Origin of the sequence: Klebsiella sp. JB_Kp031 (genome assembly GCF_040064295.1) — a bacterium.
In the GTDB taxonomy this organism is placed as follows: Bacteria; Pseudomonadota; Gammaproteobacteria; order Enterobacterales; family Enterobacteriaceae; genus Klebsiella; species Klebsiella quasipneumoniae.
Genome location: NZ_JBEAJW010000023.1, coordinates 111,106 through 168,776 on the forward strand (window position 1 = coordinate 111,106; position 57,671 = coordinate 168,776).

Sequence of the window (57,671 nt, forward strand, 5' to 3'; positions counted from 1 at the left end):
ATTACACCCGCGACGAACTGCGCCTGATGCATGCGGAAGGTGTGCTCAGAACATTGGCTATATGGAAAAAAGAGGGGGTACTGAAAGCATGAAACTCGAAGCGTCCTTAAAACATTTCAGCCCTCAGGGTATGCATATCAGCGACGACGTGAAAAGCACATCACCTGATCGTCTCAACGGTACGGATGTTATGGCTGGTATTGGGGTGACAAGCAGCAGGGCACGGTTCGGGCTGGCAGCGTTCTTTGGAAAGACTGGCATCAGCAAGACAGATGAGCAGTTGGCCGTCCAGGCGCTAGCGCGGTATGCGATTGAAACCGCACCGAAGAACGTACGCAAAACAGCTGGTAAAGAGCTGGGGCGCTGCTGCCTGATTTTGGCACAGTTTGCCTTTGCGGAGTATTCCCGGTCCGCGGAAACAACGGGAGTCTGCAGGGTATGCAGTGGCACCGGACAGATTGAAACCACTACCACAGAACGCAAAGTTTCTAATCCGTGGGGCAAAGCACCATATTGGGCAAACAGGTCCCGTGCTGTTCGTCCGTCCGACTGGGATAAGTGGACTGAAGTAACAGCTAGCGTAAGCGCTAAATGTGAAGCCTGTGACGGTAAGGGGAAAATTAACGCGCGCTGCCGCTGTGGTGGTTCTGGCCGGGTTCTGGACCGCAAAGCGACAAAAGAGCAGGGAGCACCGATATATAAAATCTGTGAGCGCTGTTCGGGGAATGGCTTTTCAACGATGCCGTCTACTGCTGCTTATAAAGCGATTCTGACGCTTATCCCAGACCTGCACATCAGAACATGGACACGCAACTGGAAACCTTTCTGCGATGCGCTGGTGGACCTATGCTGGAGGGAAGAGAAGAGGGCAGATAAAGAGTTTCAACGAGCAACAGCTGATTGAGTAAATGGGCACATTATTTTGCATTTTAAGTGCACGATGCTTGATTTTGTCCGAAGTTGTCGTGTATATTTTAAATCGTGGAATAAAGCGCCTGAACGAAAACATTTATATAAACCCTGCTACGGCAGGGTTTTGTGTTTTTGAAAAAAAATGCCTGAAATCGGCTATAAAGTGTGATCTGAATCAAAATCCCATGCGCCAAACTTAAGGAATATTAAGGAACTGTAAATATTCTTTATAAGTGATGGTCTTATGGCGTTAAAAGATATTTTTGTACGAACCGAACCTCGCAGACGGCATTATGGCGTTGCATTGTTTATCGGGCTTATTTCTGGGGTGGTTTCAGCATTTGTTAAATGGGGTGCTGAAGTACCATTACCACCGCGTAGTCCTGTCGATATGTTTACCAGTGCCTGTGGACCAGAGTCATTAATTCGAGCTGCCGGGCAAATTGATTGCTCCAGAAACTTCCTTAACCCTCCTTATATTTTCCTGCGTGATTGGTTAGGGTTAGCCGATCCAAATGCGGCTGTCTATACCTTCGCCGGACATGTGTTTAACTGGGTAGGCGTAACACATATCATATTCTCGATCGTATTCGCGGTTGGGTATTGTGTAGTTGCTGAGGTGTTTCCAAAAATTAAGCTGTGGCAGGGTTTGCTTGCAGGTGCACTCGCACAACTGTTTGTCCATATGATTTCGTTCCCGCTTATGGGCCTAACCCCACCGTTGTTCGAACTTCCATGGTATGAAAACGTTTCTGAAATATTTGGTCACCTGGTGTGGTTCTGGTCCATTGAGATAATTCGCCGGGATCTCAGAAACAGAATTACGCATGAACCTGATGCTGAGGTTTCTCTGAATTCAGCATTCAGATAATCCAAGCTGCAAAGCCAGGAACCCGCATAAAATGCGGGTTTTTTATGCCTGCGATTAGTAGCTGTTCGACAGCGCTGTTCGCTGCGATGGCAGCCGTAAGATAGGCGTCTTTCACAGGCATTGTATTGACGCCAGCTATGTTTGCAGCATAACGTATTGATGTGGTGAATCCCCCTGTGCGGAGGGGCGACCAGTCAGTTACAGAAACCTGTAAATGCAGCGCGGGCCATGCCGACTGGGGCATGCTCACCGGGAGGCACCCGGCACCACACTGTCACTAAGCATATTGAATATTTCATAGTGGGTTTACTTTTGCGGTAGCCCTTCTATGTTTATAGAACGTAACGGCAAAAGTGAATGCTTCCTGGTAAATCGGTAGCTCGGACTATTAGGAGTGCTTTCGTTTCGTTACTACCTAGAATGCCTACTTTCTGCCCGCTTCTCTGAGCGGGCTTTTTTTATTCCTAATCAGTTCACGTAAAACATCAAAACAATAATTATGCATTCATCTGCTGGCATGCCTTTTACCTTCAACTGAGAGACACTCCTGGCGATGAGAAGGAGAGTCGAAGCATGCTTTATGTCTAAATCTCTTGTCATTGCAACGTATGGCATTGAAACGATGTTATCGAGATGTTAGGTTTTATGTGTGGTGAATCCCCCTAGCGGAGGGGCGTAAACAGTTAGAAGTGAATCCTCAGCGCGAGTCACGGTGACTGACCAACGACTTACCGGGAAGCACCTGGCACCACACATACTGCATAACCCCCTAAAGGCCTTCCATTCCGGTAGGCCTTTTCTCTTCTGGGCGCCATGACGTAAAAGTTCGACCCGTAGACCTATAACTGTCTGTGGGTTCGTCAGGCCACATTGCCTGATGGGCTCACTTTTGTAAGCTATACGGGCGCTGCAGTGGATGCTTTACCAGAGATTATGATGATGTAAAGCCTAAGCGACTGGGAGTTTGTCTTGAGTGAAAATCTTACTACAGTGAGGGCACATCAGCGCAGAGCCTTTCTGGACTCGGGTGTAACTATGTTCTGATTGGTTGGCGCAGCCAGGGCAGGTACATTTGATGAGGTAGTTGCGATTGTTTTTTGAGTTTTTGCGTTGTTGCATATGATATTTCCTGATGAATGGTCCGCAACCATACACTATCCCCAGGCACATAGCTCGCGTTGAATTCCCCAACCACCTCTTCAAGGTGGTTTTTTCTTTCAGGCACCTGGAATCACCATTGATGAGTATTCCACCTGCCGGTCCTGATCCCTTTCAAACACACAGCACCCCGTTAACCCGGAGGTGAACCTATGGCAAAGCATATGCAAGACAAAGAGAGCATGGCCGGAATCACCTGGCTAGCTCTGCTGATCATTGCTGGTTGGGGCGGCCTTGTCCGATTCCTGATGGATGTGAAGCAGGGCAAAGCAAAATGGAGCTGGATAAATGCTTTTGCGCAGATTGTGGTTTCGGCTTTTACCGGGGTTATTGGTGGGCTCATCAGCATTGAAGGTGGCCTGAGTATTTACATGATACTGGCCACTGCCGGTATCAGTGGTGCTATGGGTTCCGTAGCGCTCACGTATTTCTGGGAACGAATCACCGGAGTGAAAGTACAATGACAGCAGACCAGATTATTGAGGGGATCCTCGGCAAAGAGGGTGGTTATGTCGATCACCCCTCTGATAAAGGCGGGCCAACCCGCTGGGGCATCACACAAACCACCGCCCGTGCACATGGCTACACCGGTGATATGCGAAACCTTCCCAGGGAAACCGCAAAGCAAATCCTGCTCAGCGATTACTGGACCAGCCCCCGGTTCGACCAGGTGGCAAGTTTATCTCCGTTACTGGCAGATGAGCTTTGCGACACTGGCGTGAACATGGGGCCCAGCGTCGCCAGTAAGTTCTTTCAGCGCTGGCTGACGGCAATGAATATGCGCGGAAAGCTGTATCCCGATCTGATCCCGGATGGCGCCATTGGCCCCCGAACCATCACTGCGCTTAAGGGATATCTTTCAGCCCGAGGGAAAGAGGGGGAACAGGTTCTGTTACGCGCGCTGAACTGCAGCCAGGGCGCCAGATACCTCGAACTTGCGGAGGGTCGCGAAGCCAACGAGGATTTTCTCTACGGCTGGATTAAGGAGCGCGTGCTATGAAGATGATCATCTTCGCTTTGCTCGTGCTGGTGGCTTTGCTCGTTCTCTTACTGCTGCGCAAATATACCCGGCTGGAGTTCGTAGGCCATGCCAGCCTGCTGCTGAAAACGTGGTCTGTAAAGCTGGGGACTATCGGCGCGCTGGTTGGTGTGTGGGCGCAGTCGTTCCCGGATGCTGCACTGCACGCCTGGGCGATGCTGCCGCCGGACATTAAAAACATTCTGCCTCCAAACATTGTTGCGTTGATTAGCCCTGCGCTGGTGGTGCTGGCGGTGCTTTCGCAATACGTACGCCAGCCAGCATTGAAAGCTAAGGCCGAAGAACTGAAGGAGCCGCAGCGATGAGCTTCGAAATTATTGCTGGGCTGGTGGTCGTCATCCTGGGCGCTATAGCTGGCACGTTCGGTATTGGTCATGCTCGCGGTACCAGTAAGGCAGAAGCCAAAGCCGATCTGCAGCGTACCGAAGAGAACGCCGCCGCAACCGTCGCCGCGACAGAACGTAGGGCAGAAGTCACGAAAGAGGCAAGCGATGTACAGCAGACTGTTAGCCATATGCCTGATGACGATGTTGATCGGGAGCTGCGCGAGCACTTCACCCGCCCCGGTAGTTGTTGATACCGCGTGCAGCTGGGTGCGGATTATCTACCTGACCGACCACGATATCGAGGTGCTGGATAAGCAGACCAAGCGCGATATCCTAGCGCACAACAAAGCAGTGCAGGCCAATTGCCAGAGCATTACCCCTATTCAGTGAGTTAAAAGAATGGCCTCATCCTTGAGGTCCACGGGTAAGTAAACGCAAGGTCTTTCATGTAATGGCTCTTTTAGCCTAGGAGCCAGCTCAGAAACAACAAGCGTAAGCGGTAGATATTTATGATTTTTTTCTGCTGCATATCCCCAGCAAACCAAAAGGGCTACGAAATGAGTGAAGCTAAACCGCGGGATGGCAGCACCGTAAAGGGATACCGCACGTTAACCGAGGGTGATATTGAACAGATGAACCGTCTGAAGGGTGTCAGTAAGCACTTCTTAAACCTTCTGGATACAGCCAAAGAATCAGATGCCGATACCCGTTGGATTGGTATGGCTAAAACTGAAATGCAGAAGGCGTGCATGTTCGCTTGTCGGGCTGTGGCTCAACCTGAAGACGGCTGTTAGCGCTTCAACGTTTCAATGAAATAAATAGAACCGCGGAATGAATCCTACAAAATGCAAGTGTGCTGTATTTTATCGGATTCTAATGAGGTTTTGAGGTGTTTTTCTACTGGTTGCGAGAAAAATGAAAGGTCAGACGTTATGGGAAGTGGCTCATCCATGAGCACACGGGTAAAACAACGGACTTTGTCATGGCAGAGCAAAGTCAAAAGTAAGTGTAGAATGTGTCTCGGATTTAACAAGCTCAGCGGGTTTGTTTCATTGATTGTACGTCTGTAACTTTCATAATATTTCTGCCATTTCAAAACTAACATATTAGGAAAAAACTTAGGAAATTTAGAGGGTAAGTGGAAAAGTGGACAGCTAAATCTCCTCGTGAAGCAATGGGCTTAATTTTAAAAAAAATATATAGTTTGCAATGTTAGTTTTTTAGTTCATTATGCATGCTACATTGACTTTTTATAAAGTGAGTTACTAATTATGATTGATTGCAAACTTCCGCGACTTCCAAAGCATTATCGATATGGTGCTGAACAAATTAACAAATTGCCTGAGCGTGGGGAGGTTTTTCCTCCCGCGGGCAGTATAATAAAGTCAGTAAGTTTAACTGAAAGTGTGTTTGTTTGCGTTCCGGTGCAGCGTTATATTCATGGGTTGGATATTTGGGTCACAGTTGAATCCTCTTGCTAATATTTTTTTTGGTAAGAGTGGCTTTTCGTTAGTTTGGTAGTTTCTATTTTTTGTAAATTCGCTGTAGGAATTTAAAATTAGCATCATTGCAACGCTTTCAAACACCGTAGAAGGATTATGATGCTAGTGCAAAATAATATTTATAATAATTCAGAGTCATATGCTCTTCTTTTGTTTAGTATGTGGCCTGTCCTTATTGTACTTCTTGTTGTGATATCTTGTGCCTTCTACGGTGTATTGATGCATAAAACTGCAATTTGTTGTTTTCTGTCAGCCATGTTCCTTGGTATCGCAGGCTGGTTTTATGGATGATCACCAATAGCTCTAATATGAGTCGTTTTTTAGTATAAAGTCAAAGTGTCATTACTTTACCTGGCTTGTAGCGCTGGTTCTCTAAGGTTTGACGATAAAAGGCCCTGCTCATACAGGGCTTTTCTGTATGTATTATTTATTAAAGAGGTAAGACATGTCAGAGATCACCGCATCCGAGCAAATCCGCCTGGATATCATCAAGAAAGTTAACTACGACACCGCAGCGGCCAAGTTGGCCATTGACTGGGTAGGCGACAGCTATCTGAAATCTGAACTTTTCGCAGACTCCTTTGATCGTGTTTACACGGAAAGCGAGATTGTCTCGAAGACCCGTAAAGCGATTCAGGAAGCGACCGAAGCGCTGGCGTTGTTTGATACCGGCGCAGAACAGGCCAGCTAAGGCATTACAACAGGCATTCACTGAGTGCCTGTGATAATGACCATCAGACAAATCGTCTGGGCTGACAGTTCAATCAATCACCAATTTCCAGTTATACGGGGTAACTGACATCATTGTCTGTTTATCCCGGTGAATTTTGAAATACTCACTACTCTCATAACGTCTCTGCTTGCCAACACCAGAACGGCAGAGGTCAGTTAGCCGTATAGATGAACCTCTCCCGGGTGGCTCCTGAGAGATTCTTTATACGCTAGCTGGTAGTAACTAAAGGCCGCATATTTTTGCGGCCTTTTTCATTTTTGTAAAATGAAAGCCCTCAGGCGGTTAACGATGCTCTGGACCATGGAAGTGATCTCCACCATGTCCGCCTCCATGGGGACCAGGGGGAAGGATACATCCTGAAAGTGACAGCGCACCACAGATCACAAAAACAGCAAGCATAATTCTTTTCATAATAACTCCTGAACTAAAGAGCCTTAATTCCAAAACATAAAAGTGAATATTTTATGGAGAATCAGTAATTCCTTTTTCTCCCTCACGTTAAATAGGAATAATCCATGGCAAAACCGGACTGGGGCGAGCTTCAGCAACGGTTCCTGTCCGATCATGCCGCAACCGGCGTATCACCGAAGGATTGGTGTGAAGCGCAGGGACTGAATTACGCTACAGCCCGCCGATACATCAAGAAACCCACTGCGCAAACTGCGCAAAAACCTGCGCAGAAGAAATTGTGCACTGCGCAAAAGGAAAAGTGCGCAGAAGAGTTGGTGGAGAGCAAACTGAGTCCAAAGGTAAAGCGCTTCATTGCTGAATACCTCAAGGACCAGAACGCTACCGCTGCCGCTGAGCGTGCGGGCTATAGCGACCCAAACTATGGCCGTCAGCTTCTAACGAATCCTAACGTTGCGCAGGCCATTGCGCAGCAGCAGAAAGCATCCATTGTGCGCACACTCGGCAGCGCTGATGAAGTACTTGAGCAGATGTGGCGCCTGGCAACGTTCGACGCCAACCAGCTATCACAGTATCGCCGCGGGAGTTGCCGTTACTGCTGGGGCTTCGGTCATCAGTATCAATGGCGTGATGCCGTGGAGTACGAAGAGAAGCGGCTCGAAGCGCTTGAGCGTAAACGTCGTGAGCCCGTCGATGTTGGTGGTTACGGTTACGACCACACCAGCGCACCTAACCCGGAATGCCCTCGCTGTAATGGTGATGGCGTCGGCCAGCCATACTTCGCTGATACGCGTAAGCTGGCGCCGGATGCTGCGCTTGCCTATTCCGGTGTGAAGCTTGGGAAGAATGGCGTTGAGATAACCGCTATCAGCCGCGAGCGCATGTACGAGGCGGTGATGAAACGGCTCGGCCTGGCTGATAGCGAGTTCGCCCAGCGTCTGCAGCTGATTGAAATTGAGCGCCGGCAGCTGGAGGTCGAAAAATTACGCAAAGAGCTGGCCGCTGACCCGGAGGATGACGAACCAACGCCAGTTGCAATCAATATCAACGTAGTCGATGCACGAGTGAGGGAAGAGGATGGCGATAGCACCGACGCTTAACATCCCTCAGGCCAAATTCCTTGCGATGCAGTACAAATTTAAGGCCTATGTCGCCGGCTTCGGTTCCGGTAAGACGTGGGTCGGTTGTGGTGGTATCTGCAAAGGGATGTGGGAACACCCCAAAATCAACCAGGGTTACTTTGCGCCAACGTATCCGCAGATCCGTGACATCTTTTATCCCACTGTTGAGGAGGTGGCCCACGACTGGGGGCTGAATGTCAAAATCAACGAGGGAAACAAAGAGGTTCACTTCTACGCCGGGCGCCAGTACCGAGGAACGACGATTTGCCGCTCGATGGAGAAACCGCAAACCATTGTTGGTTTTAAAATCGGTAATGCGCTGATTGATGAACTGGACGTAATGCCCGCCAAAAAGGCGCAGTTAGCCTGGCGAAAAATCATTGCTCGTATGCGTTACAACGTGGCCGGTCTTCGTAACGGGATCGACGTCACCACGACGCCGGAAGGGTTTAAATTCGTTTATCAGCAGTTCGCAAAGGCTGTACGCGATAAGCCTTCGCTCTCAACGCTGTACGGCCTGGTGCAGGCCTCGACGTTCGACAATGAAAAGAATCTGCCGCCGGACTATATCCCGTCGCTGATGGAGTCATACCCGCCGGAGCTGATCAAGGCTTATCTCCGTGGCCAGTTCACCAACCTTACCAGCGGGACGATTTACCATCAGTTTGACCGTAAGCTGAATAACTGCCGGGAAGAAGAGCAACCCGGTGAGCCGCTGTATATCGGTATGGATTTCAACGTCGGGAAGATGGCCGGGGTTGTTCATGTGTTACGTCTGGGGCTTCCGTTTGCAGTTACTGAAATCATCAAGGCTTACGACACGCCGGACATGATTCGCATCATCAAAGAGCGGTTCTGGCTATATGACGGCCATGACTACCGAAAGGTGCGTGAAATCTATATCTACCCGGACGCTTCCGGCGATTCCCGTAAATCCAGCAATGCCAGCGCCACTGATATCGCTCAGCTTCAGCAGGCCGGCTTCAATGTGGTTGTTAATGCATCAAACCCGCCAGTGAAAGACCGCATCAACGCGATGAATGCCATGTTCTGCAATGGTAACGGTGAACGTCGCTACAAAGTGAATGTAAAGCGGTGCCCGGTGTACACAGAATCGCTTGAGCAACAGGTTTGGGGCGAAAACGGTGAGCCGGATAAAACGGCGGATAACGATCACCCTAACGATGCCGGTGGGTATTTCATTGTGAAGCAATTCCCGATCATCAAACCGACTGGAAAAGTCACCCAACTGCGGATGTAAAACCATGCCTGATATTTCAACGCCCAACCTCGACTATAACGACATGGTTGAGGCATGGGATATTAATGATGCGCTGATGGGCGGCACGCTGGAAATGCGCCGGCAGGGCAATAAGTATCTCCCGAAATGGCCGAACGAAGATCCTGAAAGTTATAAGGAGCGTTTGGCTTCGGCAACGTTACTACCTGCCTATGAAGAGGCCATTAAACAAAACATCGGGCGAGTGTTTGCTGAGCCGACGGTATTGAGTGAGGACTCTCCTGAACAAATACGGGAACTATCGCCAGATATTGATATGGAAGGAAACCGGCTCGATGTCTGGGCACAGCAATTTTTCAGCATCGGATTCCAGTATGGTCTGGTACATGCGCTGGTGGATTTCCCGAAAATTGACCCGGAGGCAGTAAAAACTAAAGCCGACGAAAAAGCCGCGGGATCCCGCCCATATGCCACGATGCTTAATCCACGACAGGTCATCGGCTGGAAATCGAAAGTGGTTAAAGGGAAAGTGGTGCTGACCGATCTGCGTATCAGAGAGGTCATCATTGTTGATGGCGATGATTATGGGCAAACGAAAGTTGAGCAAATACGCCATATCATGCCGGGCAAGGTTGAAATTTATCGCCGTAATAAAGGTGATAACGGCGAAAGCCAGTGGCAGATTCACGACGAGTGGGAAACCAGTCGCGATGACATTCCCCTGGTGACGCTTTACACGAAACGCACAGGCTTTATGCGCGGTTCACCGCCACTGCTTAATCTCGCCTTACTGAATATCAAGCACTGGCAGAGTCAGAGTGAACAGGACAACATCCTGCATGTCGCTCGCGTGCCGTTGCTGGTGGCTTACGGTCTGGCTGATGGCGAAACGTTGACGATAGGTTCTTCCTCTGCGACTCGTTTCGATGACCGCCAGCGGCAGGGACTGGAATATGTCGAGCATACCGGGGCTGCGATTGAAGCCGGTAAGATTTCCCTTGAGGATCTGGAAAACCAGATGCGTCAGGCCGGCGCAAAACTACTGCGCGCGGAAAACACATCGACTAAATCCTTAGACCAGACTCACGAAGAGCGGATGCAGGAGAATTCACCTCTCTACACCATGGCAAGCTCGCTTGAGGATGCGCTCGATAATATCCTGCAGATTATGGCGGAATGGCTGGGCGAGAAAGAAGGCGGCAATGTCGATGTACGCACCGAACTGGATGTTTCAGCCCAGACGTTTGATGCCGCAGCTGCAACAGCTGTTCAGTCGCTCCGTCAGGGTGGTGATATACGTCAGGTCGATGCTGTTCGCGTTTTGCAGACCCTCAAATTTATCGATCCGGACGCGAAGCCCGAAGAGGTTATCGACGAGTTGCGGAATCAGCAGGTCACGCTGGCCGGCGGACTGAGTAACCCGGGTGGTGCAAATGGCAACGGCGAATGACAAGCTTCAGGATGAATCGATAGCGCATGCGATATGGATAGCGCGGTACAGCACCAGCGTTGCAAACAGGATGATAAAAATCCTGAATGACAGCGATGCGGAACTGACAGCCAGATTGCTTGTAGCGATGGATAGCCTGGATGCTGACAGCTTTACCGTGTCGCGACTGGAAGCGCTGCTCGTTAGTGTCAGAGCTCTCAATCGCGAGGCTGTGCAGTCAATGTACGCGGGACTATCTGATGAGCTGCAGCAACTCGCTCAGCACGAAGCAGGCTTTCAGCTGAGCCTGTTCCAGTTTGCGATTCCTGATGATGTTCTATTGCTTCATCCATTGGTGGGCATTTCACCGGATGCCGTTTACGCAGCTACGATGGCACAGCCGTTTCAGGGGCGCCTGCTTTCGGAGTGGGCAGATAACCTTGAAGCTGACAGGATGGCAAGAATTTCCAATACAGTGCGGCAGGGCTTTCTCCTGGGCGATACGCATGAGCAAATCGCCAGAAAGGTCCGTGGTCATGCTAACCGTGGTTATCAGGATGGCGCGCTGCAGATGAGCCGAACCAATGCCGGCAGTATTGCAAAAACGGCTGTGGGGCATCTTGCTTCTACGGCCAGGAAAAGCTTTGCAGATGCGAACGATGACATTTTGAAGGGTAAGCAGTGGTTATCCACTTTGGATAACCGTACATCAAAAGACTGTCGGATTCGCGACCGCCTCAAGTACACACTGGATAACAAGCCGATCGGCCATAAGGTGCCGTATCTGCAGGGACCCGGGAAAATCCATTTCTGCTGTCGCAGCGTCGAAACCTACATCCTGAAATCGTCTGATGAGCTGGGTATTGCTGTTGGGCAAATATCAGATAGCTCACGTGCCAGCATGGACGGGCATGTGCCTTCGAATACCGATTATCAGGGATGGTTCTCGCGCCAGTCGTTCACGCGACAGTCCCAAATCGTTGGCGTAACCCGGGCCCGGCTGATTCGTGACGGCGGCATGTTGCCCGATGATTTCTACAACGACAAGGGCGAATGGCTGACTCTGGAGCAACTTCGTAACCTGGATGCTCAGGCGTTCAGCAACGCCAGACTTTAAAGCTTTTTAAGTCTTCAATCAGGCTGCCTCCGGGCGGCCTTTTTTATTGCCGTGATCCGGATGGTGAGCGGTGCAACGGTCGGATGACCACCGAAAAGGTAACCACATGAAACTGAAAACAGTCGAAGTTAACGGCAAAAGCTATGCAGAAGTCGATTCCAGCGGTTTACCCGTCTACGTCCACGATGACGGCCAGGAAGTTGGTTTTGATGCTGTGCAGGCCGTTGGGAAAATCTCCTCTCTGAATGGCGAGGCGAAATCTCATCGTGAAGCCAAAGAAGCAGCTGAAGCCAGTCTGGCTAAGTTTGCCAAAATCGGTGATCCGGCGAAGGCACTCGAAGCGCTGGAGATGATGACTAAAATCGACCAGAAAAAACTGATCGACGCAGGCGCTGTTGATCAGGTTAAAGCGGATATCACCAAATCCTTCCAGGCGCAGCTTGATGAAGCTACTCAGCGTGCGACGACCCTTGAAGGCCAGCTTTACCAGGAAATGATCGGCGGCCGGTTCTCTGGCTCGAAATTCATCGCAGATAAAGTAGCAATTCCGGCAGATATGCTTCAGGCGCGGTTCGGTCAGTCCTTCAAAGTCGAGGACGGCAAAGTCGTTGCCTATGATGGCTCTGGCAACAAAATTTATTCCCGCTCGAAGCCGGGCGAACTGGCGGCCTTTGATGAGGCGCTGGAGTTCCTGGTGGAGCAGTACCCACAGAAAGACCACATTCTGAAGGCCAGCGGCAACCAGGGAGGCGGCTCACGGCAGTCTCAGCATTCACTCGGGCAGAAAACGATGAAACGCGATGCGTTTACCAGTTTGAGCCCGACAGATCAGCAATCAACTCTCAAAGACGGTATCACCATCGTCGATTAATTCTTTGCCAGCCGCCGGATGGCTGCTGGTGCCGGAGCTGGATAGCTCAACCAACCCTATATTTTAATCTCCAAGGAATCCATACACATGGCTAATACGCTTACCGGGTTGATCCCGACTATCTTCACGGCTCTGGATACCGTATCTCGCGAACAGGTCGGTTTTATCCCGGCTGTATCGCGTAATGCGAAAGCTGATGCGGCGGCGAAGGACCAGACTGTTACTGCGCCGGTTGCGCCACCCGCAACCACTGTTGATATTACCCCGGGGGCTACTGCGCCAAATGACGGCGACCAGACGATCGGCACCGTTGATGTCAAAATCACCAAATCCAAAATGGCCCCGGTCAAATGGAACGGTGAGGAACAACTGGCACTGGGGCCCGCAGGGACATACAACACCATCCTTGCTGATCAGTTTAAGCAGGCTTTTCGCGCGCTGGCTAATGAGATGGATGCAGATCTCGCGGCTCTGTATTTCGCATCCTCTCGTGCTGTTGGTACGGCCGGCACCGCTCCTTTCGGTATTGCAGGTGATTTGTCGGATGCGGCAAATGCGCGCCAGGTTCTCTCTGACAACGGTTCGCCGACAACCGATCTGCAGATGGTTCTCGGTTCTTCGGCTATCGCAAACCTCCGCGGTAAACAGTCAGTTCTGTTCAAAGTAAACGAATCCGGTACTGATGCGCTTCTGCGCGAAGGTATCGTGGGGCGACTGGAAGGATTCAACATCCACGAATCCGCGCATGTTAAGAAACACGCTGCATCTCCGGCTGCCGGATACCTGGTGAATGGAGCAAAAGCTGAAGGCGATATTCTGATTGCCATTGATACCGGCACAGGTGCTTTTGCAGCAGGTGACATCGTGACGTTTGACGGGGACAGTAATAAATACCTTGTTGCTGCTGCGACGGCCACAGCAATCACCCTGGCTGCTCCTGGCTTACGTCAGTCACTGGCCGACAACACCGCTATTACCGCTGGTGGCGCCTACACCGCAAACATGGCGTTTGATCGCAATGCATTCCTGCTTGCATCCCGAACCCCGGCAATGCCGCAGGGCGGCGATACGGCGGATGATGTAATGAACGTTACTGACCCCGTATCTGGCATCACTTACCAGGTAGCACTGTACCGCCAGTATCGCCAGGTGCGTTACGAAGTCGGTTTGTCCTGGGGCGTTGCGGCAGTTAAGTCGGCGCACTCAGCGCTGTTGCTGGGCTGATAAACAGGGGCTTCGGCCCCTTTTTTAAATGGAGGGCTGATGGCCGGATTAACAAAAGAGCAGCGCGCCCAACGAGCTGCTGAGCAAACTGCTTCTACGCAGGCGGATAACAACGTACCCGTATCGACCACATCGCAGCTGGTGGCGATGGTTACCGATTTCCCGGCATTCCCGGGTGCGCCCAATACCGCCAACGTTCACCCTGATGAAGTGGAGAACTGGAAGGCGCACGGCTGGAAAGAAATGGAGTGATGCATGATCACTTTCATCACCGTTGAAGATGTCAATTCGATTCTCGGTGCCACCTGGACAGATGAAAGCAAAAAAGCCAAATCTGTGGTGATGGCCAATACCTGGATGAATGGACTTAACCTGAAACTGCCGTGCAATAAGGCAACTCACGAAACCATTATTCCTGACGATGTGAAACAAGCTGGCACCTATGCGGCGCTGTCGGCGGCAAATGGCGGGCTGTATCAGCAGAAAACTGATTCGGGGGTATTGCTGAGTAAGACGGTTGACGCTGACGACGTTTCTGTTTCAAAGACCTTCGCAGAACTCGGTACCAACAGTTCGGCATTGCTTGATTCGGACCTGCAGCTGGCGCTGGCCATGCTTAAGCCCTATGGCGCTAGTCAGTCCCAGGTGCGGCTGGTGAGGGGGTGATATGGGTATTCGTGACGAGTTACAAACTGAAGTTGCCGCAGCATTCGATACCGATCTGCAGGATGCGGTTAACGAATTCGCCGGAAGCTACACCGTTCGAGGCGCCTGGGATCCGGTGACGGAGACCGGCACTGAAACCCAGGTGACTTACTCGGGGCGTGGAGTGCTGGCGCGCTATAAACTGCGCCGCATCGATGGCGTTAACATTCTGCATGGTGATTTGAAGCTAAGCGCCCTGGTTAACGAGGTGACTGATAAGCCGGCCGTTGGGCATATCATCACCGCACCGGATCCGATTACGGGTGAGCTTCAGCGTTACGACATCATAACCGCTTCTGCCGACTCTGCTGGCGCTGCGTACTCCATTCAACTTCGGAGGGCGTGATATGGCTAAGGGCTGGAACATTGACCCGGCGGCATTCGCCGGGCTGGTGGCCGAAGATGTCAAACTACGCCAGCGGACAATCGCCATTCAACTGCTGAATGAAATTGTTCAAAGGTCGCCGGTAGGAAACCCGGAGTTGTGGGCCATCAACGCGACCGCGGTTCAATACAACAAAGCTGTTGGGGAATGGAACGAATCTCTTTATGCCGTTCCTGCTAACCTGACCAAAACCGGAAGGCTCAGGAAGAAAGTCCGTGTTAATGACAGCATGGATATCAGGCGGCCGGCTGAGTATCGCGCAGGAACCTTCAGGGCATCGCATTTTGTCAGCATCGGCGAACCCGATCACTCCGTCCCGACCGAACCGGATCCGCGTGGGACAATGACGTTTCTTAATGGCAAAAATATCATTGACCAGGCGCCAGCCTACTCGGTGATTTACATCCAGTCGAACCTGCCTTACTCCGTGTCTCTGGAGAATGGCCACTCAACGCAAGCGCCGACAGGCGTCTATGCCGTCTCGTTTAATGGTGTGATTCAGGCCTACAAATGACCCTCACAGAAATCAGAAACGCTGTCATTTTCCGAATGGCGGCACAGACCGCTATTGCCTCTGATGCGGTGGATTATCCCAATGGTCCGGTATTTGACCCCAGTAACCGCGATATCTGGGCCCGTCTCACCAACATTGCAGGGCAGGCAGGCACAACCGAGATCGGGGATGGGCCAGTCGTCCACAGGACGGGCTTACTCATCATTCAGCTGTTTGTTCCGGTTGGCTCCGGGACGTTGCTTATCTCCCGGACGGCCGATCAGCTAACGGAGCTATTTGAGTTCAAGGACGACGGAAAACTGAGTTATTTCGCTGTTTCTGCTGTGCCGGCGGGTGAGACCGATGGCTGGTTACAGCTCAATCTTCAAATTCCTTATCGCGCTCTGTAGCGCACAAAAAACAGGAGGCTCCTGTGAGCTCAGGTGCAAAAGTAGTAGCCGCGTTTATTCGCGAGACAACGCCAGGAATCACGCCAACAGCAGGGGCGTGGAACCTGCTGCGCCGTTCTTCATTTGGTCTGAAACCAACGCAGAACACCAACGACAATGACGAAATCGCTGGTGACCGTATGGCGCAGGGTGTTTCACGCGGCACAGTGGATGTCGGCGGCGATGTCGGTACACGGTTTCGCTGGAATCAGCATGACGATTTTCTTGCCAGCTGCTTCGGTTCCGAATGGGTAAATAACGTGCTGACGATGGGTAACGGTCGCATTACGTTCTCCGTGGCGACTTTTGCCAGTGATGTGGGGATCGCCCAGATTGCCCGCGGTTGCCAGGTTGGCACCTTCCAGATGGAAATCCCGGCCGATGGTGATATCACTGCAACCATTACGTTTGCAGGGCTGGACTGGGAGACGAAAGGGGACGATACCAGCTATTTCACCGCGCCGGTGGATTTAGCGGGGGCGCTGCGTTACTCCTTCAAAGAGGTCACGAACATCCGGCTAAATGGTGTTGATGGCGGGACAGGTTTCTGCGTCGACACCTTCAACATCCAGTTCAACAACAATATGCAGACTCAGCGCTGCATCGGTACCGGTTCGGCATTCGCCGGCGCAAACATTCCGACAACCTTTACCCCGTCAGGTCAAATCACGCTGTCATGGTCAAAGGCTGCCTGGGAGGTTTACAAAAAAACGTTCACCGGCGAAACGGTGCCGTTTAGCTTCACGCTGGAGAATGCTGAAGGCGCCTATACCTTCGATTTCCCGGAAGTGCAGATCTCCGGCGACTGGCCGGATGCGGGGAGCACTGACATTGTTCAGGTTCAGCTGGATATCACCGCGGCCAATACTCCGCCAACTATTACCCGCGTTCCTGCCACTACTGGCGGTGATGATTAACATTGGCCCTCTTTGGAGGGTTTTTTTATGGAGTTTTTTATGCTGATTGTTACCCCGAAAATTGATTTAAATGGCGAGCGCTGGTTTTATCCCTACAAAAAGCCAGAAGGCAGCAAAAAGGAATTCTCGCCGGAAGAAGAATCGCTTTTCAAACTTCGCCTGCTGGTGGCCAGCAGCGAGAATCCACAATATCGCTCCCGTAACGCGCTGGTGCGCCGCCACATCGATAAGATGGACGCAGGTTATAAGGTGGGGACAACGGATTTTAATCTCGCCAGCGTGGACGATATCGACTCTGTTGATGACCTGCTGATCGATAACGCCGCTCGGTTCCTGCTGAAAGGCTGGGAGGGAGTAGGTCAGTTAGTCGACGGCATAGAGGTTGCTCTCGACTACACCCCAGAACTTGGGGCCGCCATGCTGAAACAGCACCCGGCGCTATACTGGCTGATACTGGCTGAGGCGGCAAACATTGCTCAGGGTAAGGAGCAGCAGACTCAGGAAACCGTAAAAAAGCCATAGAGGCCCAAAAGTGGCTAAAGGATTTCTCTGGCGAGCAGGGCGAGAAAGCAAAGTGGCGCAGGGAGAAGCTAAATCTCCCACCCATTCCAGAGCCTGAAATCGATACGGTCACTGGGGAGATCCTCAACGCTTACGCCATGATATCGCGCGGCAGGAAGTATGCCGGCATGGCCGGAGTGCCGCTCCCTTTATCCCTGAACGATATTGAGCTTTACCTGGCATCGCGCACCATCCTGATCGACCGCATTGAGTTTGACGCAGCAATACTGGCCCTCGATGATGCCTGGAGAGCTGAGTGGGCTGAAGAGCAGAAAAGACAGGCAAAAGTGAAGTAGTCATATCATTGTCCCCATCTTTTCCTGTGCTAATCTGTGAGCAAATGTTAATGATGAGGATAGGGATGTGAAAAGGGCTTTGGTGGTCGGGCTTGGTTTAATGGCATTGTTGGGCTGTGATGACAAGTTTCAAATATCAAAACTACTCCCCCCTAAAGACCCACCTTCTATTGCTGAGATGATAGCTACGGGGAAAGAGGAAATAACGTCGGAATGTAAAAACGGCGATGTTTCCTTTAACTGTGAACTCCTCACTGGCGATTTAACCGGGACGGGAAAGTGGCATCATACCAAGCTGTACCTGCATAACAGCGGGATGGTAGATATGATTATTGACGGCAAGGCTTACTATCAAAGCGATATCAGCAGTAACACCTTTGCTGGTCAGGAGACAACTACCTTCACAATGAAAGGCGTTGGTGGCGATAATGGTGAAGTAAATATCGTTAGATCCAATGAAGGGAAATCCTTAAATTTTGAAGCCTATAACAAAGATGACAAACGGTTTGTTATGGGAGGCGTTAAACTGCAGTAACTCAATCTAGGGATGAAGATAGCCTTCACTGATTATCATTTTTTAAGTATTTCCTAACCCGCTTTATCGGCGGGTTTTTTATTGCCCGGAGATAAGGTAAATGGCAGAACAAGAATCACGGCTAGCGATACGCCTGGACAGCTCCGGGGCAGAGAAGCAGGCTGACAGCCTTACTGTTGCGCTTGATAAGATGACTCAGTCTGGTGATAAGGCTGTAACCAGCATATTCAAAGTGACAAAAGCGACTGACGAAGAAAAAGATGCTCTCAATAAATTACGAGCAGCCATTGATCCGGTTGGTGCTGCAATTGATACAGTCGGTCGCCGCTATAGTGAGCTAAAAAAATACTTCGATAAGGGTCTAATTGACGAGGAAGAGTTTCGTTCGCTGTCTAAGATGCTGAATGACACCACTGAGGAACTAAGTGGTGTTGCACAAGCTCAACGAGAAGCAGAGAAGGCCAGCAAACTGGCTGCTGTGCAGCAGGAAGCGCAGGCTGATGCATTCCAGAGAATGCTCGATAAAATCGATCCTCTGGCAGCTGCGCTTCGTAATCTCGAGCAACAACAAAGTGAACTGAATACTGCCTTTAAATCGGGTGCAATTAATACTTCCCAATATGATGCATACAGCAAAAAACTGCAGGAGACTCGTCGGGAAGTAACTGGCGAAGCACAAGCCGAGCGCGAGGCTGTAAAAGCACATGATGAGCAGGTAACTGCGCTGCGTCGTCTTGAAGCCCAAATAGATCCCGTAGGTGAAGCATTCCGCCGCCTGAACGAACAGCAGCGCCAGCTGGATACAGCTAAAACATCCGGGATGCTGTCGCCCCTGGCTTACGATCGCCTCAACAGCAAACTTGCAGAATCCCGCGATGCCCTGGAAAAAACCCAGGCGCAATTGGGTAAAACAAGCCAATCTGCAGCTCAGACTGCCAACGCTATGCGCATGATCCCTGCTCAGATGACAGATATTGTTGTCGGTCTTTCTACAGGGCAGTCACCGTTTATGGTTCTTATGCAGCAGGGCGGTCAGCTCAAAGATATGTTTGGCGGCATTGGGCCAGCGATTAAGGGCGTTGGCACATATGTCATGGGTCTGGTTAATCCCTATAGCGTAGCAGCTGCTTCAGTTGGGTTGCTAACTTATGCCGTCTATCAGAACCGACAGGAAATTGATGCTGCGACAAAAATAGCCACAACGTCCCTTGGCGCTAATGGAGATGCTGCTGAGCGACTTGCACTCAATATGGTTGCTATATCTGATAAGACGGGTCAGACGATCGATGAAGTCGGTAGTATGTTTATAACGACTAATGACGGTGCGAGCGAAGCAATAAATAAGCTAATCGACGTTGGTTTTAGTTATGACGAGGCAAGGACGAAGGTAGCCCAATACAAGGACTCTGCTAATTTCACCGCTTTGAATGCTGATATTGATCAGCATCGACGGGAGATCCTGAAAATAGGTGATTCGTGGACAGCTGCAGCAATTGAGGTCAAAAATTATTACACAGCTGCGGATAAGGGTAGGCAAAACGTAGCGCTTGGTGGTGCAATTGACCCTACGATGCGGTTTATCGGCCAGGCATTAGATCTGCAAACCACGATGAACACACTTACCATTGAAGGTAATAAGGCGGTAAAAAATTCCGTAGACTGGATTAATAAGGAGTATCTGGCGGCAGACAGGGTTGCCGGTGCAGAAGCTCGGTTAAAGGAGGCAAGAGCACAGTCCAGAAAAATAGCTTTCTCAGGAAATAAAGAAGCAATCGATCAGGCCAATGCGCTAATTGCTGTAAGAGAAAAGGAACTTGAGCAGGCCAAAAAAGCTGGGCAGCCTAAGACCCACAAAGAAAAAGCCTATACAGAGGACGCAGCAAGCCGGCTGCTTGATCAGATAAACCAGCAGACTGCAGCCATGCAGTCCCAGTTGGATGCCAGTGACAAGCTTAACAGCGCGACACAGGCGCGGGTTAAGTTCGAACAGCAAATTGCTGACCTCAAGTCTAAAACGCAGCTTACAGCTGACCAGAAGTCGATCCTTTCCCGTTCAGATGAAATCCTCCAGGCATATAAGCAGCAGGAGGCACTGCAAAATTCCGTAAAAACCCTGGACGATTATCGGAAGATGCAGGAACAGGTAAAGACGAAGGATGAGCGGACCAACGATCTGCTTAAAACCCGTCTTGAACTGCTGGAGAAGGCCAAAGCAACCGGGCACCTTAAACCCGGTGAATATGAAAAAACGAGGGCAGATATTTATCAAAACACCGATATGCAACTGCCCTCGACGGTTCGTAATGTTGTAGGAAACCAGACACCCACAGGAGGGCGACTCTCTGGAACTTTTGAGGGGATGCAGGGGCAAATCAACGAATATGACCAGGCTCAGCAAGAGCTCCAGCGCTGGCTGGCATCGCAGGAGGAAGCTTATGCGAAGGCCGGTGAAATAACTGCCGAGGGTGAGGCCAGAATGACCTCTATTCGTCAGCGTGCGGCGGATGCAAATCAGGTCATAGAGGCACAGAAAAACACCATCATATCTGCAGCCACGCAGTCCTTGTTTGATAGTACCGCTGAAATCATGCGAACGGGGTTTGGTGAGCAATCGGCAATCTACAAGGTTGCTTTTGCTGCGAGCAAGGCATTCGCTATCGCTGACTCTATGGTGAAAATCCAGCAGGCTATAGCAAGTGGTGCAGTAAGCGCACCTTATCCGGCCAACATCATCGCTATGGCCTCAATCGCTGCGCAGACTGCCAGTATCGTCTCAAATATCCAGGCTGTTTCAGGAGTTGGCTTCGCCTCCGGCGGTTACACCGGCCCCGGTGGTAAGTATCAGCCCGCAGGTATTGTTCACAAAGGTGAGTACGTCTTCGACCAGGCGTCAACGAATCGGATCGGCGTGTCTCAGCTTGAGGCACTTCGAAATGGCCAACCGCTTGATGCAACTCTGGGGCGCACAGGTTTTGGTACTGGTGTTCAGAACGTTAACAGCGACAACAGCAGCAAGACCACCATCCATGCTCCCATTGAGCAGCATTTCCATACGCCGCCAGGTGTTACACCTGATCAGATGGCTCTCTCTATGGCGCAAACACAGAAGCGAGCGACAACGGAAGCCCTGGATCAGGTTGCTGCGCAATTGTTGAGAGGGGACGGGAAAGTTGGTAAGGCAATGCGGAGTAAATATCCAGGCAGAGGGTTAGAGTGATGACTGATATCTACTACCCGCATGAAAGTCTTCCGATGCCATTACAGGAAGGATACGGATTCCAGCCTGTAAGCCCGTTAAAACGAACCCAGTTAACCACCGGCCGCGCGCGGCAAAGGCGAGCTTATACGTCCACGCCTACGCAGGCCAGCATCACCTGGTTTATGGAAACCGATGCGCAGGGGCTGGCGTTTGAGTCCTGGTTCCGTGATGCGTTATCTGACGGGGCTGCATGGTTCATGACGAAGCTGCAGACACCGGCAGGCATTAAGTTTTACAAATGCCGCTTCACAGATATTTATCAGGGACCGGTGCTGGTGGCCCCGATTTACTGGAAGTACACGGCGACGCTTGAATTATGGGAACGCCCCCTTGCTCCTGCCCCATGGGGTAATTACCCGGAATGGATCGTCGGCAGCTCACTGCTGGATATTGCGCTGAATAAGGAGTGGCCGAAGCATGACGCAGATTAAACGCCTCTACGCCAGCAGCGGCCCGGAGGTGATCATTGAAACGCTGCAGATCACCGTTGGCTCAGATATTCACTACCTGTGTCAGGGCTACGAGGATATTACGGCGACGACGGAGAACGGCGATACCGTAACGTTTTCAGCCTGTGCGATAGACATTGCGCTGCCGGCGCGCAATGCGGACGGCACGCAGGACCTCAAATTTGCCCTGTGCAATATCGACGGCATTGTGTCCACGGCAATCCGCAATGCGCTGGTGAACCGCCTTTCGGCATCGCTAACGTACCGGAGTTATATCTCCACTGATTTAGCAGCGCCTGCGGGAGTGCCGTATACGCTGAAAATCAAGTCGGGATCCTGGACAGCGACAGAGGTGCAGATCACCGCGGGCTATATGAATGTCCTCGATATGGCCTGGCCGCGTTTCCGCTACACGCTACCTGTATTCCCCGGACTGCGATACATGAGTTGAGGTTGTCCCATGTTTGAACCTAATAAATACCTTTCGGTCACCTGGCTGAAGGGCGGTCGCTTTTTTCCCAAACTCGACTGTTTTGGCATTGTGAACGAGATACGCCGCGATTTGGGCTTACCTCTCTGGCCCGATTTTGCCGGGGTCACGAAAGACGACGGCGGCCTCGACCGGGAAGCGCGCCGGATGATGCTTACCCTTGAGCGCTGCGAACCCTGCGAAGGTGCCGGGGTGGCCTGTTATTCCGGGTCGACTGTCACCCATGTAGGGATCGTGGTCAGTATCGATGGTCTGTTGCATGTGGCGGAATGCAACCCAGGCACGAACGTAACTTTTCTGCCGTTGCCGCGTTTTAAGCGGCGCTTTGTTCGCGTGGAGTTCTGGCAATGACCATTCGTTTTTATCCTTCCCGGCTTCCCGGAGAACCACTTGAAACGCATGAGCATGGTGTAACCAGTATTCGCACCTGGCTGGTGGCAAATGTTGAAGGCTACGAGGATCGGGATGTCCCACCGCTTACCGTTGAGGTTGAGGGGCTGTTAATTCCTCCAGGTGAGTGGGCCACCTGCGTGATTCGCCCTGATAGTGATGTCAGGCTTTATCCGGTTCCATTCGGGCTGGAGGCCGCCACAATCGCGTGGATCGGTATCGGTATCTCCGTTGCCGCTGCAGCCTATTCGCTTGTTTTGATGAGCACCATTGATACGGGCGGCTATACCTCATCCACAGGGCGCAGTCTCGACCTGAACCCGGCGCGGGCCAACACCGCAAAACTCGGTGATGCCATTCGTGAGGTGTTTGGCCGGGTGCGTATCTACCCAGATTATGTGGTGCAGCCGGTTACCCGGTTCGATGCCGCCGATCCTACGAAAATGCGCGTCCAGATGCTGCTATGCCTCGGAGTCGGTGAACTGATTTATACCAATGGCGATATCCGGGTTGGCAGTACGCCAGCTTCAACGCTGCCGGGTTTCAACATCACCTATTTTCCGCCAGGCGCGGACGTTTCCGGCGATGAGCGCAGCGAAAACTGGGTCAACTCCACCGAAGTGGGCGGGACGTCATCCGGCACCGGGCTGGACATGGCCCAGACGTCGCCGGACGCAGACGACATTATCGCAGACAGCATGACCGTATCCGGTTCGAGCGTAACGTTTACGGGGCTGGATACGGATGATGATGATGATAATGACGAGAACGATAACGCACTGCCGCCCAGTTGGGTCGCTGGCGCCGTGGTCGAACTGAAAGCCCCGGCGAACTACCAGATCACCACGGCAGCCGGATACAGCGTAATCGCAAGCCCGCTGCTGACGGAGATCGCTCCGGTGGTTGGGATGCCGGTGACGCTGGGGTTTAACTCTGTCGATTACGATCTGTTTATCGCGTCATATACCCCCGGTCAGGCTGCAGTGCCCGGCACCGGGGGGAGTGCGGCAAAAGTCCAGGCCAGTGCGGCCCTGACCACCTACGATTTTTCGACCAGCTCCAGCACGTTCACGATCACCTGGCAGGGGGTTACCTACCCGGTGTCGCTGGTGGCTAACTACGTCTCGATGTCGGGACTGCTGGCGGCCATCACCGAGGGACTCACCGGCTCCGGCCTGGTTGCGCAGGACAACGGCGGCACCGTACTGATAACCGAGGCGGCCAGTCCGTTCGCGGGTGGGGCGATCACGTCCTCTTCACTGCCTGCAGCTGTTTTCGGTGATGCCCCGGTTTACACCTCCGGCACGGCATCAACCGGCGGCAGCCCGGCGGTAACGGCGAATGTGACACTCGCCTATAACTCTGCCACGGGAACGGCCTTTTCCGGCATGCCGGAGGGGGTGCAACGGCTTTCACTTGCTCACCGCGGGAATGAGTACCGCATTGTCTCTGCCGACGGTACGACGGCGACGGTGGCGCGCCTGGTTTCCGGTGCCGTTGATGAGTCATGGCCGGGATTCTCCGCCCGGACGATGATCGACTATGAGGCCACTGGTCTTAACGACATGCTGAGCTGGCTGGGGCCGTTCCTGGTTTGCCCTGAGAATGAAGTGGTCGATGCATTCGAGGTGAATTTCTCCTTTCCGAACGGCATCTGTGGCTTTGACAGTAAGGGCAAAAAACGGATCCGCCACGTGGAGTGGGAGATTCAGTATCGCGTCTACGGTTCCGGATCGGGGTGGGTGAGTCACCAGGGCGAGTATGCTCTGAAAAACGTCAACGGGCTGGGATTCACTGAGCGGATCACCCTCAGCTCTCCGGGACTGGTGGAAGTTCGCTGTCGCCGGCGCAATGAGCAGGGCTCAAACAACGCCAGGGATTCGATGTACTGGCAGGCACTGCGCGGGCGACTGCTGACGCGCCCTTCATCCTATCCCGGCGTGTCGCTGATGGCGGTGACCGTTGAGACGGGCGGGAAGCTGGCGGCGCAGTCGGACCGCCGCGTAAACGTTGTGACCACGCGGGCCTACGACTCAGGAACGGCCAGAACCATTTCGGGAGCGCTGCTGCATATAGGGAACTCACTGGGGCTGGCGATGGATGTCGACACCATCAACGCGCTGGAGTACACGTACTGGACGCCACGGGGCGAGTATTTCGATTTCGCCACGGGCGACAGTATCTCAGCGCTGGAAATGCTGCAGAAGATAGCCAATGCTGGCAAGTCCCGCTTCCTGTTAAGCGATGGCCTGGCGACGGTCAACCGTGAGGGGATTAAGCCCTGGACTGGCGTGATCACTCCGCATGAGATGGTGGAGGAGCTGCAGAGCGGATTTACCGTATCGTCCGACGATGATTTTGATGGCGTCGACGTGACGTACATCAACGGGATTACCTGGGCAGAGGAGACCGTTAAATGCCGGACGCCTGACAATCCGACGCCAGTGAAAATCGAGAACTACAAACTCGATGGGGTACTGAGTCGGGATCACGCCTACCAGATCGGCATGCGTCGCCTGATGAAATACCTGCAGCAGCGGGTGACGTTCCAGACCACTACCGAGCTGGACGCGCTGTGCTACAACACGGGCGATCGCATCGTGCTCACGGATGATATTCCGGGTAACAACACGATTTCCTGTCTGGTGGAGGCGATGACAACAGCTGGTGGCGTGACAACGTTCACCGTTACGGAGCCGCTGGACTGGTCTTTCGAAAACCCCCGCGCGCTGATCCGCTATCAGGATGGCTCTGCATCCGGGCTGATGGTGGCGAGCAGGGTGGGCGATTTTCAGCTGTCAGTCCCGCACCTGAGCGAGTTTGATGACCCGATGAAGGTTGACCTGTCATCGGCAACCATCGAGCCGATCCGCCTGGTGTTCTGCGGCTCAACGCGCCACGTCTACGACGCCATTGTAGAAGATATCGCCCCGCAGTCAGACGGCACCTGTCAGGTCACCGCTAAAGAATACCTCGAATCGTTCTACCAGTACGACGACGCCACATACCCCGGCGACGTCGCGTAATACCCCATAACAACCCCTAATTAACTCTTTTCGCTCAAACCCTCGTTTGGGCGAAGCCTCTTTTTGGAGCAAAAAACATGGCCTTTGATCCGCCTCTTGGGAGCACGTCGCCCGCGGTGCTGCTCGATAACGCCACTCGCCTGGATAATTTGCTGAATAGCCTGGCGCTGGTCTACCCTGACCGCGAAGGGGCTGATCTGGATACCTGGCGAGGTATCATGTTGCGGGTTTCGAATACACTGGATGATATCCGGCAAAATCTGATCCCTCTCAGCCGGCAGTACATGACCCTGGCAGCAGCCCAGGCGGATATCGCGAATATTCCGGTGGGCTCGACCACGTATTACCGCAGCCCGGACGATAGCGCTCTCGCTATCGAGGTCATAAATAACGCCGGAACGCTGGAGCCAACCGGGCGAAAAATGCCTTCACAGGAGGCAATAAACGAACTACAAAAATACGTTTCTGAATTAATCAGCAATGATCCGTCCATCAGCGCATTCGTTCAGTGGGAGGCCGTTGGCGGGTTTATTCTGGGGCAACTCTCAAAAGATTCGCTGAAAACTGCAGGTTTCGAAGTCGGTGCCAAACGTCTTTCAATGGATAGCATGGAAACGCTTGCCATAGATGAGCCTGAATTGGTTTTACAGGATCAGCATGGGTTTGTTATTCAACGACAAACATCCGAGTATCTGGAAAATAGCGCGGGTAAATTCATCCCGGCAGATAATAACGATTACGTTATTGAAGATGAGCATGGATTCCATATTTTTTCAGCAATGCAATCTGGCTCTCCGACCTCTACGGAAGACAAGACTGCCGCGCGTGATGCATATATTGCAAAAATGGATAATCTGGCGCTTGCGGTCAGTTCTGCGGTGAACAACACGCTGGTTACCGGCATTCAGAGGCCTGTATTTGATTTCAACCTGGTTATTACATACGGACAGTCGTTATCGACCGGGACGGAAGGATGGGCGGCGCTGTCAAATGAAGCATTTGAGGCTGAAAACGTTCTGATGTTTGGTGACGCCGTTCGCCCCACAACAGACCGGGACACAGGCGGGAGTGTTTGGAGTCCCGTAGGTGGTGCAGCACTTAAACCCCTCCGGGCTGTTACACAGGCGATTGGCGGCGGCAGTATTCTGACTGCTGCAGAAGAAGCAGTACTCACTCCCGGCGCCACAAACGAAGGCGAAACATTTGACGTGGGGGCTGTGAATTTCTGGCGCAGATTACAGAACGATTTTCGTGGGTTAAGCGTTAACCCTGAACGGAAAATCATTGTCCTTAACTGTGGTGTTCAGGGGCGGACTGTTGAGCAATTATCGAAAGGGAATCCATTAAATCATTACAACCGTGTTATTCAAGCCGTAACAAAGGTAAAAGCCTATATCGCAAGTCAGTATCCGACTGCAAGTGTTGGCATTACCGCGTTTCTTTACGCTCAAGGGGAATGGAATTACTGGGCAGCCAGTTCAGGGACGCATGATCGAGCGACTTTCCTCGAACTGACAAAACAACTTCGCACCGATCTGATTACTGATTGCACCTATGGTATATGTGGGCAAACCCTACCGCCCGCCTGGGTGACTTATCAGACCGGGGCCGGGTATACCGTAGACACGCAAGATTTAGCCATTGGGATGGCTCAAATTGATATGATAGATACGGTCCCTGGTTGCTTCATGGCTACACCAGTTTATCAGCTTACTGATAAAAACGGTCATCTTGACCCGAATGGTTATCGATGGGCCGGTATGCAGTTTGGAAAAGTGCTGCACCGTATTCTCGACCGAGGTATAGACTGGAAACCGATGAAGCCTATCAAAGCCGTTCGTTATTCAGACGATGAGGTTCTTCTCAGTTTTTTAACTCCGTCTCCACCCGCTCAGTTTAAAGAAACCTACGTGGTCAATACGGCCACAATGTACCCAAATAAAGGTTTTCTTGCGAAAGATGATATTGGAGTTGTGGACCTCTTATCCGTAGTAATAGTAGGCCAGTGCTGCCTGTCCATAAAACTTAGCCGACAGACTTCTGGCGATGTGTATATCTGGTATGCGCCAGGGACAACTTATCGCGGGAACGGAAACCTGTGTGACAGTGATACAACTGTTTCGCCATATAACTATGAATATCGCGCAGGTAGTGGTCAGTATCCATCGGCAAATATTGCTGCATTGGTTGATAAACCCTATCCACTGAATAACTGGTGCTGTGCGTTCAGAATTAAAGTTGAGGAAAAATAGAATGGGTCAGAGACAAATTATTAAAGGTGTGGACGGTTCTGCTATTGCCATCGGATTTTCGCCGGCGGTACCAACAGGGGTCCAGTTTATTAATTTTTATGGTGGCAGCGTCCCACAAGGTCGTAATCTGGCACCGGGAGGCGGAGCTGCACGTGTTGTGGGTAGTCCGGTAGTGGGTAGTATGGCGGAAGGCCTGCTTTGTCAGTCGCACACCGATTATATTCAGAGCCCAGCGGCACTGTCTTCCAAAATGACCGTAATAGGGGTGTTTTGCCCGACCACAGACAGCAGGGCATATGCGATCTCTAATGCCAGCACCTTACGTCCTATCGGGTTTTCGGTATATTCGGAACCTTCAGCTACAACGGGAGTACAAAACCTGCGGGTGCAGATGGGCGGGAAACAAAGCAGCGATGGAGCAAATGCTGTCGCAACAGCAGCCGTGGCAGCAGCGATCACAAATAATGTTCCAATGGCCTTTGCTGCTACTGTAGATTATTCGAACCTTGCCGAAACAAAGGTCATGGTCATGAGTCTTAAGGCGGGGACAAAGAATAACGCTGTATCGTCATTCACCCAGGCTGGTTCCGGACTGCCAAACCTGCTGATTGGGTCTGAAATGGATGCTGTTACTTATGCAGGTACTCGCGTACTGGCGATGGGGGTATGGAATCGTATTTTGACTGACAATGAAATAGCTTCCCAATACGAACAATTTAAATCCTATTATCATGACATTCATGGAGTACAAATTTAATTCCAAACGAACAGGCATTGCGGATATCAGTTTTAATGCCAGCAAACCTTCCTGTTAATAACTTTTTAATTAGCAATGCCCCCCGGGAAAAACGGGGGGCAAATTTTGCTATATGTTTATAAACTTACCTTGACAAGGTAATACCGGTCTAATTTCACTTGAAGAATATCGGCAGGGCCAGCGCCCGCGCGATTGCTCCAGCAATGGCATACCCTCCCGTTGATGGGTCAGGGTGTAACCCATCCCCTATCATCCATGGTCTGTCTGATCCAGCTGCGTACTCTTCGTGTTTCTGACCGAAGGACGCCTGCAGGTTCAGAAAGGCCACATCACGATCATCCCGCGCAATCTTATACATCACCTCCGCGTAAGTGGACATGGGAATACTGTTTCCGCCGTCGCGGTTATTTTCCGCCGGGCAAATCAGCAAAATATCAGCCGTTGGCCGCACAGAACGAACCCGATCTATCATCGTGAGAATATTAGCCCGGAATGTTGCGGCAGAGAGCTGCGCGCCCTGGTCGTTCGTTCCCAGCATGATTGTTACGAGGTCGGCCCCGAGGTTATCAAAAGCATCAAGCCAGCGCTGATCCATTGCATTGACCCAGTGATTGGTATGAGAACCACTACCCCCCATTTTATGAACCAGGACACCCGACATGGTTTGATTGAGGATATTCGCTCCGTACAACGTCACCGGAGGAGTGATAACCGTAAACGTTACTGTTCCGCTACCGGTTGTTGGTAACGCCAGCGGGATAATTTGCATCCCGGCGGGATAAGCCGACAGGTCCATCGTGACGGGGTCAGCCATCCCGGTTGCCTGGCACTGAATAACACCAGATCCCCCCTCGGCAAACAGGAACGAATCAAAACCCAGCGCAAAATTCTGGCTGTATGAAATCGTTGCTCCGCTTGCACTCGCTGTCACAGACGAAATATCCGGGCCATGTCCTGTGTTGTAAGCGCAGGAAAATCCGGACTGTACGACTGATGTACCCATAACATCAGTATTATCGCCGTTAGGATCAAAACCAAACGAACGCCAGCCGTACCCGATGGGGGGTACCGTTGTGGCCGTGCCTGCACTATTGAAATAGCGCCAAAGGATTTGTGCCACTTTCAGCACATAACGTGGTGACGTTCTGGTGTAGCTGTCTCCCATCATCGCAACGATAAGACGCACAGCATCACCAAAAGACATTTTGGTCATCCGCATATGCGTTTCCCGAAGACGCTCAATACCAAAAACATCCGGGACCGCTTCTGATACAACTTCAGCGCCTTTCACTTTGACAGGCGTGCCGTCAGGCATTTCTGACAGGTAATAAAATGCATATTCCTCGAATGCAGTGGCGCTGTCTCCTTTCTCAACCTGGGATTCTACATACCGATCCGAGCCAAATGTAATTCTCACATAGGCAATTTCCGAGTCAGTAACGAACGAAGTCAGTGCCTGAGTGGAAGATGCATCCGTACGGATAAACGTTTTACTGGCGTTATAAAACGTAATGAACCTGGCGCCGACACGAAGTACGTAAGCCGTGCTGAATTCAACGGGAATATAATCTGAGTACACGTAACGTGAGTCGGGGGATATAACAGTGCCCGATTCATTAATATACCCTGATTGCACGGTCGCCCTGTTAAACAGGTTTTTCCCCAGTACTATCAGTCCATGCTTTACAAAATCAATATCGAGCTGGTCTGCGTCAACAATATCTCCAGGAATTCGGATCTGAAAACCGTCAGGCAGTACTTTGCGCATGACATGCACATAGTCTTCAACGGGCGGCAGTACTGACGCTCTGGCGACAAACATCGCATCTTTGTTTGAAAGAAGAGTGGTTATTCTCACATACGCTGCCGATGCAGGCGCAGTGACAACATTAACTGCTGAAACCGACGAAAGATGTTTTTTGTCCGAGTCGTAGAAGTTAATGAAGCGCATCGACCGGCTTGAATTCAGAACATCACCCGCCGACACTTTAATGTATTCCGAGGTGATGTATACGGACCCACTGGCTGCCGGAACCGGGAACCATGCACCGAACTCATTGATATAACCATCAACCACCTTGTTCTTATTGAACAGGTTCGTACCGGGGCCGTAGAGGTCTGTTTCCGTCAGGGCTTTTACCGGTTCAGAAAAGACTACTGGCACACCTGAATATTCCGATGGGGCCTTTGATTTAAACGGCTCAAATTCGGTGGCCTTATTATTCCTTTCCACCATGGTAACAGACGCCACGACAGCAGGAATTTCTATCCGCATATACGCGGCATTTGACGGTAATGTCAGCGGATTGACAGGTTTTGTTGAATAGGACGAATCATACTGGCGGCTGATAAACACGCCTTTCGCATCATAGTATATAGCTGCTTTCCACGGATGATCGACACAATAAGGCTGAGTCGGGTCAACAGGGATGTATCCCGATACGGTCATGCTGGTATCAGAGTCTGTAAGAATTGTGCCGATACTGGAAAGATGCACGCCGGGCATAGCGTCGGCAGGATTGAATAAGTTTTTACCTGCAGTAAAGCCCAGCGTTCGATAGGAGTTTGTCGGCGCCCCTTTGATATTATCCCGCAGTACTGCCTGATATGCCCGATAGGGCATTTCGCCAGCACCAAACGTTACCTGATAGGTGTCGATGTTTACCAGCGGTACCGAAACAATAAAATAGGCAGTACCGGCAGGCGCTGTAAATGCAGTAACAGATGAGAGATCAGACAGATAATTGTCGTTACCATCAAAAAATGTCACTACACGAGTCAGAAGCCTGGAAGTATAAGCTCCCCCGGCCACGGCAGAGATCTTTTCTGAATAGCAGTACTCAGGATTTTCCCTGGGGATCCCCGTTCCCTCAAACAGATAGAACCCGGAGATCACCGCTCCCTTGTTGAACAGGTTCATGCCGGGGCCAACAAGACTGGGGATAATCCCTTCTACGGTTTTCTGTGAAACCATACGGCGCCCGGTAGGCTGCAGCGTCCCGCCAACGTTCATCACCTCGATTGCGAGCGCACTGTTATCCGGGCTGCGGTAATACGTGGTCGAGCCCACCGGAATATTCGCGATATCCGCCTGCGCAGTTGCCAGCGTCTGGTATTGCTTATTGAGCGGGATAAGGTTCTGCCTAACCTCATCGTTTTTCGCCATCATCTGGCGCCAGGTATCGAGCGGTTCACCTGCGCGGTCGTTAACCGTTCCGGCCGGACCGTTAACCAGCTCGTCAGCGCGCTTGACGTTATCCAGGAATATTTCAGGCGTCGTCGTTCCCAAAGGCGGGTTAAGTTCGGCCATGTTTTTTGCTCCAAAAAGAGGCTTCGCCCAAACGAGGGTTTGAGCGAATGGCCGCTGCTTTTTACAATCAGCTATTTCAAGGAGTTAGATAGTGCTGATTGGCTATGCGAGGGTATCAACCGGTGATCAAAACCTCGATTTACAGAAAAACGCGCTGATCCGCGCAGAATGTGAGCTGGTTTTCGAGGATATGGCCAGCGGGAAAAATTCCCGGCGGCCAGGGTTAAAGCGCGCCTTACGGCGGCTGCGACCTGGTGATGTGCTGGTGGTCTGGAAACTTGACCGGCTGGGCCGCAGCGTGCGCGATCTGATTACGCTCGTGTCAGAGCTGCAGGCGCGCGGGGTGAATTTCCGCAGCCTGACCGACAGCATCGATACCAGTACGCCAGCAGGCCGCTTTTTCTTCCACGTCATGAGCGCCCTGGCAGAAATGGAGCGCGAGCTGATCGTCGAGCGAACCCGCGCCGGTTTAGCCGCAGCGAGGGAGCAGGGGAGAGTAGGCGGACGCCGCCGGGTAATGACTGAAGAAGTGGTGGAGCGGTGCCGCAGAATGCTGGAGAACGGCGCTACCCGACAACAGATCGCAGATGTGATAGGGGTGGGAGTGAAGACGATTTACAAATATCTCCCTGTAGCACTTACTCGGGAACCTCTTTGTAGAAAATTGCAGGGATTATCGGAGATAGTTTGAAGACTACTATGAAATTCCCCGAAAAACATTGCCTCATTCTTATAAACTTAAGGATTTCAAAGTGATAAAGCCTGCTGCTGTTAAAAAGTAGTCAGCAAGATAGATTCATGGTACATGACAAGTAGAATGGTTCAATTATATAAAGAGGCTTCGCCGTCGGGACGCGTTTTGAACCTGCGATGCATCCACAGGTATTGCTCAGGGGCACGGAGAATTTCACGCTCGATAATCTTGTTTACATAAGCCGCTGCGGCGACCTTGTCCTCCCCTGGATAGCCTGACAGCGGATTGCTGATATACATGTGATAACCTTTTTTATCGCTACGTCGAATCATGCTAAGTGTGAGCAAGTCTGCACCAGCGAGTTTTGACAGAGCATACGTTCCGTTCGTCGTGGCTGCTTTTTTTACCGAGAAAAAAGGTGCAAAAACGCTTCCCTTAGACCCATAATCCTGGTCTGGTGCAAACCACACGGCTTCACCAGCTTTTAGCGCATGAACAAAACCGGATAAATTACGTCGATTAATCATCGCCTTATTTGAACGCATACGCCCTTTTGTCTGTACCCATTCCATTAATGGATTATTGTGTGGACGATACGTTGCCATCATAGGATGGCATAACCCCATTACTCTTCCACACAATTCAAGGGACATAAAATGTATCCCGACAACCATTACCCCTCTGGTCGCACCGGTCAGGTTTTCAAGCCCTTCGACATCAAACCATTTTTTGACTCTCGCATCGCTCCAGAACCAGGCCATTCCTGTTTCCATTAGTCCCAGCCCGAGAGAAACAAAGTTTTTATTGACCATCTGGCTCCGGGCAAACGGTGTCATCTCGGGAAAGCACAGTTCGATATTTCTACTCGCAATCCCTTCCCGGCGTTTCAGAAAGGGTCTGGATATTTTTCCAAGACCAGAGCCCAGAGTATGTAAAACCGGGTAAGGAAGTTGAACGAGAAGCCACAGCAGACCCAAACCAGTCCAGGTAAGCCAGTAGCGGGGATGGAGTAAATTATGAGTAAAAGTCTGTGCCATAAATTTCCTTAATGCTAATGAAGGTTATAACGCAAAAGGAAAACAATGAAGCAATTCGTCTTGAGCGATACATTTTGTTTTAGACAATTTAAAGTCATCTAAATTCAGAAAAAATAACTTTGCAATGACTGGTAAAGAATTTAAAGAGTCAGGAATGAATTGTAAGCCAGCAAAGTTATTCTGTTATAAATCCATGTTTTATCATTGATACTCAAGAAATTGTCTTCTTGATTCATCATCATCAAGGTACTCAAAAGAAAGAAGCCGAATTTTGGTAAATTTATAAAACCACTCACAATCGTTTCGTTGAATAATTTCGCCTGGTTTGAAACATATCCCGGATGCCACCCGTATAATCGCATATTTACCATTACTAAACCTGACCCGGTGAATACAGAAAGGTTGACCGGCCTGCCCGTGACAGCTGTTTGACAGGATATGTCCTTCAATAAAAACAGTTTTTTTATATTTCATTATCATACCCTCGACAACTGCAGTACAGGAGAAATGTTGTCATTTCCCGACATCACTGACGTTAAGTGGCAGAAGCTGATCAGCCGCCGATACACCAGCATTCTGAAGGTCTGAAGAGCAGTCCGCAGGCAGGGCACTCAAGAACCGCATCTTTTCTTAGTTTACCTGCTTTTTGATCGGCTCTGTGTGCGCATGCCGGGCAGGCAACATGAACCGGTCTTTCTTTAAAATACCTGAGCCCATTTGTATAAGACATAAATAATTCTCTGAGGAATACAGTAATTATTATACACTTTAATATAAAAATAACTGGCATAAGTTATGTTAAGTTGTGTCTGAATCAGTATATCAGATATTGAAAATTGAACGTCTGATTTATGGTACACTACCCTTCCGTGAGAAATTTAAGATGAAATCAGAAGACACCCTTGACTGGTATCCGGCACAACTACCGCCAGTGAAAATTATTCTTGGCGAAGCCGTGCTGGCTGTGGGTAAACAGGGCCGGCCGATTAATACCCGCACCTTGCTGGAATACCTTCAGGTCATGCAGGACAAACAAAAAAGGCGGGATGACAAAATCGCCATGCAGACTGCGATTGATGTTCTCAGGGATAATCAGCGCATTAACGGCAGACGTTAATGCACCTCCGGGCTCAGTGACAGTTCTGAATGATCTCAACCGTATGGTTTTGTCCATCATCCTTCAGCGGTATTCTGTCATCAGGGAGGAGAACACCATCCAGTGTCACGCAATATTCTGCATCGCCGCGTGAAACACTAATCTGATAATGGCTTTCACCATATTGATATGCCATAGAAAAAGACGACCACTCATCCGGTAACCGGGCATGAACACTAAACTCAGTGCCGGAACGTTTTATCCCCAGTAATTCCTCGGTAAGTAAACGCCAGGCCCAGCCTGCGGAACCGGTATACCAGCTCCACCCTGCACGTCCGGTATGGGGAGCGACGCTGTAGACATCAGCACTCATGACATAAGGCTCAGCTTTATAAATCCCGACAGAGTCCGCATTCAGGGTATGATTTATAGGGTTGAGCATTGACCAGAGTTGCCAGGCTCGTCCGGCATTCCCCATTCGGGCAAAGGCCATCACTGCCCAGATGGCGCCATGCGTATACTGCCCTCCGTTTTCCCGCACGCCTGGCAGGTACCCCTGTATGTAGCCCGGATTTGGACCGTGTCCGTCGAAAGGAGGCGTTAACAGTTTGATCAGCCCTCCTTCGTTATCCACAAGGTGCTTATCCAGCGCCTGCATGGCCTTTGCGCACCGTCCCGGGTTCGCGGCGCCGGACAATACAGACCAGCTCTGCGCAATCGCATCAATCCGGCAGTCCTGTGAGGTTTTCGATCCCAGGGGAGTACCATCGTCAAAATACCCGCGCCGGTACCATTCCCCATCCCAGGCGTGGGCTTCGAGATTACTTTGCAGGCGCAGAGCCTGTGAACGGCACATCGCGGCGACGCTTTCATCCAGCCTGCGCTCCGCCAGCGCTGCAAACCGCTGCAAAATGTCGTACAGGAAGAAGCCCAGCCAGACGCTTTCACCTTTGCCTTCGATACCCACCCGGTTCATCCCGTCATTCCAGTCACCAGCACCCATCAGCGGCAGGCCATGCTCCCCGAAGCGAAGTCCATAGTGTATAGCTTTGACGCAGTGTAACCAGAGTGTCTCTTCGGTGCCGCTGATGACCGGCGTGTCATAGACAGACTCTTCACCAGGCTGAAGCGAGCGTCCCTCCAGATAAGGAATGCGTATTTCCAGTGCATCCATATCCCCCGTCGTTTCAACATAGTAGCAAACAGCAAGCGGCAGCCAAAGATAGTCATCGGAACAGCGGGTACGCACACCGTTGCCGTGTGGCGGGTGCCACCAGTGCTGCACATCCCCCTCGATAAACTGCCGCGATGCGCAGAGTATTATCTGTTCACGCATCCGGTCCGGAGCAGCGTGGCTCAGAGCCAGCGTATCCTGCAGCTGATCGCGAAAACCAAATGCACCGCCAGACTGATAGTAGCCACTCCGGGCCATAAGACGGCAGGCGACCGTCTGATACAACAGCCAGCCATTAACCAGTAAATTTACGGACGTGTCGGGGGTGTTAACTACGATTTTATCGAGAACATTGTGCCAGTGATTATGAATCCGGTTCAGCTCCTGGCGGACCGTATCCTCGTTCATGTAGCGGGCCAGCATCTCCTGAGCACAAACATCATTCTCCTCTGCGCCGAGGATAAAAATAAACGTCCTCTGGTCCCCGTCAATTAATGTAACCGCCGATTGCACCGCTCCGCAGGGATCCAGACCGGCCCCCGTCTTACCAGAAAGCTTTTGCAGTTTCATGGCCGAAGGGGCGTGAAGGGAACCATTACGGCCAATAAACTCCCGGCGGTCCCCTGTCAGAGAACAGTCATTACCGCTGACGGCAAAAAATGCAGTTCGGCCGCCACCATTATCACCATAAAAGTTATTCGCAAGTATCCCGCAGCCGCCGGGCGTTCTGGCCACATGTGTCACAATGTGAGGGGCTGAGCGCGTTCGTGTTTCTCCGAGCGTCCACTCTACATAGCCTGTGACGGAAAGTTGACGTGTCCGTCCCGAAGAGTTACTGAGCGTCAGGAGCACCAGTTTAACCGGATCTTCTTCAGCAACCAGGACCGTCAACTCGCTGTCTATACCACTCTCACGATGGGCAAAAACGCTGTAGCCAAAACCATGGCGGGTCAGGTAATCACCGTGTCCGCGAACAGGTAAAGCCGTCGGCGACCAGCACTCCCCGCTCTCTTCATCGCGCAGGTAAAATGCTTCGCCGCTGCGATCGCTCACCGGATCGTTCTCCCACGGCGTCAACCGGTATTCATGGGCATTCTCATACCAGGTATAGGCCTGCCCTGCCTCTGAGATCACACTGCCAAAACGAGAATTTGCCAGTATGTTCGACCAGGGAGCCGGTGTAAGCGCATTTTCCCGAAGGACGATCTGATATTCCCGCCCATCCAGAGAAAATCCACCGTACCCATTGAAATGGCATAACTGACTGGTATCAGGGCTCCAGTCCGTATGTTGATTACGCTCGCGCACAGCACGCGGAATGAATGCCCTTGCCGGCGATTTCAGCGTATGAATACGCTGGTTAAGCTGCTCATTAATACCCCCTGCGCGGTCATCAAGATAAAGACAGGCCACGCTCATCAAAAGCAACTTATCCTCAGCGGAGAGATGCTCACCGTTCCGGACAAAAAGCCCGCCCTTTTTATCCAGCAGACTGGCTTCAGACCCGGCATAAATTAACTCCATAATCTGATTTTGTAATCCCTGCTGGTAGCCGCCGGGGCTGTTATTCAGGATAACCAAATCAACATCCAGCCCTTTCTGTCTCCAGTAACGGTGTGCCTGAATCAGTGTGGTCACTGAGGTGATACTTTCCTCGCTGGTTATACTCAGCAGCACTATCGGCAGATCCCCTGAAATTGCCCAGCCCCACATTCCGGACTGGCCACGCCGGTTGCGGCCGATCGCCTGGCCTTCGGCGCGCAGCTCCTGGACAGGGTAAAGCACAGCGCTGGCGAGATTATTGAACAACGTGGCATCATCTTCACTGGCGTTCATCTGGCGCAATACCACCAGACTGTGAGACCAGGCCAGTTCAAAGACGCGATCGGCGATAGGGTAATCGCGATATTTCTCCAGCAACGCCAGGCTCTGCTGACGGGTCTCGCTGATGCCATAAATGATATCAATCGTAACCGGCTGCCCCGGCTGCAGAATGATGGCGTTGCGAATTGCCAGTATCGGATCCAGCACCGAGCCCGACGTGTTGCCTAGCATCCCTCCCGTCTCTATTGCCTGTGCATTCGCAGGGTTTCTGCCACGTCCAATAAACCTTGCCCTGTCCGTTTCAAACGACACGTTATGTCGGTTATCGCCGTGCACCACCATCATGTGAAACAGGCAAGGGCCCGGTTCATCCGGTGAGCGCGGGCGCCGGTGGCAAAGAATAGCGTCACGTTCAGGAGCAAGCTCAGTCTGAATAAACAAATTGCTGAATGCCGGGTGTGCCAGATCGCTGGCATCAGGTGCCAGTACCACTTCAGCATAGGTTGTCAGCTCCAGAGAGCGAGGCTTGCGACCACGATGAATCAGTGTGAGCCGTCGCAATTCAACATCATCCTCCGGAGAGATCACCACCTGAGTTTTGACGCTGAGTCCCCCTAAGCTGCGTCTGAATTCTGCCACCGCATCGGTGAACAACACTTCCTCGTCTTGTCCGCTGGTGTAGCCTGTCGGTTGCCAGGTATTGCTCCACACATCTCCCGTCTGGGTATCGCGGATGTAGCAGAATGCTCCCCAGTTATCACGGGTGGTATCACTGCGCCAGCGCGTTAGTGCAATATCATTCCAGCGACTGTAACCACCGCCGCCCGCGGTCAACATCAGATGATAATGGCCGTTGGACAGGAGTTGAATATCCGGGGCGGGGGTATCCACGCTATAGAAAATACGGGGTTCATAGCGAACGGGTTTGACCATGCCCTCATGAGATTCAAAATGACGGCGCGGACTGTACAGATCGACCGCATCCGGCACGCGCTCCTGTAACAGCAGACTCGCTGACAGGAATACCGTGCTGGACATAAAGCGTTCAGTCATGGGGGCGTCAAGCAGCACATGAGCCAGCGCCTGAAATGCCATACCCTGGTGATGCGCCATCCAGGACTGTACCACCGCATAGAGCTGACCGGTTGCAAGACGTGAGGGGGTATAGTCCAGCGCTTCATAAAAACCGTATTCTCCGCGTGCACCATTTTTTTGCAGCCTGAACAGGTTCTCACAGGCTCTCTGTGGGGAAACCATCAGCGCCAGCAGCGTGGCGTAAGGAGCAACAACCATGTCATCGGCAAGTCCCCTGCGCAGACCGAGCCCCGGTACGCCAAATGCCTGATACTGATAATTATGCTGAACATCAAAAGCATGATAGCCAGACTCTGAAACACCCCATGGTACCCCGCGTTCTTTCCCCCAGTGAATCTGGCGCATAACCGCCGACTGACTCATTTCATCGAGCAGGCTTCCGGGCCAGGTGGGCATCACCAGATTCGGCATCAGATATTCAAACATGGATCCGCTCCATGACATCAGGGCAGTTTCATTATCAATCGTGGTAAACAATCGACCCAGCGCGTACCAGCTTTTAAGAGGCAGCTGATTAGTCGCAATGGCAAGAAAACTGGTCAGGCGAATTTCAGACGGCAGGAGATCGTAGTGGCTCTTGTCAGGCATATTGGTGTCACAGTTATAACCGACGCTGAGCAGACTGGTTGCTTCACTGAACAGAAAGGCGAAATCCATCCGGGCATGCTCATCCAGCCGCTGTTCCAGTTCGGTGATAATATTGAGTCGCATTCGGGCCTGCTCCGTCACTGACGCCGGAGGCGTTCCTGTACCGGTTAATGTCGGACGGGCAAGCTCGCTCAGCGTCGGCAGCGTCTGTTCATTCCAGGATGCAGGCAACCAGCCAAGCAACAGAGACCACTCATGGCAAAGCTGAACCAGTTGATGCTCCAGATGTCCAGCCCAGCGCATCTGAAGAGGAGATCCCTGATGGCATGCGCTGGTCAGATGGTTGCACTGGGTGCGCATGCTTTTCAGTTCGCTGAAAAGCGCCTGCGGAGAGAGCGACACCGCGTTCAGGCAATGCTTGCGCAGCAGTCTCAGGCTGTCAGGTGGGTTCTTACCCCACTGTTTTTCCAGAATATCCAGCGTATCGTTCAGTCCTGTCAGTATCTGTTGGCTGCTTAAAACAGGCTGATGACGCATGGCGGACAGGCCTGCACGCAGGGTCAATAAATGCCCGGCCATATTGCCGCTGTCGACGCTGGAGATATAGCGTGGACTTAGGGGGACCAGCGTACGGGTGTCATACCAGTTGTAGAGATGGCCCCGGTAGTGCTCCATTTTATCCATCGTGTCGAGCGTGAGCGACACGCGCCGGAGCACCTCTCCGCCAGGCAGGTAGCCAAAGTCCCATGCCGTCAGGTTAGCCATAAGTGAAAGACCAATATTGGTAGGAGAGGTTCGGTGTGCCACCGTCGGTTGTGGTATTTCCTGATAATTATCAGGCGGAAGCCAGTTCTCTTTTGCTGTGGCAAATGTTTCAAAAAAAGCCCAGATTTCACGGCTTGTCTGGCGTAACAGCTGTTTTTGTTCCTGATTAGGCGAAAAAACCTTACGCACGGGCTGGCGACTCAGCCAGCTCATCAGCAGCGGTGCCACACACCATACCAAACCGATCGGTAACGCAATCCCCAGCAGCTGTGGGGCAAATTGTCCGGTCAGTATTGTCAGCGCCACGCCACCGGCAACGTTCAGCCACATCGCCTGATAAAAACGTGCAACAGTGGGTCTGGCCTGACTGCTGTCCTGGCTGTGGCTGACCCACTGGCTGAGGTGACGCCTGCTTATCCCCAGTCGCCATAGCGTCACGGCGATCGCTTTCAGCGAATATCCGGCTTCGTGCGGCAGTATCGCAAAATTAAGGCTGATACCTGACAGACGCTTTAGCGCGCCCGCCCCCACCAGTAACAGATGCGACTTCACGCGGCGACGCAGAGGTTTATGCAGAAGGTCGTGGCTAATGCAGAGGAGGGCTGGCAACAGCCATATCAGCAACAGTATGCCCAGCCAGTAAACCGGATTGGGTACCCAAAGCAGAGTGAAGAACAGCAATACCAGTAAGGAGGGGGCTACCAGGCTGCGACGCAGATTGTCGAGTAATTTCCAGTAAGAAAGCGCGGTCAGTGGATTCCGGGTACGGGTTCCATCGGCTTTTCTGACGTGTGGTTTCAGCCAGTTAAGCAGTTGCCAGTCACCCCGGATCCAGCGTGAACGGCGTGCAACGTCGGACAGATAATTATTAGGGTACTGTTCGTAGAGTAACACCTCACTCAGCAGACCCGAGCGCGCATAGCACCCTTCGAGAAGATCATGGCTGAGAACCAGATTTTCCGGGCAGGTATTGGCAGTGGCCTGCATAAAAATGTCAACATCGTAAATCCCTTTGCCCACAAACGATCCTTCCCCAAAGAGATCCTGATAGATATCCGAAGACATCATAGAATAAGGGTTATTACCCGGTATGCTGCTGCGCAGGGCGGCGTAACGCCCCTGACCGTTACGTGGTATCTCCTCCGCAAGACCGGGTTGTAAAATACCAAATCCTTTGACCACCCTCTGGCGTACCGGATCATACTCTGGCGTATTCAACGGATGGGCCATCGCCGCGACCAGTTTGTGAGCCGTATCGCGCGGCAACACCGTATCACTGTCCAGGGTAATGACGTATTTAATGTGATCCGGTAAAAGATGGGCCGGCATGTCTGCAACGCTGACGAATTGCGTTCCCGGATGGCGCAACCAGCTGTTCAGCAACGCCAGTTTTCCCCGCTTGCGTTCGTAGCCCATCCACATTCCTTCCGAGGGGTTCCATTCAGGCTGACGATGTAACAGATAAAAACGTGGTCGACCGGAGGGGTAGCGCCGATTCAGCGCCTGCGTATCAGCGATAGCCTGTCTGAGCAGCGCGTGACTTTCCGGCGAGGGTTCATTTTCAGAATCTGCAAAATCAGTGAGCAGCGCGAACCTGAGATTTTCGTTTTCATTCCCCAACCAGCAAACTTCAAGACTGGTGAGGAGCTGGCTGAAATTTTCGTGGCTGGTCAACATGCAGGGAATGACTAACATAGTGGCACTGTCAGCGGGAATACCGGCTGAAAAATCCATCCCCGGCAAGGGGCGAGGAACGCGAAAACGGGTGGTTGCGTCACTGAGTAAATCACTCATTAACTGAGTTAAAGCGATAACCAGAGGTAATATCACCGCGATTAACAACCAACCTGCGCCCTGCATGGCAGTTTCGTGCAATATTGCCGCGGTCGCTGCGGTTGTCAACAACGCCAGGCTGCCAAGCCATGACAGCAGGGTTATTCTGTTGAAACTGTGCCGCAAGCGTATGAGTCTTGAGGTGTCTGCCAGAAGATGTATATCCAGTGTCTGTCGACCTTCGCCGGCGAGATAATAACCAATATGATGTTCCGGTGTATTGGGGGCTTTTTCCTCTGAAAGCGCCAGCACCCTGTCAGCAACCTCAGGCTCGCTGAGCCCACTGTCTCTGGCCAGGACCTCAACTACGTGCCGGTAATGATCCCGGGTATTGAAGTGCATCCGGGGATAGATACCGGCAGGATCATTGCTTAATGCCTGTTCGACGACGCTTATCGTTTCGGCGAAATCAGCCCAGTCCGTTTCACCCAGTAATCGCAGGCCTGCGATGCTGTTACTGATAGACAGCTGGCTGGCGGCAAGCTGTTGATTGAAGTTATTTATGAGAATGTCAGTGGTGACTCCCTGTTCCCGAAGGCACTGATCAACCCAGGTAAGAGGTAACGACAGCGCGTTGCCGTGCCCCTGCAGACGCCGCACCAGTTCTGCGACAAACGCGCTGGATAACGGAGGACGGGAGCGCGCCAAATCGGCAACCACCATAATTAAATCACCAGGCGCACTCTCTGCACATTCGAAAATCCTGGTTATCCACGTATCTGCCAGGTTTCTGTCCTGTTGCGCTTTTATCACTTCCATACTGATACGACGAAGATTTTCAATCAGCGCCAGGCGAAGCATTCCCGGTAATGCCCAGATTTCACCTAGTGTCAGCGGCGTCACCTGTTGATAGGCAGCGAGATAGCTGGTCAGACTGGTGGCATCCCAGCGGCCATCACCGTGAGCAATGGCCTCTGATGCGATATGATAAATTCTTGGGCAATTCAGCGGCGACATCAGCGACGGGAGACCTTTACCAAAACTTTTCGGCAAGTGCTGGCGGACGGTGCGGATTTGTTCCTCAATCAGATAATAATTGTCCAGCAACCACTCCCCGGCGGGCATGATACTGGTCTTTTTACCTGCATTAAGCTCATAGCAGTTTTGGGTGATAACGGCCTCATTGTCGCCAAGCCGTTTCAGAAGATAATAGGGATGTTTATCCGGTGATACTTTATGGGTCCGCGCCAGCTTCTGACCATAGCGTTCCATCTGGGCAGTCGAAAAGAGTTCTGACCGCGGAGTGCTTTCGCTTGCAGGATCGTTCGCCGAAAACGTTACGTTTTCGGCAGCATTCACCGGAATACGGGAGCGGTTAAACCACGCTCTGGGGTTCATTTTCATAGCATTGCTCTGATGCGACATTAGCGCGCAGGAGCAGTTGCGAAATCAGTTCAGAAACGTTCTCTCAGGATGGGCGTAAGGCATCAGGGATTTAACAGCTGCTGGGATTTAACTTAAGTATAGAAGATGGTTCTGTCCACGGTGGATCAGTTGATACTAGCGCCGTGAGATAAACAGGGCTTTACACCGAGGGCAAAGCATGGCCTGATTGCGCCGGATTTTTGCCATCGGTTGAACTGATTTGAAACCACAAACAGTGCAGCCAACAGTGGCAGTAGATGCACCGCTGAAGAATTTCATTGCGTAATTGATAATAGACATAACCATTAACCTTTCAATGAATGAACTTCACCGTATCACATATGGTTAAGTTTTAATCTGTTTATTTTGAGACCCTGAAATTCAGGAGAGGTAAATGTTCGCAGCCACAGGCCCTCTGGGACCATTGATCCGACAGAATTCTATGCGGCTTCCTGGGATGAGTAATTCTGATTCGCGGGAGTTAACGGCTGAAATGTGAAGCAGAACATCTTTTCGCCCATCTGAAGGGATTATGAGGCCTTTACCACTGAGAATGTCAAAGCTTTTGACAATGCCTGTCATTTTATGGGACAAGTCAATTCCTTATTGAAAACACGTAAAGACTATACATTCAAAATAGTATATTGCCACATTTAATTTTCCTGCAGGACTTCTGGATGGCTAAAAAAATAATTTGCTTATATCGATTCCCTGTGCCTTAATGAATCCTGTTAGTTCAATGTACAAACGAACGTTAAACATTTTCTGGTCAGTCCTCATTACCAGGCGCTATCGCTGATATCCCCTCTTTTTGAGACATACCTTTAATACTATACGTTTACTATTAATACTATCATGTATAACGGGAGTCAGTATGTCTACAAGAATTCAAGGTTTGGTAAAATGGTTTAACGAAGATAAAGGTTTTGGTTTCATTTCACCTCTTGACGGTAGCAAGGATGTCTTCGTCCATTTCTCCGCGCTCCATGGTGAGAATTTCAATACCTTATTTGAAGGGCAGAAAGTTGAGTTCGCCATGCAGAGTGGTGAAAAAGGGCCTGCTGCTACAAACGTAATACTTTGCGATAAATGAAGATTTGTGGGCCTGCGACAACGATGAAGGATTATTCCTGAGTAGACAGGTCCATAAATTAAATCAGAGAAAGTCGGTTATTTTTAATATCAGGTCAACATGTTTTTCGCAATTATGAGTGTGCTGACCGATGTGATGAAGTGCAGGACTGCTGCATGAAAGCATGAAAGCATGAAAGCATGAAAGCATGAAAGCATGAAAGCATGAAAGCAGAAGCTAACTGATTGTTAAATAATAAAATATGTAAGAGGCGAGGCTGCCTTCGAAATCATCACGTCCCTGATTGTATTTTAATTGCATCGTCATTTAACATCACTGATAGAAGAGAGTGACGGGAAAGACTAACAGAATTATGGTGGCATATGATAAAAGTACTCGTTTTCTTTAATACCGAATCCTGTAAAGTCATGACCGTTCCGGAGGGGACATCCTCAATCAGACAGGAATACCCAAGCGGTGAAGAAACACATCTACAGATTATGTCTGCAGGCTTTCCTTCATTAACCGGTGATCATGATGTTATTTACGTAGCCTCTGACAGACAGTTAATGTCACAGGAAATTCTCGATGCGTTCCGGAAATATTTATAGCATTTTTGTTATGTTCTCTGCTTCAAATTTAATTGCGTATTTACCCTATTTATCAGAAGCGAACAAAAAATGAGTTAAAATCTTTGTGGCTTGCTAATAGCAGGCCTTTTTTTACATGTTCATTTTTAATAATCGTTCTCATATAAGGAAGTCACTCTTTGTGCACTGACAAAATGCAGATATCTTTCTAACCTGATGACTTTGCTGCTGGAATGTTCATCATGCACGACTGAAGCCGCGAGTCATGGGGGGATACCAAAATATTTACCGGGAGGAACCCGGCATCATATTGATACATCCAGACAATGCAGCAAGGGCTTTTTCACCGGATATTCCATTTTCTGACCCAGTAAGTTATTATCGAAAAATTATTATTTATTTCCGCTTTTGGCATTAGGCGCACGTCTGGCTATGTGCATTTGATTGCCTCAATCAATTATTCCCCTGATTTTTCACATTTTTTTACGGCGCGCGTCACTGCATGCCAGATAAATTTGTCTGCGGGCACGGTGCCATCCGCAGCTAACTCCTCTGACTCTTTCCCTCCAATGTCCTGCCTCATCCATTGTCTTGCTGCTTCTGGCGACAGTACCAGAGGCTGGTGGTCGTGGATATCTATTAGACCTTTTTCTGTTGCTGCGGTGACGATCAGAAAGCCTTCTGTTTCGTCTCCACGTTCAAATGGTGTGCTTCCGATTGCCGCCATGAATATCGGCTGGCCATCGGCGCGATGGATAAAGTAGAGTGGGTTGCTTCTTGTCACCTTCTTTCTTCCATTCGAAGCCCCCATCAGCAAAGCAGATCGCCCGGCCATGTTGCCATAGCGGCTTAAACATCCTGCCGGTGACCACGGTTTCAACACGCGCGTTAATCAGTGGAGCCTTATCCCACCACCCGGGCGCATAACCCCAGAAGACAGGATCGATATGCAGTTGTTCGCCGCGTTCGCTCAGAAGCAAAACTTTGGTACCGGGTGCGACGTTATATCGACTAATCGGCGCCGGGTCATATGCAATGTCACGATCGGCATCATCTGCAAGGTAGGACAGATAATCTTCACGGGTCATTGACTGAGAAAAGCGTCAGCACATATCAACCACCAGTGGTCAGACTGGAAGTATAGAAGGTGTGGAGGAAACGTAGGAAGGGAACTCCGACAGCCATCTAACTGATGACTGTCGGAGATGACGTCAAAAACAATGTGTACAAAATTGTGTATTAAAGTCAGGGAAATCGCATAATTTAAAAATTTAACACATTGTTTTTAATTAAAAAAATTATTTAGTTTGTAGCTGCTATCGTAGGGCATACCATTCCTTATGTTTCAGTGGGTTAGCCATGGCACCGAGAATATCGGAAATCACGTTGACAATAATCACCAGCGCGCCAATCACCATTACTCCGGCGGAGATCGCCGCGTAGTCCTGCTGACGAATGGCGTTGATCAGCCAGCGGCCCAGTCCGGGCCAGCTGAACACCATCTCGGTGATCATCGCCAGGGTGAGCATGGTGGAAAACTGCAGGCCGAGGCGCGGGATCACCGGCGGCAGGGCGTTGTGCAGCACGTGGCGCAGTAGAATTTTGCGTCGCGACACGCCGCGGGTGGCGGCCGCCTTGACGTAGTTGGTGTCATAGACCTCGCTGGTGCTAATGCGCATCAGGCGGATCACTTCGGTAGTAGGGGCTACCGCCAGGGTCAGCACCGGCAGTACCATATGCCGGGCGGCGCTGACGATCATCTCATGGCGCCACGGCGAGTCCGAAAGCCAGGCGTCGATCAGCGCGAAACCGGTGACGTTTTTCACCTCATACAGCAGGTCGAAGCGGCCGGAGACCGGAAGCCAGCCGAGGGTCAGGGAGAAGAAGAGGGTCAGGAGCAGCGCGAGCCAGAAGACCGGGATCGAAAAACCGACCAGCGCAACGGCGCTGATCAGGGTATCGGGCCATTTGTTGCGCATCACACCGGCAATCATCCCCACCGGAATGCCAATCAGCAGGGCAAAGCCGAAGGCGAGGATGCACAGCTCCATGGTCGCCGGGAACACTTCGCGCAACTGCTCGGAAATCAGCTGGCCGTTGATGCTGGAGACGCCAAAATCCCAGTGTAGTACCCCTTCAAACCAGAACAGCCACGCATTCCACAGGGTCGCGCCCTGCAGCGGGGCATGTGGGGTGAAGTAGCTCAGGCTGAAGCCGACAAAGGTCAGAAAAAAGAGGGTGACCAACAGCAGCAGCAGACGGCGCAGGGTAAAAATAATCATGGTTTTTTCACCTCTTCGTTTTTCTCCCGCGATACGCCAGCGAAGGAAGCGTTACCGAAGGGGCTAAGCACCAGACCTTTCATATCATAGCGATAGGCCTGCAACCGCAGCGACGAGGCCAGCGGCAGGACCGGCAGTTCACGGGCGAGGATGCGCTGGGCCTCTTTGTAAGCGTCCATCCGCGAGGAGAGCTGTTGCGAGAGCAGCGCTTTTTGCAGCACGTCATCAAATTCCCGGTTACACCAGTGGGCAAAGTTGGTTTGCGAGGCGATCGCCGCGCAGCTCAGCAGCGGCCGGAAGAAGCTGTCCGGATCGTTACTGTCCGTCGCCCAGCCGGAGAGCGTCAGGTCATGGTTCATGTCCATCAGCCGCGCCTCCTGGAAGCGCCCCTCCACCGGCATGATGATTACTTTGACGCCAATCTGCGCCATATCTGCCTGGATAAGCTCGGCTGTTTTCAACGGGCTGGGGTTCCACGCCTGCGAGCTGGTGGGAACCCACAGCTTGAGGGTGAGATTTTCCAGCCCCAGCGCCTTCAGACGAGCACGGGCCTCCTGGGGATTATATTCGGTAATCTTAGCGTCGTTATCGTAGGCCCAGGAGGCGCGCGGCAGCATCGACGCCGCCGTCTCCGCGGTGCCGTAGTAGATGGATTGCATCAGGCGCTGGTTGTTGATGGCCAGCGCCAGCGCGTGGCGTACCTCCGGGTTGTCCAGCGGCGGCTTGGCGGTGTTGAAGGCCAGCCAGGCAATGTTCATCCCCGGACGCAGCGTCAGGCGCAGGCGCGGGTCGTCACGCAGGATCGTCAACTGGCTGGCGGCCGGCCAGGCCAGCACGTCGCATTCGCCGGTCAGCAGTTTTGACAGGCGGCCGGTACCGCCGGAGCCGAGGTCGACCACCACCTGCGGCATCAACGGTTTGCCGCGCCAGTAGCCGGGGTGGCGCTGAAGGCGAACATACTGTCCGGAGCGGTACTCGGACAACTGGAACGGGCCGGTGCCCACCGGCTGGCGATCGAGCTGTTCCTGACGATCGTCCTGCGTTAAGCGGGCGGCATATTCGGCGGAGGTAATCGACGCATAGTGGGTGGCAAGATGCCAGAGGAATGAGGCGTCCGGCCGCTTGAGGCGAAATTCCACGGTCTGATTATCGAGCTTGCGGACGCTTTCCACGCTGTCAGCAAACTGCAGGCTGTCGAAGTAGGGGAAGCTGCTGCCGTTGACGTTGTGCCAAGGATGATCGCGGTTAAAGATGCGGCCAAAGGTAAAGATCACGTCATCGGCGTTGAAATCCCGCGTCGGGGAGAACCATGCCGTGCGTTGAAACGGGACGTGGCGGCGCAGGTGAAAACGGTAGGTGGCGCCGTTATCAAGGACTTCCCAGCTCTCCGCCAGCTCGGGGACCAGCCGATAGGTATAAGGGTCGACGTCAAGCAGGCGATCGTAGATCTGCGCAGCCAGCGTATCGACGATCAGTCCGCTGCTCACTTTCTGCGGATTAAAGGTATTCACCTGGCCGCTGACGCAATAGACGAAACCGCTGTCGCGAATATCGGCGCGGTCGGGAAGCGCAGGGGCGGCAAAAGCCTGCCCACACAGCAGGGAAACCGCTGCCAGGAGAGATGACAATTTCAGGCGCATATTTTCTGTTTGATTATAGAGTTGAACTCTATCTTATTAAGATTCATAGACATTCACCACCGCCTTCAACAAGCCTGAGGGATAATGCGGTTACCGGGGGCGTATAGTATTCAGTCAATTGATTAAAATAGTCGCGGAACCGAGTCTGTATAATGAAACATGGTAACTTTTTATCGCCGATATCGCCAGTCAGCTCTGTTTGGCCGCGGTTGACCGGACGGTGGAAGCGACGCTAACGCCGAGGATAAATTCAGTATAGCGGGGAGAAAGCAGATGGTCCGACGGGCGGCTAACCCTACCCGTCGGGTGTAATAAAGGGATGGAACGTCTTCGCTTATTGTGACAACGTCACTTTTTGGTAATCCATATTCCGTAAATCCTCCAGCAGCCCGGGGCCGACCGGCTGCCACTGCAATCGCTCGCGGGTCCATGCCGAGCTGGCGCGCAGCTCAAGGGCGGTAAAGGGGGCAAACCAGCCGAACCAGGCGTCGGCCTGCGTCTCATCCAACTGGGTCAGCGGCAGATTTAAACCCCGGGCGATGACTGCGGCGATCTCTCGTAACGCGATCCCCTCTTCAGCCACCGCATGGTAGCGTTCGCCCGCAGCGCCCTGCAGCAGGGCGCTGACGTACAGGCGCGCGACGTCATCGACATGGGCGGCGGACCAGCGGTTGTTCCCCTCGCCGCGCAAGGCCACCGCGCCGCTGGCGACCGCGCTCTCGATATAGCAGGTCAGCAGCCCCTGGCGCACGGTGTCATGCACCTGCGGCAGGCGAACCACCCGGACGTCCACTCCCGCCTCCAGCAGCTGCTGGCCGGCGAGCTCTGAAGCGGTGCGCGGGCTGGGGTGCGCTGCGTTAAAGCACGACTCGCGGGCCGGGGCGCCGCTCCCGTCGTCGCCCATCAGCGTGCCGGAGGTGATGACCAGCGGCCGCTCGCTGCCGCGCAGCGCCTGGCCCATGGTCAGGATCGCCTGGCGGTCTTTCTCGCAGTTGGCGGCAAAGCGGCTGAAGTCGTGGTCGAAAGCGGTATGGATCACCGCGTCGGCGCGCTCGACGCCCGCCAGCAGCGAATCGGGGGCATCCAGCGTGCCGCGATGCACCTCGACGCCTGCCGCTTCCAGGGCCTGCGCCGTAGCGTCGCTGCGCGCGAGGCCGATAACCTGATGACCCGACGCCTGTAGCGCCGGAAGAATACGCGAGCCGATAAATCCGCTCGCGCCGGTAAGAAATATACGCATCATGAACCTCCTGAACGGGTTTTCAGGCGTATCCTACCCACGATGTCATACTATAAAAGTAGAGACATTATCGGGGTATAAATTCTAACAGGCAGACTCACAGGCAGATGATGAACACTTCTGACAATCATGCTTTAGGTGATTTTCTCCGCGCCAAGCGTCAGCGTCTCGACCCGGCGACGTTTGGCTTCCCGGCGGGACGCCGGCGCACGCCGGGCCTGCGTCGTGAAGAGGTCGCCCAGCTGGCCAGCATCAGCCCGACCTGGTATACCTGGCTTGAACAGGGCCGCGGCGGGGCGCCTTCCCGCGAGGTGCTGGAGCGGATCGCCCGCGGTCTGCGGCTGACCACCCCGGAGCGCGAACATCTGTTTATTCTCGCCTTCGGCCATCCGCCGCAGACCCGTTTGACGGTCACGGATGATATGACGCCGCGGCTGCAGCGGGTGCTTGACGCCTTCACCATTCCGGCGATTATCCGTACCGCCAGCTGGGACGTGATCGCCTGGAACACGGCGGCGGCCAGGGTGCTGACCGACTACGGCCAGCTGCCGCTGGCGGAGCGCAACGTGCTGCGCCGCCTGTTTACCCGGCCTGAGGCCCGCTGCACCCTGGAGGACTGGCAGACGGTTGGGCAGCTTATCGTTAACGCCTTCCGCGCCGACGTCACGCGGATGGGCGCCACAAAAGAAACTGACCAGCTGATCGCGGAGCTCAGCCAGCAAAGCGTCGAGTTCGCCCGTTTCTGGCAAAGCCATGACGTCGCCGGCCACGGCGAAGGCTATAAGCGCATTAACCACCCGCAGATGGGCCCGCTCGATCTGGAGTTCACCTCTTTTGCCGTGGAAGGCCGCCCCGATCTGTCGCTGCTGGTTTTCAACCCGGCGACGACGGAGAGCCAGCGCAAAATTCACGGTTTGCTTCAGGCGTCAGGATCCTCGCCGGGGGAGAGCTGAGGGGTAAATTCGTACAGCGCCAGGGCGTTGCTCTCCAGCGAGTCGACCCGCAGCCAGTGGCCATCGAGCCGGGCCTCCTCCACGCTGAGCGCCGGACGAGCCTGATGCATCAGCCACTGATAATCTTCGGCGTCGGGGCCGCTGCGGCTGCGAAAGGCGTCCACCAGCGGGAACAGCGCGCCGTGGTGCTGATCGAACAGGTGCTGTTTGACGCGCCAGCGGCCCTTGAGCCCCTGCAGCCGCACACTGTACGGCTGGCTGAAGCGTTGAATAAAAGCCGCTTCGCTGGAGAGCCATGGGTTGTAGACCACCGTATTGCGCAGCAGTAGCTGGTAGTGCCCCTGATGATGGAGCAGCAGCAGGTTTTTGTCGTGGAACAGGATCTCGCCGCGCAGCCGTCGCCAGAGCCACAGCACCCAGTAAACCGGGCGCGGCAGCCCGTGCAGATAGTGCAGCGCCAGGCTTGAGGTATCCAGCTTGCCGTTGGCGCGGGCTTCGCCCTGAAGGCCGGAATTTAACCAGAAGCCCGCCAGCCAGACCTGGTCAGCGACCCCCAGCAGATTATCCATCAACAGCGCGCCGCGAAAAAAGCGCCCGTTAGTGTCCCGCGTATCGCCGGTCAGCGTATTCCACGAGAGCAGCCATAGCGGCAGGTTGAGCTGCCGTTGACGCAGGGCGCTGTGGATCTGCCGCAGCTTATGCGCCGGATAGTGCTCGCTGGAGGCCAGACTGCTGCTGTCCGCCTGGGCCAGATCGAGCTGTTCGTTGGCATCCGCCTGGCAGGCGAGAAAATCGGCTTCCGCCAGCAGCGGCGAGTGGAACAGGGGATCGTCCCCGGGTGCGCTGGCGGCAAAGCGGTGCCAGATCCCCAGCTGCGGCTGGGGCAGAAGACGGTGAAGAACCTCGCGCTGCTGCCGCCAGGCGGCCTGGCGAGCCGCTTCGCTCGCCTGCGGCGACCAGTGCCAGACAAAGCGCCAACTGCTGAGCGTCGCCGGCGGAAAATGGTTGGCAGCGAGTTGCAGGAAGCGCTGCAGCAGGTCGCTGCGAGTGGTGACCCCGGTATGCAGGATCACCTGCCAGCCCATCACCGCCAGCCAGCTGAAGATCTGCTGCAGGTTGTACCAGCAGGCGTAGCCAGCCATCTGCGGATCGTCCCAGCCGGTGCCGAACAGGCGGCTGCTGAGAAAGGCGTCGTTGATATCGATGGCATACACAGGCAGGACGCGGTGCAACTGCTCCAGCTCGCGGCGCACGTCCTCCCGCAGCAGATCGTCCAGCTCGCGCACGGTCACCACCATCCGGGTATGGCGCAGCACTGCGGCGCGCGCCGGTCGCTGGTGCAGGTTGATCTCCCGGGTTTGCGGCGGATTGATCAGCAGCGGCTGGCTCTCCCTGTCGGGTGGTTCCGGCTCATTAAGGCGGGCGTAGAGCCGGTCCACGGCCACCGGCTGCCAGCGATCTCCCTGCGGCGGGCGCGGTCGGCCAGGCTCCCGGGGGGACTGCTCGCGATACTGGCGCGGCGTCACGCCATGGTGGCGCTTAAACAGATCGCTCATCATTCGCGTGCTGGCGAACCCCTGTTCGCGGGCAATTTGCTGAACGGGTTTGCGGGTGGTTAACAGCTGGTCGGCGGCGTGGCGCAGGCGCAGCGCGGTGAGGTACTGAACAAAACTGACCCCAACCTCCTTGTGAAACAGGCGTGACAGCCAGGCCTCGGAGACAAACTCTGCGGCCGCCACCTCCTGTAAAGAGAGACGGCGCTGATAGTTGGCGTCGATCCGCGCCACCACGCTGGCTATCCTCCGGCTCCATTTTTCTGAATCGCGCCGCGGCGTGGAGACGATGGGCTGGCTGAAGCGCGTGGCCAGCAGCAGCGCTATCTCGCTCAACCAGCGGTTGGCCTCCAGCCGGTAATGGCCGGGATGATTGACCAGACCGCTCACCAGCAGCTGGCGCATCAGGCGGCGCAGGCCGTCATCGGCATCCCGGGTGCGCGGCGATATCTGGTAGTCGACGGCAAAAAAAGTGGTGTCGAGGCGGGCCAGCCAGCTGGCGGCGAGGGTCAGGATCATCACCGCGTTGCCCCCGGCGCTGCGCAGGCTCCAGCGACGGTTGCGGTTAACGATCGCCAGCTCGTCGACGGCAAGCTGCTGCGGCGCACCTTCCGCCTCCGTTAGATTTACGCTCCCTTCCAGCACCCACAGCAGCGTCAGCAGATCGCTTTCCGGCTGGCTCAGCTGACGCACATCGCGCACGGTGACGCTAAAGTCGCCTGAATGCTGCTCCACATGGCTCTCCTCTGTCGACAAAAAGCAACCGGTTGTTTTTTGTCATAACCGATATGTATGAAAAACACTCATTGATTTCTCGTCAATATAAAACAAAAAACCGCGCCTGAAAGCTGTTTCACCCGCATAAACTCGAAAGTGTCGTGCAAACACAACACAGGAATAAAAAAAATGACACATCCGTTGCTTGAAGCCTTGCAGGTCAACGAGGCGCAATTTATTGCCTTACGTCGCCGGTTCCACCAGCAGCCGGAGATCGGCTTTGAAGAGCATCAGACCAGCAGCGAGGTCGCCCGACTGCTTGGCGAGTGGGGATACGAGGTTCACCGCGGCCTGGCGGGCACCGGAGTGGTGGGCACGCTGCGCGTCGGCCACGGAAAAAAACGCCTCGGCCTGCGGGCCGATATGGATGCGCTGCCGATGCAGGAGCGGAGCGGGAAGCCGTGGGCAAGCCAGGTCGAAGGGCGCTTTCACGGCTGCGGCCATGACGGGCACACCACCACGCTGCTCTACGCGGCTGAATATCTGGCGCGCACACGCCAGTTTAACGGGACGCTGCAGCTGATTTTCCAGCCCGCGGAAGAGTTACTGTACGGTGGGCGGGTAATGGTCGAGGACGGTCTGTTTGACCAGTTTCCCTGCGACGCCATCTTCGGCCTGCACAATATGCCGGGTCAGCCGCTGGGTAAAATCGGCCTGCGCGACGGGGCGATGATGGCCTCCTCCGATACGCTGCATATTGAAGTGAAGGGCGTTGGCGGCCACGGCGCGGTGCCGGAGTATACGGTGGATGCCACGCTGGTGGCCTGCCATATTACCCTCGCGCTGCAGTCCATCGTCTCGCGCAATATCACCCCGTTTGAGCCGGCGGTGGTAACCGTCGGCAGCATCCAGGCCGGACATGCGCCCAATATCATTAACGATCACGTGCTGATGAAGCTCACGGTGCGCACCCTCAATGAGCAGGTACGTGAGACCGTGCTGCAGCGGATCCATGACATTGCCGTGGCCCAGGCGGAGAGCTTCAACGCCACGGCCACGCTGACCCACGTCAACGGCAGCCCGGTATTGCGTAACGATCCGGCGGCAAACGCTATGGTGCGGGAGGTGGCGACAGCGCTGTTTGGCGCAGAGCAGGTGGGCGAGGTGAAGCCGTTTATGGGCAGTGAAGATTTCGCTTTCATGCTGGAGCAGCACCCCCACGGCAGTTATTTCACTATCGGCGCTGGGGACGAGCCGGATCGCTGCATGGTGCATAACCCGGGCTATGACTTCAACGACGCGCTGTTGCTAAGCGGGGCGGCGCTGTGGTGCGGCCTGACGGAACACTATCTGCGTTAATCACCGGAAACGGGAGGGCCATGCAATGAGCACTGTCACCGTAAGCGACACCTCCTTTGTCGGCAGCGATCGTCTGCTGGTAGGGATTGTGCTGAGCGTTTTAACCTTCTGGCTGTTTGCCCAGTCGGTGATTAACGTCGTGCCGGCGATGAAAAGCAGTCTTGATATTTCCCTTGAGACCCTAACCCTGGCCGTCAGCCTCAGCGCGCTGTTCAGCGGCTGTTTCGTGGTGGCCAGCGGCGGTCTGGCGGACAAGTTTGGCCGCATGCGGATGACCACCCTCGGACTGGGGCTGAGCATCATCGGCAGCGCCATGCTGGTACTGGCCCAGGGGCCGGGGCTGTTCCTCGCCGGCCGGGTGCTGCAGGGACTGTCGGCGGCGTGCATTATGCCGGCGACGCTGGCGCTGATTAAGACCTGGTACCAGGGACGCGCGCGTCAGCGGGCGGTCAGCTTCTGGGTCATCGGCTCGTGGGGCGGCAGCGGCCTGTGCTCTTTCGTTGGCGGAGCTATCGCCACCGGCCTGGGCTGGCGCTGGATCTTCGTCTTCTCCATTGCCGTCGCTCTGCTGGCGCTGTTTTTGCTGCGCGGCACGCCGGAGAGCCGCAGCGCCAGCGCCAGCCAGCATAAGCTGGACGTTGGTGGCCTGCTGAGCCTGATCGTCGGGCTGGTGCTGGTGAACCTGTTTATCAGCAAAGGCCACGGCTGGGGTTGGGCCAGTCCGCTGTCGTTGAGCATGCTGGCGGGGGCGCTGATCGCTGGCGCGGTGTTTATTCGCAGCGGGCTGCGCAAAGGCGAGGCGGCGCTGATCGATTTTGCGCTGTTTCGCAACCGGGCCTACGGTGCGGCGGTGCTGTCGAACTTTCTGCTCAACGGGGCGATTGGCACCATGATGATCGCCAGCATTTGGCTACAGCAAGGGCACCACTTGACGCCGCTGGAGAGCGGAATGATGACCCTCGGCTATCTGGTTACCGTCCTGGCGATGATTCGGGTCGGCGAGAAGCTGCTGCAGCGCTATGGCGCCCGGCTGCCGATGATGGCCGGCCCGGTGCTGACCGCCATCGCCATCGGCCTGATATCCTGCACCTTCCTTGATAAGGCGCTGTATATCGGCGTGGTATTCGCCAGCAACGTGCTGTTCGGCCTCGGGCTGGGCTGCTACGCCACGCCGTCAACGGATACGGCGGTGGCCAACGCGCCGGAGAACAAAATTGGCGTCGCCTCGGGGATCTACAAGATGGGCAGCTCGCTGGGCGGGGCGATGGGCATTGCCGTGACGGCGTCACTTTTCGCGCTGTTTTTGCCGCTGGGCATGGCCCATGCCGCCCAGTATGCCCTGTGGTTCAACGCCGCCTTATGCCTGGGGGCGATGGCGGTGAGCGCGCTGCTGCTGCCGCGCACTTCTCACAGCTGATGCTTTTTCAGCAGCGCGCGGAGCTGGTGATAGGTTAACCCCAGCAGCTCCGCCGCCTGCTTCTGATGATACTTCGCCTGCTGCAGACTCCGCTGCAGCAGGCGTTTTTCCTGCTGTAGCTGAAAATCGCGCAGATCCAGCGGCAGGGCGGGCAGCTCGTCCCCGGACACGGTCTCCGGCTCGGAGGCGGCGGTCTGACGGAAAGGGTTGAGGATAATGGCGTCCAGCTCGTGCTCGCTGTCTCCGTGGCGATAGACCGAGCGCTCGACGACGTTCTTCAGTTCACGAATATTCCCCGGCCAGCGGTAGCCGAGCAGCGTGGCGGTGGCACGTTCGCTGAATCCGGGAAACAGCGGCAGGCCGAGCTCACGGCACATCTGAATGGCAAACTGGTTGGCGAGCAGCATGATATCGCTCTGCCGTTCGCGCAGCGGCGGGAGCTGCACCACGTCAAAGGCCAGACGGTCGAGCAGGTCGGCGCGAAAGTGGCCTTCCTCCACCATGCGCGGCAGGTCAGCGTTGGTGGCGCACACCAGCCGGACGTTAACCTGCAGCGGCTGGCTGCCGCCCACGCGCTCCAGCTCGCCATATTCAATCACTCTTAACAGCTTCTCCTGCACCAGCATCGGGGCTGTCGCCAGCTCATCGAGAAACAGCGTCCCGCCGTCGGCGCGCTCGAAGCGCCCGGGATGGCGCTTGCTGGCGCCGGTGAAGGCCCCGGCTTCGTGGCCGAATAGTTCCGAATCGAGCAGATTGTCGTTCAGCGCCGCGCAGTTCAGCGAGATAAACGGCCCCTGCCAGCGGGCGGAGAGGTAGTGCAGACGGTTGGCGATAAGCTCTTTCCCGGTACCGCGCTCGCCGATGACCAGCACCGGCTTATCCAGCGGAGCCAGTCGGGAAACCTGTTCCAGCACCTCGAGAAAGCTGTTGGCCTCGCCCAGCAGATTATCCTTGTACTGCGCCATGATGAATTTCGCCATTAAATAGTGGGATTAACCAGGTGAATGTAGCAATGCCCTGCGCAATTCGCAACCACTCTGTTTAAAATCAATAAGATAAAAAGTTGGCACGCCATTTGTATTAGCTAACCCACAGGTGAATGCCTGCAACCAGAACTATGAGGATTGAAATTATGGGTATTTTTTCTCGTTT

The 57,671-nt window shown here is 53.3% G+C and carries 52 protein-coding genes and 1 pseudogene (2 of these 53 only partly in view); 40 read left to right on the top strand and 13 right to left on the bottom strand.

The genetic code is table 11. From position 1 onward, the window contains the following. From ABLV64_RS08600 to ABLV64_RS08610, 3 genes are all read left to right on the top strand, one after another. A protein-coding gene (locus ABLV64_RS08600; RefSeq protein WP_348843056.1) for a DUF1364 domain-containing protein crosses the window boundary here: on the top strand, positions 1-92 show its final stretch. It extends 205 nt beyond the left edge of the window; only the last 92 of its 297 coding nucleotides appear in the window; the start codon falls outside the window, past its left edge; the stop codon is at positions 90-92. After that, a complete protein-coding gene (locus ABLV64_RS08605) occupies positions 89-904 on the top strand; it encodes an antitermination protein (RefSeq protein ID WP_108433263.1) in 816 nt (271 codons plus the stop codon). The genes ABLV64_RS08600 and ABLV64_RS08605 overlap by 4 nt, the downstream gene beginning before the upstream one ends. 252 nt (positions 905-1,156) lie before the next feature. Beyond that, a complete protein-coding gene (locus tag ABLV64_RS08610; RefSeq protein WP_038421387.1) occupies positions 1,157-1,783 on the top strand; it encodes a YagU family protein in 627 nt (208 codons plus the stop codon). Positions 1,784-2,731: 948 nt separating this feature from the next. Here ABLV64_RS08610 and ABLV64_RS08615 read toward each other — a convergent pair. Beyond that, positions 2,732-2,953, bottom strand: coding sequence for a YnfU family zinc-binding protein (locus ABLV64_RS08615; protein WP_309598379.1), 222 nt, complete (start codon positions 2,951-2,953; stop codon positions 2,732-2,734). A 152-nt stretch (positions 2,954-3,105) separates the two neighbouring features. Between ABLV64_RS08615 and ABLV64_RS08620 the strand changes: the two genes are divergently transcribed. The 29 genes from ABLV64_RS08620 to ABLV64_RS08760 all read left to right on the top strand — a co-directional run bounded on the left by ABLV64_RS08620 (position 3,106) and on the right by ABLV64_RS08760 (position 28,915). Next, complete coding sequence (locus ABLV64_RS08620; RefSeq protein ID WP_126315622.1) at positions 3,106-3,405, top strand: phage holin family protein; 300 nt, start codon at positions 3,106-3,108, stop codon at positions 3,403-3,405. Further along, positions 3,402-3,941, top strand: coding sequence for a putative peptidoglycan-binding domain-containing protein (locus ABLV64_RS08625; protein WP_108433262.1), 540 nt, complete (start codon positions 3,402-3,404; stop codon positions 3,939-3,941). The genes ABLV64_RS08620 and ABLV64_RS08625 overlap by 4 nt, the downstream gene beginning before the upstream one ends. Next, entirely contained in the window at positions 3,938-4,285 is a 348-nt protein-coding gene (locus ABLV64_RS08630; protein ID WP_048324665.1) for a hypothetical protein, read from the top strand. The genes ABLV64_RS08625 and ABLV64_RS08630 overlap by 4 nt, the downstream gene beginning before the upstream one ends. After that, on the top strand, positions 4,282-4,557 hold the full coding sequence (locus ABLV64_RS08635) for a hypothetical protein (RefSeq protein ID WP_348843055.1): 276 nt from the start codon (positions 4,282-4,284) through the stop codon (positions 4,555-4,557). Before ABLV64_RS08630 ends, ABLV64_RS08635 begins: the two co-directional genes overlap by 4 nt. Further along, entirely contained in the window at positions 4,508-4,696 is a 189-nt protein-coding gene (locus ABLV64_RS08640) for a hypothetical protein (RefSeq protein ID WP_108433260.1), read from the top strand. Before ABLV64_RS08635 ends, ABLV64_RS08640 begins: the two co-directional genes overlap by 50 nt. A 167-nt stretch (positions 4,697-4,863) precedes the next feature. Continuing rightward, positions 4,864-5,100: a hypothetical protein gene (locus ABLV64_RS08645; RefSeq protein ID WP_108433306.1), complete on the top strand. Its 237-nt coding sequence runs from the start codon at positions 4,864-4,866 to the stop codon at positions 5,098-5,100. A gap of 1,153 nt (positions 5,101-6,253) precedes the next feature. After that, complete coding sequence (locus ABLV64_RS08650) at positions 6,254-6,499, top strand: DUF2560 family protein (RefSeq protein WP_023304777.1); 246 nt, start codon at positions 6,254-6,256, stop codon at positions 6,497-6,499. 557 nt (positions 6,500-7,056) lie between these two features. Beyond that, positions 7,057-8,049 carry a terminase small subunit gene (locus ABLV64_RS08655; protein WP_265240770.1) on the top strand — a complete coding sequence of 331 codons (993 nt, stop codon included), beginning with the start codon at positions 7,057-7,059 and terminating at the stop codon, positions 8,047-8,049. Beyond that, positions 8,027-9,331, top strand: coding sequence for a terminase family protein (locus tag ABLV64_RS08660; RefSeq protein ID WP_224229953.1), 1,305 nt, complete (start codon positions 8,027-8,029; stop codon positions 9,329-9,331). Before ABLV64_RS08655 ends, ABLV64_RS08660 begins: the two co-directional genes overlap by 23 nt. A gap of 4 nt (positions 9,332-9,335) precedes the next feature. Further along, positions 9,336-10,760 (top strand): DUF4055 domain-containing protein, encoded by a 1,425-nt coding sequence (locus tag ABLV64_RS08665; RefSeq protein ID WP_348843054.1) that lies wholly within the window; start codon positions 9,336-9,338, stop codon positions 10,758-10,760. Further along, positions 10,744-11,856, top strand: a complete 1,113-nt coding sequence (locus tag ABLV64_RS08670) for a phage minor head protein (protein ID WP_117130955.1) — start codon at positions 10,744-10,746, stop codon at positions 11,854-11,856. Before ABLV64_RS08665 ends, ABLV64_RS08670 begins: the two co-directional genes overlap by 17 nt. A 106-nt stretch (positions 11,857-11,962) precedes the next feature. Next, on the top strand, positions 11,963-12,727 hold the full coding sequence (locus tag ABLV64_RS08675) for a DUF6651 domain-containing protein (protein ID WP_012967904.1): 765 nt from the start codon (positions 11,963-11,965) through the stop codon (positions 12,725-12,727). Between the two features lie 87 nt (positions 12,728-12,814). Further along, the gene (locus ABLV64_RS08680) at positions 12,815-13,951 is read left to right on the top strand and encodes a P22 phage major capsid protein family protein (RefSeq protein WP_117130956.1); all 1,137 of its coding nucleotides are present in this window, start codon (positions 12,815-12,817) and stop codon (positions 13,949-13,951) included. 39 nt (positions 13,952-13,990) lie between these two features. Then, positions 13,991-14,203 (top strand): hypothetical protein, encoded by a 213-nt coding sequence (locus tag ABLV64_RS08685; protein ID WP_087825859.1) that lies wholly within the window; start codon positions 13,991-13,993, stop codon positions 14,201-14,203. A gap of 3 nt (positions 14,204-14,206) precedes the next feature. Continuing rightward, positions 14,207-14,617, top strand: a complete 411-nt coding sequence (locus ABLV64_RS08690) for a protein singed (RefSeq protein ID WP_108433255.1) — start codon at positions 14,207-14,209, stop codon at positions 14,615-14,617. Position 14,618: 1 nt separating this feature from the next. Continuing rightward, positions 14,619-15,002 carry a glutamate 5-kinase gene (locus tag ABLV64_RS08695; RefSeq protein ID WP_108433254.1) on the top strand — a complete coding sequence of 128 codons (384 nt, stop codon included), beginning with the start codon at positions 14,619-14,621 and terminating at the stop codon, positions 15,000-15,002. A 1-nt stretch (position 15,003) separates the two neighbouring features. Further along, positions 15,004-15,555 carry a hypothetical protein gene (locus tag ABLV64_RS08700; RefSeq protein WP_108433253.1) on the top strand — a complete coding sequence of 184 codons (552 nt, stop codon included), beginning with the start codon at positions 15,004-15,006 and terminating at the stop codon, positions 15,553-15,555. Beyond that, positions 15,552-15,944 (top strand): phage tail terminator-like protein, encoded by a 393-nt coding sequence (locus ABLV64_RS08705; protein ID WP_108433252.1) that lies wholly within the window; start codon positions 15,552-15,554, stop codon positions 15,942-15,944. Before ABLV64_RS08700 ends, ABLV64_RS08705 begins: the two co-directional genes overlap by 4 nt. 23 nt (positions 15,945-15,967) lie before the next feature. Next, a complete protein-coding gene (locus ABLV64_RS08710) occupies positions 15,968-16,900 on the top strand; it encodes a phage tail tube protein (protein ID WP_108433251.1) in 933 nt (310 codons plus the stop codon). Positions 16,901-16,939: 39 nt separating this feature from the next. Beyond that, positions 16,940-17,422, top strand: a complete 483-nt coding sequence (locus tag ABLV64_RS08715) for a hypothetical protein (protein ID WP_023159435.1) — start codon at positions 16,940-16,942, stop codon at positions 17,420-17,422. Between the two features lie 167 nt (positions 17,423-17,589). Then, entirely contained in the window at positions 17,590-17,757 is a 168-nt protein-coding gene (locus ABLV64_RS08720; RefSeq protein ID WP_023282514.1) for a hypothetical protein, read from the top strand. A gap of 67 nt (positions 17,758-17,824) precedes the next feature. Further along, positions 17,825-18,292, top strand: coding sequence for a hypothetical protein (locus ABLV64_RS08725; protein WP_348843053.1), 468 nt, complete (start codon positions 17,825-17,827; stop codon positions 18,290-18,292). A gap of 100 nt (positions 18,293-18,392) precedes the next feature. Beyond that, positions 18,393-21,509 (top strand): phage tail length tape measure family protein, encoded by a 3,117-nt coding sequence (locus ABLV64_RS08730; protein ID WP_348843052.1) that lies wholly within the window; start codon positions 18,393-18,395, stop codon positions 21,507-21,509. Beyond that, on the top strand, positions 21,509-21,982 hold the full coding sequence (locus tag ABLV64_RS08735; protein WP_348843051.1) for a hypothetical protein: 474 nt from the start codon (positions 21,509-21,511) through the stop codon (positions 21,980-21,982). Before ABLV64_RS08730 ends, ABLV64_RS08735 begins: the two co-directional genes overlap by 1 nt. Continuing rightward, positions 21,969-22,451 (top strand): DUF1833 family protein, encoded by a 483-nt coding sequence (locus tag ABLV64_RS08740; protein ID WP_129765947.1) that lies wholly within the window; start codon positions 21,969-21,971, stop codon positions 22,449-22,451. The genes ABLV64_RS08735 and ABLV64_RS08740 overlap by 14 nt, the downstream gene beginning before the upstream one ends. 9 nt (positions 22,452-22,460) lie before the next feature. Next, the gene (locus ABLV64_RS08745; protein ID WP_072123190.1) at positions 22,461-22,841 is read left to right on the top strand and encodes a nitrite transporter; all 381 of its coding nucleotides are present in this window, start codon (positions 22,461-22,463) and stop codon (positions 22,839-22,841) included. Beyond that, positions 22,838-25,906, top strand: a complete 3,069-nt coding sequence (locus ABLV64_RS08750) for a host specificity factor TipJ family phage tail protein (RefSeq protein ID WP_348843050.1) — start codon at positions 22,838-22,840, stop codon at positions 25,904-25,906. Before ABLV64_RS08745 ends, ABLV64_RS08750 begins: the two co-directional genes overlap by 4 nt. Positions 25,907-25,983: 77 nt before the next feature. Beyond that, a complete protein-coding gene (locus ABLV64_RS08755) occupies positions 25,984-28,158 on the top strand; it encodes a hypothetical protein (RefSeq protein WP_348851552.1) in 2,175 nt (724 codons plus the stop codon). Between the two features lies 1 nt (position 28,159). Next, entirely contained in the window at positions 28,160-28,915 is a 756-nt protein-coding gene (locus ABLV64_RS08760) for a hypothetical protein (RefSeq protein WP_032433051.1), read from the top strand. Between the two features lie 154 nt (positions 28,916-29,069). Here the strand turns inward: ABLV64_RS08760 and ABLV64_RS08765 are convergent, their stop codons facing one another. Next, positions 29,070-32,225 carry an SGNH/GDSL hydrolase family protein gene (locus ABLV64_RS08765; RefSeq protein ID WP_348851553.1) on the bottom strand — a complete coding sequence of 1,052 codons (3,156 nt, stop codon included), beginning with the start codon at positions 32,223-32,225 and terminating at the stop codon, positions 29,070-29,072. 91 nt (positions 32,226-32,316) lie between these two features. Between ABLV64_RS08765 and ABLV64_RS08770 the strand changes: the two genes are divergently transcribed. Next, positions 32,317-32,916: a recombinase family protein gene (locus ABLV64_RS08770; protein ID WP_348843371.1), complete on the top strand. Its 600-nt coding sequence runs from the start codon at positions 32,317-32,319 to the stop codon at positions 32,914-32,916. Positions 32,917-33,047: 131 nt separating this feature from the next. Here the strand turns inward: ABLV64_RS08770 and lpxP are convergent, their stop codons facing one another. Both lpxP and ABLV64_RS08780 read right to left on the bottom strand, forming a co-directional pair. Next, entirely contained in the window at positions 33,048-33,956 is a 909-nt protein-coding gene (gene lpxP, locus ABLV64_RS08775) for a kdo(2)-lipid IV(A) palmitoleoyltransferase (RefSeq protein ID WP_348843370.1), read from the bottom strand. A 201-nt stretch (positions 33,957-34,157) separates the two neighbouring features. Then, complete coding sequence (locus tag ABLV64_RS08780; protein WP_205837583.1) at positions 34,158-34,430, bottom strand: hypothetical protein; 273 nt, start codon at positions 34,428-34,430, stop codon at positions 34,158-34,160. A gap of 409 nt (positions 34,431-34,839) precedes the next feature. On the opposite strand from ABLV64_RS08780, the gene ABLV64_RS08785 reads away from it, so the two are divergent. Further along, positions 34,840-35,073: a hypothetical protein gene (locus tag ABLV64_RS08785; RefSeq protein ID WP_004132711.1), complete on the top strand. Its 234-nt coding sequence runs from the start codon at positions 34,840-34,842 to the stop codon at positions 35,071-35,073. 13 nt (positions 35,074-35,086) lie between these two features. Here ABLV64_RS08785 and ABLV64_RS08790 read toward each other — a convergent pair whose 3' ends face one another. The 3 genes from ABLV64_RS08790 to cspF form a co-directional block, all read right to left on the bottom strand. After that, complete coding sequence (locus tag ABLV64_RS08790) at positions 35,087-43,675, bottom strand: glucoamylase family protein (RefSeq protein WP_348843369.1); 8,589 nt, start codon at positions 43,673-43,675, stop codon at positions 35,087-35,089. 156 nt (positions 43,676-43,831) lie between these two features. Further along, the gene (locus tag ABLV64_RS08795; RefSeq protein WP_319922383.1) at positions 43,832-44,002 is read right to left on the bottom strand and encodes a YnfU family zinc-binding protein; all 171 of its coding nucleotides are present in this window, start codon (positions 44,000-44,002) and stop codon (positions 43,832-43,834) included. 75 nt (positions 44,003-44,077) lie between these two features. Beyond that, positions 44,078-44,290, bottom strand: coding sequence for a cold shock-like protein CspF (gene cspF / locus ABLV64_RS08800; protein WP_071787615.1), 213 nt, complete (start codon positions 44,288-44,290; stop codon positions 44,078-44,080). 280 nt (positions 44,291-44,570) lie between these two features. On the opposite strand from cspF, the gene ABLV64_RS08805 reads away from it, so the two are divergent. Together ABLV64_RS08805 and ABLV64_RS08810 are read left to right on the top strand one after the other, a co-directional pair. After that, entirely contained in the window at positions 44,571-44,789 is a 219-nt protein-coding gene (locus ABLV64_RS08805) for a cold shock domain-containing protein (RefSeq protein WP_108433241.1), read from the top strand. A gap of 362 nt (positions 44,790-45,151) precedes the next feature. Then, positions 45,152-45,379 carry a hypothetical protein gene (locus ABLV64_RS08810; RefSeq protein ID WP_348843368.1) on the top strand — a complete coding sequence of 76 codons (228 nt, stop codon included), beginning with the start codon at positions 45,152-45,154 and terminating at the stop codon, positions 45,377-45,379. A gap of 436 nt (positions 45,380-45,815) precedes the next feature. On the opposite strand, the pseudogene ABLV64_RS08815 reads toward ABLV64_RS08810, so the two are convergent. The 4 genes and pseudogenes from ABLV64_RS08815 to ABLV64_RS08830 form a co-directional block, all read right to left on the bottom strand. Then, positions 45,816-46,446 (bottom strand): annotated as a pseudogene (locus tag ABLV64_RS08815) (SOS response-associated peptidase family protein). A gap of 228 nt (positions 46,447-46,674) precedes the next feature. Beyond that, entirely contained in the window at positions 46,675-47,640 is a 966-nt protein-coding gene (gene sapB / locus ABLV64_RS08820) for a putrescine export ABC transporter permease SapB (RefSeq protein WP_017900865.1), read from the bottom strand. After that, the gene (gene sapA, locus ABLV64_RS08825) at positions 47,637-49,280 is read right to left on the bottom strand and encodes an ABC transporter substrate-binding protein SapA (RefSeq protein ID WP_023318043.1); all 1,644 of its coding nucleotides are present in this window, start codon (positions 49,278-49,280) and stop codon (positions 47,637-47,639) included. The genes sapB and sapA overlap by 4 nt, the downstream gene beginning before the upstream one ends. Before the next feature lie 334 nt (positions 49,281-49,614). Next, on the bottom strand, positions 49,615-50,523 hold the full coding sequence (locus ABLV64_RS08830; protein ID WP_164877745.1) for an SDR family oxidoreductase: 909 nt from the start codon (positions 50,521-50,523) through the stop codon (positions 49,615-49,617). Positions 50,524-50,630: 107 nt separating this feature from the next. Here ABLV64_RS08830 and ABLV64_RS08835 point away from each other — a divergent pair, with 107 nt between their 5' ends. Continuing rightward, complete coding sequence (locus ABLV64_RS08835; RefSeq protein ID WP_217325202.1) at positions 50,631-51,473, top strand: helix-turn-helix transcriptional regulator; 843 nt, start codon at positions 50,631-50,633, stop codon at positions 51,471-51,473. Here ABLV64_RS08835 and ABLV64_RS08840 read toward each other — a convergent pair. Further along, positions 51,440-53,761, bottom strand: a complete 2,322-nt coding sequence (locus tag ABLV64_RS08840) for a helix-turn-helix domain-containing protein (protein ID WP_032455884.1) — start codon at positions 53,759-53,761, stop codon at positions 51,440-51,442. The genes ABLV64_RS08835 and ABLV64_RS08840 overlap by 34 nt on opposite strands. Before the next feature lie 171 nt (positions 53,762-53,932). Here ABLV64_RS08840 and ABLV64_RS08845 point away from each other — a divergent pair, with 171 nt between their 5' ends. Continuing rightward, positions 53,933-55,102, top strand: a complete 1,170-nt coding sequence (locus ABLV64_RS08845; RefSeq protein WP_348843367.1) for a M20 aminoacylase family protein — start codon at positions 53,933-53,935, stop codon at positions 55,100-55,102. Between the two features lie 25 nt (positions 55,103-55,127). Further along, positions 55,128-56,519 (top strand): MFS transporter, encoded by a 1,392-nt coding sequence (locus ABLV64_RS08850; RefSeq protein WP_048294565.1) that lies wholly within the window; start codon positions 55,128-55,130, stop codon positions 56,517-56,519. Here ABLV64_RS08850 and pspF read toward each other — a convergent pair. Next, positions 56,510-57,499 (bottom strand): phage shock protein operon transcriptional activator, encoded by a 990-nt coding sequence (gene pspF / locus ABLV64_RS08855; protein ID WP_074195238.1) that lies wholly within the window; start codon positions 57,497-57,499, stop codon positions 56,510-56,512. The two genes, ABLV64_RS08850 and pspF, sit on opposite strands and share 10 nt — an antisense overlap. 152 nt (positions 57,500-57,651) lie before the next feature. On the opposite strand from pspF, the gene pspA reads away from it, so the two are divergent. Further along, positions 57,652-57,671 carry the 5' end (the start) of a phage shock protein PspA gene (gene pspA, locus ABLV64_RS08860; RefSeq protein ID WP_004203910.1) on the top strand. The gene runs 649 nt beyond the window's last position, so 20 of the gene's 669 nt are visible here — the first part of the coding sequence; it begins with the start codon at positions 57,652-57,654; its stop codon lies beyond the right edge, outside the window.

Coding starts and splice junctions, on each gene's coding strand:
- lpxP (WP_348843370.1), bottom strand. CDS start 33,956: ATGGCACAGACTTTTACTCATAATTTACTCCATCCCCGCTACTGGCTT.
- ABLV64_RS08625 (WP_108433262.1), top strand. CDS start 3,402: ATGACAGCAGACCAGATTATTGAGGGGATCCTCGGCAAAGAGGGTGGT.
- ABLV64_RS08690 (WP_108433255.1), top strand. CDS start 14,207: ATGATCACTTTCATCACCGTTGAAGATGTCAATTCGATTCTCGGTGCC.
- ABLV64_RS08665 (WP_348843054.1), top strand. CDS start 9,336: ATGCCTGATATTTCAACGCCCAACCTCGACTATAACGACATGGTTGAG.
- ABLV64_RS08795 (WP_319922383.1), bottom strand. CDS start 44,002: ATGGTTATGTCTATTATCAATTACGCAATGAAATTCTTCAGCGGTGCA.
- ABLV64_RS08660 (WP_224229953.1), top strand. CDS start 8,027: ATGGCGATAGCACCGACGCTTAACATCCCTCAGGCCAAATTCCTTGCG.
- ABLV64_RS08675 (WP_012967904.1), top strand. CDS start 11,963: ATGAAACTGAAAACAGTCGAAGTTAACGGCAAAAGCTATGCAGAAGTC.
- ABLV64_RS08640 (WP_108433260.1), top strand. CDS start 4,508: ATGTTGATCGGGAGCTGCGCGAGCACTTCACCCGCCCCGGTAGTTGTT.
- ABLV64_RS08670 (WP_117130955.1), top strand. CDS start 10,744: ATGGCAACGGCGAATGACAAGCTTCAGGATGAATCGATAGCGCATGCG.
- ABLV64_RS08680 (WP_117130956.1), top strand. CDS start 12,815: ATGGCTAATACGCTTACCGGGTTGATCCCGACTATCTTCACGGCTCTG.
- ABLV64_RS08720 (WP_023282514.1), top strand. CDS start 17,590: ATGGCCGGAGTGCCGCTCCCTTTATCCCTGAACGATATTGAGCTTTAC.
- ABLV64_RS08695 (WP_108433254.1), top strand. CDS start 14,619: ATGGGTATTCGTGACGAGTTACAAACTGAAGTTGCCGCAGCATTCGAT.
- ABLV64_RS08755 (WP_348851552.1), top strand. CDS start 25,984: ATGGCCTTTGATCCGCCTCTTGGGAGCACGTCGCCCGCGGTGCTGCTC.
- ABLV64_RS08790 (WP_348843369.1), bottom strand. CDS start 43,675: ATGAAAATGAACCCCAGAGCGTGGTTTAACCGCTCCCGTATTCCGGTG.
- ABLV64_RS08645 (WP_108433306.1), top strand. CDS start 4,864: ATGAGTGAAGCTAAACCGCGGGATGGCAGCACCGTAAAGGGATACCGC.
- ABLV64_RS08850 (WP_048294565.1), top strand. CDS start 55,128: ATGAGCACTGTCACCGTAAGCGACACCTCCTTTGTCGGCAGCGATCGT.
- ABLV64_RS08635 (WP_348843055.1), top strand. CDS start 4,282: ATGAGCTTCGAAATTATTGCTGGGCTGGTGGTCGTCATCCTGGGCGCT.
- ABLV64_RS08830 (WP_164877745.1), bottom strand. CDS start 50,523: ATGATGCGTATATTTCTTACCGGCGCGAGCGGATTTATCGGCTCGCGT.
- ABLV64_RS08810 (WP_348843368.1), top strand. CDS start 45,152: ATGATAAAAGTACTCGTTTTCTTTAATACCGAATCCTGTAAAGTCATG.
- ABLV64_RS08745 (WP_072123190.1), top strand. CDS start 22,461: ATGTTTGAACCTAATAAATACCTTTCGGTCACCTGGCTGAAGGGCGGT.
- sapA (WP_023318043.1), bottom strand. CDS start 49,280: ATGCGCCTGAAATTGTCATCTCTCCTGGCAGCGGTTTCCCTGCTGTGT.
- ABLV64_RS08705 (WP_108433252.1), top strand. CDS start 15,552: ATGACCCTCACAGAAATCAGAAACGCTGTCATTTTCCGAATGGCGGCA.
- ABLV64_RS08735 (WP_348843051.1), top strand. CDS start 21,509: ATGACTGATATCTACTACCCGCATGAAAGTCTTCCGATGCCATTACAG.
- pspF (WP_074195238.1), bottom strand. CDS start 57,499: ATGGCGAAATTCATCATGGCGCAGTACAAGGATAATCTGCTGGGCGAG.
- ABLV64_RS08700 (WP_108433253.1), top strand. CDS start 15,004: ATGGCTAAGGGCTGGAACATTGACCCGGCGGCATTCGCCGGGCTGGTG.
- ABLV64_RS08615 (WP_309598379.1), bottom strand. CDS start 2,953: ATGTGCCTGGGGATAGTGTATGGTTGCGGACCATTCATCAGGAAATAT.
- ABLV64_RS08760 (WP_032433051.1), top strand. CDS start 28,160: ATGGGTCAGAGACAAATTATTAAAGGTGTGGACGGTTCTGCTATTGCC.
- ABLV64_RS08835 (WP_217325202.1), top strand. CDS start 50,631: ATGAACACTTCTGACAATCATGCTTTAGGTGATTTTCTCCGCGCCAAG.
- ABLV64_RS08785 (WP_004132711.1), top strand. CDS start 34,840: ATGAAATCAGAAGACACCCTTGACTGGTATCCGGCACAACTACCGCCA.
- ABLV64_RS08630 (WP_048324665.1), top strand. CDS start 3,938: ATGAAGATGATCATCTTCGCTTTGCTCGTGCTGGTGGCTTTGCTCGTT.
- ABLV64_RS08730 (WP_348843052.1), top strand. CDS start 18,393: ATGGCAGAACAAGAATCACGGCTAGCGATACGCCTGGACAGCTCCGGG.
- ABLV64_RS08780 (WP_205837583.1), bottom strand. CDS start 34,430: ATGAAATATAAAAAAACTGTTTTTATTGAAGGACATATCCTGTCAAAC.
- ABLV64_RS08805 (WP_108433241.1), top strand. CDS start 44,571: ATGTCTACAAGAATTCAAGGTTTGGTAAAATGGTTTAACGAAGATAAA.
- ABLV64_RS08685 (WP_087825859.1), top strand. CDS start 13,991: ATGGCCGGATTAACAAAAGAGCAGCGCGCCCAACGAGCTGCTGAGCAA.
- ABLV64_RS08620 (WP_126315622.1), top strand. CDS start 3,106: ATGCAAGACAAAGAGAGCATGGCCGGAATCACCTGGCTAGCTCTGCTG.
- ABLV64_RS08750 (WP_348843050.1), top strand. CDS start 22,838: ATGACCATTCGTTTTTATCCTTCCCGGCTTCCCGGAGAACCACTTGAA.
- ABLV64_RS08740 (WP_129765947.1), top strand. CDS start 21,969: ATGACGCAGATTAAACGCCTCTACGCCAGCAGCGGCCCGGAGGTGATC.
- ABLV64_RS08655 (WP_265240770.1), top strand. CDS start 7,057: ATGGCAAAACCGGACTGGGGCGAGCTTCAGCAACGGTTCCTGTCCGAT.
- ABLV64_RS08845 (WP_348843367.1), top strand. CDS start 53,933: ATGACACATCCGTTGCTTGAAGCCTTGCAGGTCAACGAGGCGCAATTT.
- ABLV64_RS08765 (WP_348851553.1), bottom strand. CDS start 32,225: ATGGCCGAACTTAACCCGCCTTTGGGAACGACGACGCCTGAAATATTC.
- sapB (WP_017900865.1), bottom strand. CDS start 47,640: ATGATTATTTTTACCCTGCGCCGTCTGCTGCTGCTGTTGGTCACCCTC.
- ABLV64_RS08605 (WP_108433263.1), top strand. CDS start 89: ATGAAACTCGAAGCGTCCTTAAAACATTTCAGCCCTCAGGGTATGCAT.
- ABLV64_RS08610 (WP_038421387.1), top strand. CDS start 1,157: ATGGCGTTAAAAGATATTTTTGTACGAACCGAACCTCGCAGACGGCAT.
- ABLV64_RS08650 (WP_023304777.1), top strand. CDS start 6,254: ATGTCAGAGATCACCGCATCCGAGCAAATCCGCCTGGATATCATCAAG.
- ABLV64_RS08715 (WP_023159435.1), top strand. CDS start 16,940: ATGCTGATTGTTACCCCGAAAATTGATTTAAATGGCGAGCGCTGGTTT.